Annotated in this window: 56 protein-coding genes and 1 riboswitch (2 of these 57 running past the window's edge); of the genes, 9 read left to right on the forward strand and 47 right to left on the reverse strand. The window is 45.9% G+C overall.

From position 1 onward, the window contains the following. The 9 genes from gucD to BUC05_RS11410 form a co-directional block, all read right to left on the reverse strand. Positions 1 to 250, reverse strand: the beginning of a protein-coding gene (gucD, locus tag BUC05_RS11370) for an alpha-ketoglutaric semialdehyde dehydrogenase GucD (protein WP_073304735.1). Its footprint begins 1,214 nt before the window's first position; only the first 250 of its 1,464 coding nucleotides appear in the window; the start codon lies at positions 248 to 250; its stop codon lies off the left edge, out of view. 5 nt (positions 251 to 255) lie between these two features. Beyond that, positions 256 to 1,176, reverse strand: a complete 921-nt coding sequence (locus BUC05_RS11375) for a dihydrodipicolinate synthase family protein (RefSeq protein WP_073304737.1) — start codon at positions 1,174 to 1,176, stop codon at positions 256 to 258. Positions 1,177 to 1,200: 24 nt separating this feature from the next. After that, positions 1,201 to 1,905, reverse strand: a complete 705-nt coding sequence (locus BUC05_RS11380) for a GntR family transcriptional regulator (RefSeq protein ID WP_011247858.1) — start codon at positions 1,903 to 1,905, stop codon at positions 1,201 to 1,203. A 149-nt stretch (positions 1,906 to 2,054) separates the two neighbouring features. Then, positions 2,055 to 3,344 (reverse strand): phosphopyruvate hydratase, encoded by a 1,290-nt coding sequence (gene eno, locus BUC05_RS11385; protein WP_011247859.1) that lies wholly within the window; start codon positions 3,342 to 3,344, stop codon positions 2,055 to 2,057. Positions 3,345 to 3,367: 23 nt separating this feature from the next. Beyond that, positions 3,368 to 4,900 carry a 2,3-bisphosphoglycerate-independent phosphoglycerate mutase gene (gene gpmI / locus BUC05_RS11390; protein ID WP_011247860.1) on the reverse strand — a complete coding sequence of 511 codons (1,533 nt, stop codon included), beginning with the start codon at positions 4,898 to 4,900 and terminating at the stop codon, positions 3,368 to 3,370. Beyond that, entirely contained in the window at positions 4,897 to 5,652 is a 756-nt protein-coding gene (tpiA, locus tag BUC05_RS11395) for a triose-phosphate isomerase (protein WP_073304739.1), read from the reverse strand. Before tpiA ends, gpmI begins: the two co-directional genes overlap by 4 nt. Positions 5,653 to 5,669: 17 nt before the next feature. After that, the gene (locus tag BUC05_RS11400) at positions 5,670 to 6,854 is read right to left on the reverse strand and encodes a phosphoglycerate kinase (RefSeq protein WP_011247862.1); all 1,185 of its coding nucleotides are present in this window, start codon (positions 6,852 to 6,854) and stop codon (positions 5,670 to 5,672) included. 80 nt (positions 6,855 to 6,934) lie between these two features. Next, positions 6,935 to 7,942 carry a type I glyceraldehyde-3-phosphate dehydrogenase gene (gene gap / locus BUC05_RS11405; RefSeq protein WP_011247863.1) on the reverse strand — a complete coding sequence of 336 codons (1,008 nt, stop codon included), beginning with the start codon at positions 7,940 to 7,942 and terminating at the stop codon, positions 6,935 to 6,937. Between the two features lie 63 nt (positions 7,943 to 8,005). Next, on the reverse strand, positions 8,006 to 9,022 hold the full coding sequence (locus tag BUC05_RS11410; RefSeq protein WP_011247864.1) for a sugar-binding transcriptional regulator: 1,017 nt from the start codon (positions 9,020 to 9,022) through the stop codon (positions 8,006 to 8,008). Positions 9,023 to 9,330: 308 nt separating this feature from the next. Here BUC05_RS11410 and BUC05_RS11415 point away from each other — a divergent pair, with 308 nt between their 5' ends. Both BUC05_RS11415 and BUC05_RS11420 read left to right on the forward strand, forming a co-directional pair. Beyond that, the gene (locus BUC05_RS11415) at positions 9,331 to 10,425 is read left to right on the forward strand and encodes a Rap family tetratricopeptide repeat protein (protein WP_035202745.1); all 1,095 of its coding nucleotides are present in this window, start codon (positions 9,331 to 9,333) and stop codon (positions 10,423 to 10,425) included. Continuing rightward, positions 10,418 to 10,636, forward strand: a complete 219-nt coding sequence (locus BUC05_RS11420) for a hypothetical protein (RefSeq protein ID WP_041823995.1) — start codon at positions 10,418 to 10,420, stop codon at positions 10,634 to 10,636. The genes BUC05_RS11415 and BUC05_RS11420 overlap by 8 nt, the downstream gene beginning before the upstream one ends. Positions 10,637 to 10,791: 155 nt before the next feature. Here BUC05_RS11420 and BUC05_RS11425 read toward each other — a convergent pair whose 3' ends face one another. Both BUC05_RS11425 and rpoN read right to left on the reverse strand, forming a co-directional pair. Then, the gene (locus BUC05_RS11425) at positions 10,792 to 11,043 is read right to left on the reverse strand and encodes a glutaredoxin family protein (protein ID WP_011247866.1); all 252 of its coding nucleotides are present in this window, start codon (positions 11,041 to 11,043) and stop codon (positions 10,792 to 10,794) included. Further along, the gene (rpoN, locus tag BUC05_RS11430) at positions 11,043 to 12,380 is read right to left on the reverse strand and encodes an RNA polymerase factor sigma-54 (protein ID WP_073304741.1); all 1,338 of its coding nucleotides are present in this window, start codon (positions 12,378 to 12,380) and stop codon (positions 11,043 to 11,045) included. The genes BUC05_RS11425 and rpoN overlap by 1 nt, the downstream gene beginning before the upstream one ends. A 417-nt stretch (positions 12,381 to 12,797) precedes the next feature. On the opposite strand from rpoN, the gene clpP reads away from it, so the two are divergent. Next, entirely contained in the window at positions 12,798 to 13,385 is a 588-nt protein-coding gene (clpP, locus tag BUC05_RS11435) for an ATP-dependent Clp endopeptidase proteolytic subunit ClpP (RefSeq protein WP_011247868.1), read from the forward strand. A gap of 171 nt (positions 13,386 to 13,556) precedes the next feature. Beyond that, positions 13,557 to 14,891 (forward strand): M20/M25/M40 family metallo-hydrolase, encoded by a 1,335-nt coding sequence (locus tag BUC05_RS11440; RefSeq protein ID WP_257006682.1) that lies wholly within the window; start codon positions 13,557 to 13,559, stop codon positions 14,889 to 14,891. A gap of 35 nt (positions 14,892 to 14,926) precedes the next feature. On the opposite strand, the gene BUC05_RS11445 is transcribed toward BUC05_RS11440, so the two are convergent. After that, positions 14,927 to 15,283, reverse strand: coding sequence for a DUF4870 domain-containing protein (locus BUC05_RS11445; protein ID WP_011247870.1), 357 nt, complete (start codon positions 15,281 to 15,283; stop codon positions 14,927 to 14,929). A 292-nt stretch (positions 15,284 to 15,575) separates the two neighbouring features. Here BUC05_RS11445 and BUC05_RS11450 point away from each other — a divergent pair, with 292 nt between their 5' ends. The 4 genes from BUC05_RS11450 (at position 15,576) to BUC05_RS11465 (ending at position 19,044) form a co-directional block, all read left to right on the forward strand. Beyond that, positions 15,576 to 16,724 (forward strand): betaine/proline/choline family ABC transporter ATP-binding protein, encoded by a 1,149-nt coding sequence (locus BUC05_RS11450; RefSeq protein ID WP_011247871.1) that lies wholly within the window; start codon positions 15,576 to 15,578, stop codon positions 16,722 to 16,724. 74 nt (positions 16,725 to 16,798) lie between these two features. Further along, positions 16,799 to 17,440, forward strand: coding sequence for an ABC transporter permease (locus tag BUC05_RS11455; protein WP_011247872.1), 642 nt, complete (start codon positions 16,799 to 16,801; stop codon positions 17,438 to 17,440). Positions 17,441 to 17,458: 18 nt separating this feature from the next. Continuing rightward, the gene (locus BUC05_RS11460) at positions 17,459 to 18,382 is read left to right on the forward strand and encodes an osmoprotectant ABC transporter substrate-binding protein (RefSeq protein WP_011247873.1); all 924 of its coding nucleotides are present in this window, start codon (positions 17,459 to 17,461) and stop codon (positions 18,380 to 18,382) included. After that, complete coding sequence (locus BUC05_RS11465) at positions 18,382 to 19,044, forward strand: ABC transporter permease (RefSeq protein ID WP_011247874.1); 663 nt, start codon at positions 18,382 to 18,384, stop codon at positions 19,042 to 19,044. Before BUC05_RS11460 ends, BUC05_RS11465 begins: the two co-directional genes overlap by 1 nt. Positions 19,045 to 19,243: 199 nt before the next feature. On the opposite strand, the gene BUC05_RS11470 is transcribed toward BUC05_RS11465, so the two are convergent. From BUC05_RS11470 to uvrB, 27 genes are all read right to left on the reverse strand, one after another. Then, a complete protein-coding gene (locus tag BUC05_RS11470) occupies positions 19,244 to 19,501 on the reverse strand; it encodes an HPr family phosphocarrier protein (RefSeq protein ID WP_011247875.1) in 258 nt (85 codons plus the stop codon). Between the two features lie 3 nt (positions 19,502 to 19,504). Further along, positions 19,505 to 20,479 (reverse strand): DNA-binding protein WhiA, encoded by a 975-nt coding sequence (whiA, locus tag BUC05_RS11475; RefSeq protein WP_011247876.1) that lies wholly within the window; start codon positions 20,477 to 20,479, stop codon positions 19,505 to 19,507. Positions 20,480 to 20,522: 43 nt separating this feature from the next. Then, positions 20,523 to 21,509 (reverse strand): gluconeogenesis factor YvcK family protein, encoded by a 987-nt coding sequence (locus BUC05_RS11480; RefSeq protein ID WP_011247877.1) that lies wholly within the window; start codon positions 21,507 to 21,509, stop codon positions 20,523 to 20,525. Further along, positions 21,506 to 22,396: an RNase adapter RapZ gene (rapZ, locus tag BUC05_RS11485; RefSeq protein WP_011247878.1), complete on the reverse strand. Its 891-nt coding sequence runs from the start codon at positions 22,394 to 22,396 to the stop codon at positions 21,506 to 21,508. Before rapZ ends, BUC05_RS11480 begins: the two co-directional genes overlap by 4 nt. Continuing rightward, positions 22,393 to 22,881 carry an NUDIX hydrolase gene (locus BUC05_RS11490; protein ID WP_011247879.1) on the reverse strand — a complete coding sequence of 163 codons (489 nt, stop codon included), beginning with the start codon at positions 22,879 to 22,881 and terminating at the stop codon, positions 22,393 to 22,395. Before BUC05_RS11490 ends, rapZ begins: the two co-directional genes overlap by 4 nt. Before the next feature lie 261 nt (positions 22,882 to 23,142). After that, positions 23,143 to 24,093, reverse strand: a complete 951-nt coding sequence (gene trxB / locus BUC05_RS11495) for a thioredoxin-disulfide reductase (protein ID WP_063609540.1) — start codon at positions 24,091 to 24,093, stop codon at positions 23,143 to 23,145. A gap of 58 nt (positions 24,094 to 24,151) precedes the next feature. After that, the gene (locus BUC05_RS11500; protein ID WP_063609541.1) at positions 24,152 to 25,201 is read right to left on the reverse strand and encodes a tetratricopeptide repeat protein; all 1,050 of its coding nucleotides are present in this window, start codon (positions 25,199 to 25,201) and stop codon (positions 24,152 to 24,154) included. Positions 25,202 to 25,478: 277 nt separating this feature from the next. Further along, positions 25,479 to 26,732: a CYP152 family fatty-acid peroxygenase CypC gene (locus tag BUC05_RS11505; protein WP_073304743.1), complete on the reverse strand. Its 1,254-nt coding sequence runs from the start codon at positions 26,730 to 26,732 to the stop codon at positions 25,479 to 25,481. Positions 26,733 to 26,922: 190 nt separating this feature from the next. Further along, positions 26,923 to 27,108, reverse strand: coding sequence for an EamA family transporter (locus tag BUC05_RS11510; protein ID WP_011247883.1), 186 nt, complete (start codon positions 27,106 to 27,108; stop codon positions 26,923 to 26,925). Between the two features lie 98 nt (positions 27,109 to 27,206). Continuing rightward, on the reverse strand, positions 27,207 to 27,959 hold the full coding sequence (locus BUC05_RS11515; protein WP_011247884.1) for a GNAT family N-acetyltransferase: 753 nt from the start codon (positions 27,957 to 27,959) through the stop codon (positions 27,207 to 27,209). Positions 27,960 to 28,056: 97 nt separating this feature from the next. Next, the gene (gene hisIE, locus BUC05_RS11520; RefSeq protein WP_011247885.1) at positions 28,057 to 28,677 is read right to left on the reverse strand and encodes a bifunctional phosphoribosyl-AMP cyclohydrolase/phosphoribosyl-ATP diphosphatase HisIE; all 621 of its coding nucleotides are present in this window, start codon (positions 28,675 to 28,677) and stop codon (positions 28,057 to 28,059) included. After that, positions 28,674 to 29,432, reverse strand: a complete 759-nt coding sequence (hisF, locus tag BUC05_RS11525) for an imidazole glycerol phosphate synthase subunit HisF (protein ID WP_011247886.1) — start codon at positions 29,430 to 29,432, stop codon at positions 28,674 to 28,676. The genes hisIE and hisF overlap by 4 nt, the downstream gene beginning before the upstream one ends. Continuing rightward, positions 29,432 to 30,154, reverse strand: coding sequence for a 1-(5-phosphoribosyl)-5-[(5-phosphoribosylamino)methylideneamino]imidazole-4-carboxamide isomerase (gene hisA / locus BUC05_RS11530; RefSeq protein WP_011247887.1), 723 nt, complete (start codon positions 30,152 to 30,154; stop codon positions 29,432 to 29,434). Before hisA ends, hisF begins: the two co-directional genes overlap by 1 nt. A 1-nt stretch (position 30,155) precedes the next feature. Then, on the reverse strand, positions 30,156 to 30,779 hold the full coding sequence (gene hisH, locus BUC05_RS11535; protein WP_011247888.1) for an imidazole glycerol phosphate synthase subunit HisH: 624 nt from the start codon (positions 30,777 to 30,779) through the stop codon (positions 30,156 to 30,158). After that, the gene (gene hisB / locus BUC05_RS11540; RefSeq protein ID WP_011247889.1) at positions 30,779 to 31,366 is read right to left on the reverse strand and encodes an imidazoleglycerol-phosphate dehydratase HisB; all 588 of its coding nucleotides are present in this window, start codon (positions 31,364 to 31,366) and stop codon (positions 30,779 to 30,781) included. Before hisB ends, hisH begins: the two co-directional genes overlap by 1 nt. Then, positions 31,366 to 32,643: a histidinol dehydrogenase gene (gene hisD, locus BUC05_RS11545; RefSeq protein ID WP_011247890.1), complete on the reverse strand. Its 1,278-nt coding sequence runs from the start codon at positions 32,641 to 32,643 to the stop codon at positions 31,366 to 31,368. Before hisD ends, hisB begins: the two co-directional genes overlap by 1 nt. Continuing rightward, the gene (gene hisG / locus BUC05_RS11550) at positions 32,630 to 33,271 is read right to left on the reverse strand and encodes an ATP phosphoribosyltransferase (protein WP_011247891.1); all 642 of its coding nucleotides are present in this window, start codon (positions 33,269 to 33,271) and stop codon (positions 32,630 to 32,632) included. Before hisG ends, hisD begins: the two co-directional genes overlap by 14 nt. Further along, positions 33,268 to 34,449 (reverse strand): ATP phosphoribosyltransferase regulatory subunit, encoded by a 1,182-nt coding sequence (locus BUC05_RS11555; RefSeq protein WP_035202761.1) that lies wholly within the window; start codon positions 34,447 to 34,449, stop codon positions 33,268 to 33,270. Before BUC05_RS11555 ends, hisG begins: the two co-directional genes overlap by 4 nt. A 145-nt stretch (positions 34,450 to 34,594) precedes the next feature. Next, the gene (locus BUC05_RS11560; RefSeq protein WP_011247893.1) at positions 34,595 to 35,074 is read right to left on the reverse strand and encodes an acyltransferase; all 480 of its coding nucleotides are present in this window, start codon (positions 35,072 to 35,074) and stop codon (positions 34,595 to 34,597) included. Further along, entirely contained in the window at positions 35,071 to 35,712 is a 642-nt protein-coding gene (gene ppaX, locus BUC05_RS11565; protein WP_035202763.1) for a pyrophosphatase PpaX, read from the reverse strand. The genes BUC05_RS11560 and ppaX overlap by 4 nt, the downstream gene beginning before the upstream one ends. Continuing rightward, complete coding sequence (locus BUC05_RS11570) at positions 35,702 to 36,655, reverse strand: nucleoside recognition domain-containing protein (protein WP_011247895.1); 954 nt, start codon at positions 36,653 to 36,655, stop codon at positions 35,702 to 35,704. Before BUC05_RS11570 ends, ppaX begins: the two co-directional genes overlap by 11 nt. Before the next feature lie 15 nt (positions 36,656 to 36,670). Next, positions 36,671 to 37,504, reverse strand: coding sequence for a prolipoprotein diacylglyceryl transferase (gene lgt / locus BUC05_RS11575; protein ID WP_011247896.1), 834 nt, complete (start codon positions 37,502 to 37,504; stop codon positions 36,671 to 36,673). Positions 37,505 to 37,524: 20 nt separating this feature from the next. After that, positions 37,525 to 38,457, reverse strand: a complete 933-nt coding sequence (gene hprK / locus BUC05_RS11580; RefSeq protein WP_035202764.1) for an HPr(Ser) kinase/phosphatase — start codon at positions 38,455 to 38,457, stop codon at positions 37,525 to 37,527. A gap of 293 nt (positions 38,458 to 38,750) precedes the next feature. Further along, entirely contained in the window at positions 38,751 to 39,095 is a 345-nt protein-coding gene (locus tag BUC05_RS11585; protein WP_011247898.1) for a phage holin family protein, read from the reverse strand. A gap of 226 nt (positions 39,096 to 39,321) precedes the next feature. Further along, positions 39,322 to 40,386: a DUF4097 family beta strand repeat-containing protein gene (locus BUC05_RS11595; RefSeq protein ID WP_035202767.1), complete on the reverse strand. Its 1,065-nt coding sequence runs from the start codon at positions 40,384 to 40,386 to the stop codon at positions 39,322 to 39,324. A gap of 67 nt (positions 40,387 to 40,453) precedes the next feature. Further along, entirely contained in the window at positions 40,454 to 43,327 is a 2,874-nt protein-coding gene (gene uvrA, locus BUC05_RS11600) for an excinuclease ABC subunit UvrA (protein ID WP_035202768.1), read from the reverse strand. Positions 43,328 to 43,336: 9 nt separating this feature from the next. After that, entirely contained in the window at positions 43,337 to 45,319 is a 1,983-nt protein-coding gene (gene uvrB, locus BUC05_RS11605; protein WP_011247901.1) for an excinuclease ABC subunit UvrB, read from the reverse strand. 422 nt (positions 45,320 to 45,741) lie between these two features. Then, positions 45,742 to 45,875, forward strand: a riboswitch (FMN riboswitch). 117 nt (positions 45,876 to 45,992) lie between these two features. Between uvrB and BUC05_RS11610 the strand changes: the two genes are divergently transcribed. Then, positions 45,993 to 46,961, forward strand: coding sequence for a DMT family transporter (locus BUC05_RS11610; RefSeq protein ID WP_035202769.1), 969 nt, complete (start codon positions 45,993 to 45,995; stop codon positions 46,959 to 46,961). A 182-nt stretch (positions 46,962 to 47,143) separates the two neighbouring features. On the opposite strand, the gene BUC05_RS11615 is transcribed toward BUC05_RS11610, so the two are convergent. The 8 genes from BUC05_RS11615 to secA form a co-directional block, all read right to left on the reverse strand. Then, positions 47,144 to 48,316 carry a PDZ domain-containing protein gene (locus BUC05_RS11615; RefSeq protein ID WP_035202771.1) on the reverse strand — a complete coding sequence of 391 codons (1,173 nt, stop codon included), beginning with the start codon at positions 48,314 to 48,316 and terminating at the stop codon, positions 47,144 to 47,146. 99 nt (positions 48,317 to 48,415) lie between these two features. Continuing rightward, positions 48,416 to 49,870, reverse strand: a complete 1,455-nt coding sequence (locus BUC05_RS11620) for a S41 family peptidase (protein WP_035202773.1) — start codon at positions 49,868 to 49,870, stop codon at positions 48,416 to 48,418. Positions 49,871 to 50,018: 148 nt separating this feature from the next. After that, a complete protein-coding gene (locus tag BUC05_RS11625; protein ID WP_035202775.1) occupies positions 50,019 to 51,392 on the reverse strand; it encodes a murein hydrolase activator EnvC family protein in 1,374 nt (457 codons plus the stop codon). A 20-nt stretch (positions 51,393 to 51,412) separates the two neighbouring features. Beyond that, positions 51,413 to 52,297, reverse strand: coding sequence for a permease-like cell division protein FtsX (ftsX, locus tag BUC05_RS11630; protein ID WP_011247906.1), 885 nt, complete (start codon positions 52,295 to 52,297; stop codon positions 51,413 to 51,415). Further along, positions 52,287 to 52,973 (reverse strand): cell division ATP-binding protein FtsE, encoded by a 687-nt coding sequence (ftsE, locus tag BUC05_RS11635; RefSeq protein WP_035203598.1) that lies wholly within the window; start codon positions 52,971 to 52,973, stop codon positions 52,287 to 52,289. The genes ftsX and ftsE overlap by 11 nt, the downstream gene beginning before the upstream one ends. A gap of 303 nt (positions 52,974 to 53,276) precedes the next feature. Then, positions 53,277 to 54,146, reverse strand: a complete 870-nt coding sequence (locus BUC05_RS11640; RefSeq protein ID WP_011247908.1) for a YitT family protein — start codon at positions 54,144 to 54,146, stop codon at positions 53,277 to 53,279. A gap of 59 nt (positions 54,147 to 54,205) precedes the next feature. Then, positions 54,206 to 55,310, reverse strand: a protein-coding gene (prfB, locus tag BUC05_RS11645; RefSeq protein WP_099045557.1) for a peptide chain release factor 2 whose coding sequence is annotated in 2 segments (ribosomal slippage) — positions 54,206 to 55,237 and positions 55,239 to 55,310 — 1,104 coding nt in all. Because the reading frame shifts where the segments join, the coding sequence is not laid out codon by codon here. 28 nt (positions 55,311 to 55,338) lie between these two features. Then, positions 55,339 to 57,671, reverse strand: the 3' portion of a protein-coding gene (secA, locus tag BUC05_RS11650; RefSeq protein WP_011247910.1) for a preprotein translocase subunit SecA. It continues 193 nt past the right edge of the window; 2,333 of the gene's 2,526 nt are visible here — the last part of the coding sequence; its start codon lies off the right edge, out of view; the stop codon is at positions 55,339 to 55,341.

The raw sequence follows: 57,671 nt of genomic DNA on the forward strand, positions 1-57,671 counted from the left end.
GGCTTTCTAACTGATTGGCGGCTTGATACAAATAATGGCCACGTTCCGCTCCTGTCAGCTTCCGCCACGATAAAAGAGCGCCCTTTGCCACTTCCACCGCTTCATCAACGACATCAGCGGTGGAATTTTGGACATAGCCCACAACTTCTTCGGCATCGGACGGATTTATGCTTGCGAGAGGGGGAGCCGCTTCTTGTTTCCAGCGTCCGTTAATATAATTGCCAAATACGACTTCTGTTTTGATCGCCATTTGCCTCATCCTTTCGTAGGTTGTAATAACTTCCAGCTAGAAAGCAGCTCTGTCACAAGCTGTTTATCTTCGTTGCTTAATTCATTCACAGGTGCCCTTGTCACACCAGCATTTTGCCTCAGCATTTCCATTGCTTCTTTAATGACGACGACGTTATTGCCTTGGTTGTACTTCGCGCGTAAGTCTTCAAAAGGGACAATGTCTTCCCAAATTCGCCAAACCGCATCGTTGTCATTGTTTCGCAATGCTTCCAGCATCTCGACTGCTTTTTGGGGCAGAAGATTGACAAGTCCAGAAGTAAACCCTTTTGCCCCGGCATGCCAGAAAAAGGGCGCCCATTTCTCTGCGGTTCCACAAATCCAAGCGATTTGATGTTCTTCTGGAATCGAACGTACCACTTTGGCAAAGCGAGGCAAGTCATTAATCGCATATTTGACGCCGACTAGGTTTTGAAGTGGCGCCAAATCAACGAGCACTCGGTCGGAAATTTCAGGATCTTTAAAATAAACGAGTGACGGAAAATCTAGCGCCTCGATGATGTCGCGGAAGTAGGCATACACACCGCCCGCTGTTACATAAGGGTGGATCGGCATATGAATCATGACCGCATCTGCCCCGGCCGCTTTCGCAGCGTTTCCAAGTTCAATCGCTGTTGACGTCGCATAACCGATGCCAGCGACGACAAGCGCGCGGCCATGAACATATTCCACGGTGCGCCGGACTTCCTCTTTTGCTTCCTCAAGAGACAGTGCATAGAATTCACTCGTATTTCCACAAGGAACGATCACATCAATGCCATTGTCGACGATTCTGTCAACAGTTTCCTTGTAGTGATGCCAATCGATGCTGCCATCTGATTTTCGAAACGGCGTGATTGGTATGCCAGAAATGGTTTCTAATGCTTTTGCCAATGGCTTATTTGCCACAGTTGATCACCCTTTTCTTAAAAATTAGCTCGGACCATTCTCGGCCTGTGCTCTCGCCTCTGCAGCCAAAATATTGTCTTTCGTCCGCAAAATATGGTCTTTCATTCGTTGTTCCGCCTTGTCTGGCTCTCGTTGCTTAATCGCCTCAAAAATCGCTCTGTGCTCTTGATAGCCGACTTCGCGCTCGACTTCGACTTTAAGGGCACGCTTCCGGAATGCTTTGTCAATGCTGCGAATATTGGCTAAAATCGTTTGCATCATCTTATTCTCGGTACTGGCGATAATCAATTGGTGAAACCGTGAATTTTGTTCAATCAAGGCATCTGAATCGCCTTTGTTATGAAGGCTCTCCATGATAAGCACCACTTGCTCAAGTTCGTTTACGTCTTCTTCGCTCATTTTAATGGCAGCAAGGCGGGCACATAGCGATTCGACCGCGGCGCGCAGAAGCAGAATTTCTTCAATTGATGTAGAAGCATACTCTGAAACAAATGTACCTTTGCGCGGGACGGTTACAAGCAGGCCTTCATTTTCTAGGATCCGAAATGCTTCTTTGATTGGCGTCGTGCTAATCCCCATCATCTTCGATAATTCCCGCTCTTTTAAATGCTCACCAACTTCAAAGTATCCGCTTACAATTCCTTCGCGAATTTTTTCAACTGCCAATTCACGCAGCGACTTTACTAAATTTGGATCAACAGAAAAGAAACGTTCATCCTTATCAGTCATACAACCAGCTCCAATTTAAAATATGAAATCTGATATATCACACTATAAAACATAAAACGCTTATTGTCAAAACATTATTTTTAATTCCTTTTACTACATAAGCAAAGAAAAGCGCAATGGACACATTAACATCCATTGCGCTTGAGGACTCACTTGCTCAAGTTATAAAAAGACTTCAAACCATTGTACTGAGCGAGGTCAGCAAGCTCATCTTCAATACGAAGAAGTTGGTTGTATTTGGCGACACGGTCTGTACGAGACGGCGCGCCTGTTTTGATTTGGCCAGCATTTGTGGCAACAGCAATGTCAGCAATCGTCGCATCTTCTGTTTCACCAGAACGATGGGAAATAACAGCTGTATAGCCAGCGCGTTTTGCCATTTCGATTGCATCAAATGTTTCTGTCAATGTGCCGATTTGGTTTACTTTGATCAGAATCGAGTTGCCAATGCCTTTTTCAATGCCTTCAGCAAGCTTTTTCGTGTTTGTGACGAACAAATCGTCGCCAACAAGTTGGACTTTATCGCCAAGGCGCTCTGTCAAAAGTTTGTGGCCTTCCCAATCGTTTTCATCAAGGCCATCTTCAATCGAAATAATTGGGTATTTCGAAACAAGTTCTTCGTAGAAGGAAACCATTTCTTCAGAAGACAGAACTTTGCCTTCGCCAGCAAGGTGGTATTTGCCGTCTTCTTTGCTGTACAGCTCAGAAGAAGCAACGTCCATTGCCAACTTCACTTGTTCTCCAGGCTTATAACCTGCTTTTTCAATCGCTTCGATGATCGTGGCAAGCGCTTCTTCGTTTGAAGAAAGGTTCGGAGCAAAGCCGCCTTCGTCGCCTACTGCTGTGTTGTAGCCTTTCGCTTTAAGAACAGACTTCAAGTTATGGAAAATTTCCGCACCCATGCGAAGCGCTTCTTTAAAGCTTTCTGCGCCGACAGGCATGACCATAAATTCTTGAATATCTACGTTGTTGTCGGCATGCTCTCCACCGTTAATGATGTTCATCATTGGCACTGGAAGTTGCTTCGCATTAAAGCCGCCAAGATAGACATATAGAGGAATGTCTAGTGCATTTGCAGCAGCGTGGGCAACGGCCATTGACACGCCAAGAATCGCGTTGGCGCCAAAGTTGCCTTTGTTTTCTGTCCCATCAAGTTCAATCATCAAACGGTCGATGCCAATTTGGTCCAACGCGTTTTCGCCAATTAGTTCAGGAGCGATCTTTTCATTTACATTGTCAACTGCCTTTTGGACACCTTTGCCCATATAACGGTCTCCGCCGTCGCGAAGTTCGACCGCTTCGTATTCGCCAGTCGAGGCGCCACTTGGCACAAGGGCACGGCCCATAACGCCAGATTCTAGGTGAACTTCTACTTCTACAGTCGGGTTGCCACGAGAGTCAAGGACTTCACGTGCATAAACATCAGAAATAATCGTCATGTCAATTCACTCCTAAATTGAATTTATTGTTTAAGTGTCTTGCCTGTCATTTCTTTCGGCTTGTCCGCGCCAAGCAAATCAAGCACAGTCGGCGCCAAGTCAGCTAAAATGCCGTCTTCACGAAGGGTGATTCCTTTTTCGGTTACGATGACAGGCACTTTGTTTGTCGTATGCGCCGTCATCGGTTTGCCGTCAAGTGTCACGACTTCGTCGGCATTGCCGTGGTCTGCTGTAATAATCGCTGCTCCGCCTTTTTGTAGCAATGCATCGACCACACGGCCTAAGCATTCGTCCACGGCTTCAATCGCTTTAACTGTTGGCTCCAACATTCCTGAATGCCCAACCATGTCAGGGTTGGCAAAGTTTAAGATAATCACATCATGTTTTTCGCCTTCGATTTCCTTGACGAGCGCATCGGTTACTTCATAAGCGCTCATTTCCGGTTTAAGGTCGTAAGTAGCGACTTTAGGCGAGTTAATCAAAATCCGCTCTTCGCCTGGAAACTCATCTTCACGGCCGCCACTGAAAAAGAACGTCACGTGTGGGTATTTTTCGGTTTCTGCAATCCGTAGCTGTGTGTAGTTTTGCTGGGAAAGGACTTCGCCAAGCGTATTGTCCAAGTTTGTCGGCTTAAAGGCAACAAAGCCTTTCACTGTTTCACTAAACTTCGTTAAGCAGACAAAATGGAGGCGCTTCGGCATCTTTTCCCCGCGGTCAAACCCACGAAAGTCTTCATTCGTGAAAACTTGTGATAGCTGGATAGCGCGGTCAGGGCGGAAATTGCAGAAAATGACGGCGTCATCGTCTTTGACAGTTGCTACAGGTGTACCATCCTCTTCTGTTATAACAGACGGGATCACAAACTCGTCGACAATGTTGTTTTTATAGCTGTCATCGAGCAGCTCTAGCCCGTTCTTATAGGAAGGGCCTTCGCCATAAACCATTGCACGGTATGACTTTTCAACTCGATCCCAACGTTTGTCGCGATCCATTGCGTAGTAACGGCCGTGCACAGTCGCCAGCTTCCCGAGGCCGACTTCATCAAATTTGTCTTGCAATCCTTTTAAGTATACTTCTGCTGAAGTGGGGCCGACATCGCGGCCATCTAAAAAGCCATGGACATAAACGCGCTCGACGTTTTGTTGTTTTGCCATATCAAGCAAGGCATAAATATGGTCGATGTGGCTATGGATGCCGCCATCGGACAACAAACCATATATATGGAGTGCCGATTGTTTTTCTTTAACATGGTCCATTGCCTTTATGAACGTCTCATTCTTAAAAAAGTCGCCTTCGCGAATCGACAAATTCACACGCGTTAAACTTTGGTACACAATGCGCCCAGCACCAATGTTTAAATGGCCAACTTCTGAATTGCCCATCTGCCCTTCTGGCAAGCCGACATTTTCACCGTCTGCCCGTAACGTGGCATGCGGAAACTCGTTCCAGTAACGGTCAAAGTTCGGCTTTTGAGCATGTGCCACGGCATTGCCTTTCTCTTCCTCTCGCAGGCCAAAGCCATCGAGAATGATTAAGGCTACTGGCTTTTTACTCATTTTGCTGCCCCCACTAATTCTAAAAACGAATCTGCGTCCAAGCTGGCTCCACCAACGAGGGCGCCATCTATGTCAGGTTGGGCCATGTAGTCTTTAATGTTGCCAGGTTTTACGCTGCCGCCGTACTGGATGCGAATCGCCTCAGCTGCTGCTTCAGAAAAATTAGCGGCCACCGTTTGACGCACATAAGCGCAAGCTTCATTCGCGTCTTTTTCTGTCGCTGATTTGCCTGTGCCGATCGCCCAAATAGGCTCGTACGCAATTACTGTTTGTTTAACTTGTTCTTCGCTTAAACCAGCAAGGCCTTTTTCTACTTGCTCTTTTACAACAGCTTCCATCTTACCCGCTTCACGCTCTTCAGCCGTTTCACCGCAACACATAATTGGAACCAACTGATGGGCGAATGCGGCATGCACTTTCTTGTTGACAGTCTCATCTGTCTCGGCAAACATTTCTCGCCGTTCTGAATGGCCGATAATCACATAATGGACACCCATATCAGACAATGCTTTAGGGCTGATCTCCCCTGTAAATGCGCCATTGTCTTCAAAATGCATCGTTTGAGCACCGATTTTTAACTCAGTTCCTTTTACCGCTTGGAGCAAACGGTCAAGAAACAAGGCTGGCGCACAAACAACCGAATCAACCGTTGCCTGTGCGGGAACGTTTGCTTTTACTGCTTCGACAAAATCAACAGCTTCGCCGATTGTTTTATTCATTTTCCAGTTTCCTGCGATAATTGGTTTACGCATAGTATCACCCCGCTGCATTATTTTTCTGATAGTGCGACAACGCCTGGAAGTTCCTTGCCTTCCATAAATTCAAGGCTGGCGCCTCCGCCTGTTGAAATATGGCTCATTTTGTCGGCAAGGCCAAATTGTTCAACGGCTGCCGCTGAATCGCCGCCACCAATGACTGAATACGTATCTGACGCCTCTGCCAACGCATTTGCAACTGCTTTTGTGCCACCTGCAAACGATTCGAGCTCAAACACACCCATTGGCCCGTTCCAAATCACTAATTTTGAAGCTTTTAATACAGCTTCATAGGTTTTCCGTGTTTTTGGCCCAATGTCAAGCGCTTCCCAATCAGCTGGAATGCCGCTAATGGCCACTTCTTTTTTGTTGGCGTCGTCAGAAAAATCATCGGCAACAATGACATCTTCAGGCATATAAAACTTAACGCCTTTTTGTTCAGCCTTTTCCATAAACTGCTTGGCTAAATCGAGCTTATCTTCTTCAAGCAACGATTTGCCAACTTCATAGCCTTGCGCTTTGACAAACGTGTATGCGAGACCGCCGCCAATAATTAAATTGTCGACTTTATCTAGCAAGTTGTCAATAACGCCAATCTTGTCTTTTACTTTTGCGCCACCAATGACTGCTGTAAACGGACGTTCAGGGTTGCTTAACGCTTTGCCGAGTACATCCAGTTCTTTTTCCATTAGAAAACCAGCTGCTGACGGCAAATAGTGGGCAATGCCTTCCGTTGAAGCGTGGGCACGGTGTGCCGCCCCAAATGCATCATTGACAAAAATGTCGGCTAGGCTAGCAAACGCTTTCGCTAATTCAGGATCGTTCTTTTCTTCCCCTGGATAAAAGCGGACATTTTCAAGCAGCAACACGCCACCGTCTTCAAGACCTTCCACTGCTTGTTTTGCTACTGGACCGTGCGCTTCCTGGACGGCTTGTACTTCTTTTCCTAACAGCTCGCTAAGGCGTGTCGCGACAGGCGCCAAGCGCAAGCTTTCTACCACTTCGCCTTTCGGGCGGCCAAGATGGCTTGCTAGCAAAACGCGCGCCCCTTGTTCACTTAAGTATTTAATCGTAGGCAAAGCTGCTTGAATCCGCGTTTCATCAGTAATCTTTCCATCTTTCATCGGAACATTGAAATCAACTCGGCAAAATACCGTTTTGCCTGCAAAATCGTAGTCATAAAGCGTTTTTTTGTTCATTACTTGATCCTCCTATCGGACATCTAGACAGCGCAAAGGAGGGAGGCAGATGGCCTTCCTCCTCTGAAGCCTATTTTTACTTAAAGCCCTTTGCCAGCAATGTAATCAAGCAAGTCTACAACACGGTGAGAATAGCCAGATTCGTTGTCATACCAAGAAATCACTTTAACCATATTGCCTTCCATGACCATCGTGGAAAGCGCGTCGATTGTAGAAGAATGTGGGTTGCCGTTGTAATCGCCAGAAACAAGCGGCTCTTCAGAGTAAGCAAGAATGCCTTTAAGATCGCCTTCTGCTGCTTCTTTAAGAGCTCCGTTTACTTCTTCAGCGGTTACGTCTTTGTCAAGCTCAGCTACAAGGTCGACTAAAGAAACGTTAGGAGTCGGTACACGCATAGCTCCACCGTTAAGCTTCCCTTTTAATTCAGGTAGCACAAGGGCAACAGCTTTCGCTGCACCAGTTGTTGTCGGAATGATGTTTTCTGCGGCCGCACGCGCACGACGGTAATCTTTGTGTGGTAAGTCAAGGATTTGCTGATCGTTTGTATAAGAGTGAACAGTCGTCATCATGCCGCGACGAATGCCAAATTTATCGTTAAGTACTTTTGCAAACGGCGCTAAGCAGTTTGTTGTACAAGAGGCATTTGAAATCACATGATGGTTGGCCGGATCGTACTTGTCTTCGTTAACACCCATGACAATTGTAATATCTTCGTCTGAAGCAGGAGCAGAAATAATAACTTTTTTCGCGCCAGCTTCAAGGTGTTTCGCAGCGTCTGCACGCTTTGTAAAGAAACCAGTTGATTCCACTACAACTTCAACGCCGTACTTGTCCCAGCCAATCTCAGCAGGGTTGCGCTCAGCAGATACAGAAATTTCTCTTCCGTCGACAACGAGTGAGTTGTCTTTTGCCTCAACTTTAGCGTCAAGAACACCGTGTACAGAATCATATTTTAACAAGTGTGCCAGCATATTGGCATCTGTCAAATCATTGATTGCTACTACCTCTACATTCGGGTTTTTAAGGGAAGCGCGGAATACATTACGGCCGATGCGGCCAAATCCGTTAATACCAATTTTTGTTGCCATGATGATTTCCTCCTAGCGTTAATTTCTTTTTATTAAAAAGGCAGTTGCCTTTTTTACAGGATCTTACTCAGATAACAGCCGTCTAGCTGCTCCTTCGTCTGTTACAAGTACATCACTTGGCCGATTCTTCATATAAGCGAGAATCGCATTTGCTTTCGTATGCCCGCCAGCGATTGAAATCACGTACTTGCCTTCCAGCTCGCCTAATTGCAAGCCAATTGTTCGCTGCTTGTGGATAATCTCTCCATTTGCATTGAAGTAATAGCCGAACGCTTCTGCTACCGCTTCTTCCCGTTTCAATGTCTCGATAAACGGCTGACCAGAATCGCGCCTAGCTGCCATTCGCCTCGCATCGCCGATGCCATGCATGACAACCGCAGAAGACGTAATCACATCTAGGATTTCCCTAACTGATCGTTCCAATACAAGTGAATGGTATGCTTCTTCGCTTAATTGATCAGGAACGTGCAGCAACCGGTAAGAAGCTCCTGAGCGCCTGGCAAACTCAGCACTAATGGTATTAGCCTGGATTTCAACTTTTTCGCCCAACCCGCCTCTAGCGGGCACAAACGTCGTTGTCGCTAACGTCTCATCTGGCGTGACCATATTTGCTACAGCTGCAAGCGTTGTACCGCCCATTACGGCGAAGACGTCGCCTTTCTTAGCCACACGTTTCAATTCATCGACGCAAGCTCTACCTAACTCCTGCTTCACCCATTCTTCTTCGTCGCTATCACCAGCCACAACAATCGCCTGGCTGACGCCAAGTTTTTCTTTCAGCTTTTCTTCCAGCCGGCGATGCCCAAGCAGCTCTGCCATCATATCAGCAAGCTCTAAAAACAACGCTTCGCCTGCTTCAGTTAGGCGCATGCCTGCCGTCGTCAGTTCAATGAGCCCCTGATCTTTAAGAAGCGTCACTTCCCCACGGACGATACGTTCGGAGGTTTGCAAATTGGTTGCTAGGCTTCTGCGCCCGATTGGCTGCATTAAACGGATATATTGCAGCAAGCGATAACGCTTAGCCATTGTTTCCATTAATTCGGGAACAATCTGTCTTTGCAGATTAATAAGCGTCCGCATGTAACACCTCCTCCGTTTATCGGGACATATAACGTCCCTCGCAGACATATTATGTCCCGGTTAGAGCAAAAACATTTACTACACTTGTATTGTACCAAGGAAGTCGAAAACAGACAACTAAAACATCCTCCGTTTGATAATGGCAAGCCTATTATCAAAATCCAGATGATTGGCAAAAGGACATGTTCCTATTTTGTTTTCAGAGATAACGTTTTATAACTTTGGGGAAAATTCTTATAATAGTAGGCAAGTCCTATTTTCTTTGCTATTATATGAATATTAATGGGATTCATTAGGAGGTTGGTTTTATGGGGAGGACGATACGTTCTGAATCGGTTGGGGCAAAGATTGCAGAATGGTATAGTTGCCTTCTTTCTAAGTCATATGAACAGGCGATTATTTTAAAAGAAGAGGTCAAACAGCTTCTACCAGCGATGGACCCAAGCGACAAGTTTATGGCCTTCTACTCACTAGTCGAATTTAAACACCAGATTTTAGTCAGCCGTTACGATAAAAACGAATGCCCTGAGGAAATAGAACCGATTTCTGAAAAGACCGAAATCGATCACCTTCTCAAGTATCTCTATTACTTTGTTAGCGGCCAATACGAGTTTACGCAAGAACGGTACCGGTCCGCTGTAAAGCTGTTTCGCAAAGCCGAACGACTACTAGAATACGTAAACGACGAGGCGGAGGAAGCGGAATTTTATCAATATATTGGCCTTGTTTATTATCGTCTCAACCACTATTTGATTGCTTCGTCCTACATGGAACAAGCAAACGTCCTATTCGATCGGCTTCAATATCATGAGCCAGCGATAAACTGCCAAATCATCACTGCTTGTATTCATCAAGAGTTGAACAACCCTGAAAAAGGCGAAGCCATCTTAAAACAGGCGCTAGAGCGTGCTAAAGGCATTCCAATTGTATATGGACAAGTGTTGCGGACGCTAGGTTTAAACAAGCAAGGCCAAAAAAAGTTTGACGAGGCGGAAACGTATTTTAAACGAGCGCTTGACATCCCTGAGCACAAAAACACCATTTTCGGTGCCAAATCTAGATACAATTTGAGCAACGTGCTCTTTAATCAAGGAAAAATCGAAGAGGCTCTCCCACACTTCCAAATTGCAAAAGCAGGTGCCGCCTACTACAAAAGCAAAGAATACAACGCACGCTGCTTATTTACGGAAGGCCTTCACATCGATAAAAACTATGATTTGGTTGACCAAGCCATCGCACAGCTCCAAAAAGAAGGAATGGACTTTGAGGTGAGTGAACTTGCTGAAGAAGCTGCTCACTTTGCAGAAAAGGAAGGAAATACGAGACTGGCATTGAAATATATGAAAGTGGCCCATGGTGCACGCTTATACCAACATACTTTAGGAGTTGATTCCGTTGTTTAAGAAAAAGTTGGTCGTTTCACTTGTCGTCTCTTTCATCGCAGCAGCTTCATTTGTTGTTTTTACAAACACACAGGCTGACAGTGAAATAAATAGCCGCGATAAAGGGGACATTACTTTCATTGACAGCCATGATAAAGGCGACATTACTTCCATTGACGACCGTGATAAAGGGGATATTACTTTCATTCATAAGGCAAAGCTAAACGTTTAATGTTACTAGAGAGCCAATCGGTTCTCTTTTTTACTACATCTGCACCCTTTCGATCCTTGACATGAAACTGCCTATTCCCTTTGAATGGGAACAGGCAGTCTTTGTGTTTTTCGATGTGTTGTCAGATAAACGTTGCCTTTCAAATTTGCACATGCTTATTGCTTTATTGAACGAATGCGTTCGATCTGTTTTTGGAGCGACTCTTTCTCTAATAACCCGTAGCCAATTTCTTGGTCGTCTATACAAACAACAGGGATTTTAAGTTGGTACTTCTCTAAAAGCACATCATCCTGATAGATGTCATGGCATTGAATCACAAGCGAGTAACTATCGGCTAATTCTTTCAGCAATGCGTACCCTTTGTCGCACAAGGGACACCCTTTTTTCGTATAAAAATCGACGTTCATTATCCGGTCCTTTCGTTGTAGCGTTTCCGTTTCGAAGATGGCAAAATCCCTAGTTCATCGCGGTATTTTGCTACTACCCGCCGCGACAAAGCTACTCCTTTATCAATTCTCAACTGCTCCGCTAATTTTTGGTCTGACAAAGGTTTGCTTTTATCCTCTACGCTAATCATTTCTTTAAGCCACACTTTAACGTGGTGATTGGTCAATTGGGCATCTGACTTAGAAACATGGCCAGAGAACAATGTTTTTAATTCGACTAAGCCACGAGGTGTTTGTGCATATTTATTAGATGTTGCCCGGCTTACCGTTGATTCATGGATGCCGAGAACTTGGGCCACATCGTTTAACGTCAGTGGCTTGAGCACCCCACTAGGCTGAAGCAAGTAGTCTGCTTGCACGCTCGCCAACACTTCCGCCACGCGACGCACCGTTTGCTGGCGTTGTTCAAGGCTGCGTTTTAACCACTCGACATGCTGCCTTTTTTGCTTCGCATAGGCGCTTGTCTCGACTTGTTGTTTCAGTAAATGGTCATATTCCTCGTGTACGCGAATCGCGGGTAGTATGTCATCATTCATGAAGACAAGCAGTTTTCCAGATTCGTCCTTTGCCATCAGCACATCAGGCTGGACGTAAATGGCCGTTTCCTTCGAATAACGTAGTCCAGGCTTTGGATCAAGCTCCTTTAATTGGTCGTATAGATGCTGTATATCTTGAACAACGACGCCGTATTGTTTCGCAAGTTGCTTCCATTTCCGGGCAGCTAGCGCTTCGAGATGGTTTAAAACGATGGCAATCGCAAGAGGATGGCAATCGGGCATACGTTTAAGTTGCAAGGCCAAGCATTCCCCAAGGGAACGGGCCCCTACGCCTGCAGGCTCAAAACTCTGCAATATGGCGAGCAACCTTTCCCCTTCCGATTCAGTGATGTTCCGGTCTGCACAAAGCTGAGGCAGCGCTTCTCCTAGATAACCATCTTCCCGTAAATTACCAATCAAATAAGTAAGCTCGCATTTATCGTTTTCGCTCAGCGTCGGCGATTCAATCAACTGTTCGTACAACTCATCAGCAAGCGTTCGCCCTCTTTGCGCAACATTTTGCAACGCTGCCTGTTTGTCGTCACTTGACATCTGTTGCCTGATTGGCCTTGTGCCAACCAGTTCCCGTTCACGGGAAAGAGTAGATTGTTCATGTAATTCGAGTAGAGGATTTTCTAGCGCTTGTTCCCGCAAATAGGCAATGACATCCACGGACGAATATTGTAGCAAGTGGAGCGCTTGCCTTAACTCTTGGGTCATCACTAAACTCGTTGTCTGACGTTGCAGTAAGCCAATCTCCATCTATTCAACCCCTCCTCGAACTTCCTTGCCTTGATTTTACATTCCGCTCAGGCGAACTTAAATGCTCTTTTTCCTCTACATGTCATAGCATAAACCAAATGGCTTGTTAATGTAAACGCTTTCTTATAGATTTCAGCAGTTGCCTAGCTCTTTTGGCCCTTTTAAAAAATAAAAAACAACGTTGTGAACGGCGTAAAACATAGAGGTTTACATCTTTATAATTTAGTCTATCATGAAAGAAGGGCTTTTTGATCATCACAAGGAATAGTACATGAATGAAACTGCTTTTTTGTTGTTGCCGTACATACTTTTGTAAAAAGAAGCAACTCATTTGACCTTTATTGACCTTTGCAGTATGATGATTACAGAGCAACAATTTCAAGGATTTTAGTCAATAGGACATGAGGAGGAAGAGCGATGAATTTAATACCTACCGTAATTGAACAAACAAACCGTGGCGAGCGTGCATATGACATTTACTCCCGTTTATTGAAAGACCGCATTATTATGCTAGGGAGCGGGGTGGACGACAATGTCGCCAACTCGATCGTTGCACAAATGTTGTTTTTGCAAGCAGAAGACCCTGAAAAAGATATTTCCTTATACATTAACTCTCCTGGCGGCTCGATTACTGCTGGAATGGCAATCTATGACACGATGCAATTCATCAAACCAGATGTTTCAACGATTTGCATCGGCATGGCTGCTTCCATGGGCGCCTTTTTGCTCACTGCTGGTGCGAAAGGCAAACGGATGGCATTGCCAAATAGTGAAGTGATGATCCACCAACCACTTGGCGGTATGCAAGGCCAAGCTGCAGACATGGAAATCCATGCCCGCCGCATCATTCAAATGCGCGAAAAACTCAATCAAATTATGGCAGAACGTTCTGGTCAACCGTATGAACGAATTGCAAGAGACACAGACCGTGATAACTTTATGACAGCCGAACAAGCAAAAGAATACGGCTTAATCGACAAAGTGATTGAAACACCAACGAAATAACAGACAAAGGCTTCCGCAAAACGCGGAAGCTTTTTTGTTGCCGCCAGTTGCAGCCTGCCCTCATTCAATTCCCTTTTTCATTAGGCCATGGTACGATTTAAAAAACAAGATGGCGCTAGCCTTTTTGCTTTCGCCTAAGATTAGGAGGAATTTATTCTGAGCATTTCAGCAATTGACGACATTGTCGCCAAGCAAACAGACGATTCATTGGCTACGTTGTTTAAACTATTGCGCCAAGAAAGCATTAGCACTCAAAACAAAGGAATGCGCGAATGCGCAGCGTTAATGCGAGCGCTCATGGAGGAAGTTGGTGCCCGTACTGAACTGTTTGAAACAGAAGGCCATCCTATTCTATACGGTGAACTTCTTACAGACAAACACGCGCCAACTTTGTTAATTTATGGCCATTACGATGTACAGCCTCCTGACCCATTAAGTGAGTGGGAGACGCCTCCATTTGAACCAACAGTCCGCGACGGGCGTATCTTTGCACGGGGCGCAGGCGACAACAAAGGACAAATCGTTGCCCAACTTCTCGGCATAAAAACGTATCAAGAAGCATGTGGCGCTTTACCCGTCAACATTAAAATCGTTATTGAAGGGGAAGAAGAAATGGGCAGCGTCCATTTGCCAGACTTTGTTCAAAGCAACAAAGAATTGCTTCAAGCCGACCTCGTTTACACAGCTGATGGGCCATCTCATGATAGCGGCTCTCCCCTTGTCCTTCTTGGCGTCCGCGGCATTCTATCTTTTGAGATTGAACTTCAAAACGCCGAGTTCGACAACCATTCTGGCAATACAGGCAACATTGTCCCAAATCCAGCTTGGGACCTTATGGAGCTGCTTCAGACGATGCGCAGCACAGACGGGCGCGTCTTAATCGAAGGCTTTTACGACAATATTCGCCCTGCCAGCGCTGAAGAAGAACAGCTGTTGGCCACACTCCCTTTTGAAAAAGACTCAGTCGCCCAAAAAATCGGCTATCCCCATTTGGATATAGATGGAAAAAGCTATTACCGAAAACTAGCGCTAGAACCCACTTTTAATATATGCGGACTAAAAAGCGGCTATTTAGAAGATGGCATTAAGACAATTATTCCTAGCAAAGCCAGTGTAAAAATCGACGCACGCCTCGTTGTGGACCAGGACCCTAAAGACATTTTTGAAAAGGTGACTGCACACGTAAAAGCACGCCGGCCTGATGCCAAGGTGACGTTTTTAGGGGCAATGGAGCCTTCCCGTACGCCAGTTGAGACAGCGATCGTCCAAAAAGCGCTAAAAGGCATTTCTGCTTGTTTTAATGAGGAGCCCCTTATCCAACCAAGCCTTGGCGGCTCGCTGCCAGACTATGTATGGACAAAGCTCCTTCACGCACCATCTCTTCTCGTCCCTTATGCAAACTTTGACCAACGCAACCACTCGCCAAATGAAAATCTCGCTATTCGCCACTTTTTAAACGGCATTCGCTGTACAGCCCATGTTATCCATGCTGTCGGACAGAACTAATAGAAAAGGCATCCCTCATTATGGGATGCCTTCGCTTAACGTAAAAATTTAATTGTAAGGGGAATTCGGTATTCCTCTCCTTGGTATGCTTTAATTGCGGCCAAAATGGTAAAAATAATAGCAAGCAGGCCGACAAGTGGCGCAAGTAAAAAGCCAATTAGGATAATCATGGTCACACTCGCAACTAATCCGTAAATGAAAAAAGAAATCAAAAAGTTAAAGTATTCCTTGCCATGGTAATCAATAAAGTCCGAATCATCTCTTTTAACGAGCCAGATAATAAGTGGCGCAAGGATAGGCGCAGGAAAGCTCAATACATATAGCAACATCGCCAACATACGCTCGCTTCCGTCTGGTTCATATTCGCGGTAATCAATAATTTCATTGGCCATTTGTCATCTCTCCTTATCCTTACCTTTACTATACGCTCAAATGGAAAAGGATACAATTCTTTTTTCGTCTCACCGCTGTACTTCCCGTGTTTGAGCCTCTCTGTAAACGACTAGAAACCATAATGGGTAGAATTCGGAAGAAAAACAAAGCAAATGGAAGGAAAACACACTACAAATTTTGTGCAGTATATATTGCATATATTTTTTAACATTTATAAGGCTTTACGAATCGACTTGTTTTTACTTATACTTATTTGGTAAATTTACATTATTCGACATGGAGGTGGGCGTTTTGTTGGAATTTAAAAATGTCACAAAGCGGTATGGTGCCGGCAGACCAGCTGTAGACAATTTAAATCTAAAAATAAATAAAGGCGAATTCGTTTGTTTTATTGGCCCAAGTGGTTGCGGAAAGACAACAACAATGAAAATGGTGAATCGTCTCCACGAAGCGACAGAAGGGCAAATTATTGTTAACGGCAAAGACATACGGAAACAAGATCCAGTCGAATTGCGTCGATCAATTGGCTATGTCATCCAGCAAATCGGGTTAATGCCCCATATGACTGTTAAAGAAAACATTGTCCTTGTTGGAACGCTTTTGAAGTGGCCGAAATCGAAAAAAGACGAGCGGGCAAAAGAACTGATTAAACTAGTCAATTTGCCAGAGTCGTATTTGGACAAATACCCACACGAACTAAGTGGCGGACAGCAGCAGCGAATTGGTGTGTTGCGGGCACTCGCAGCTGATCCACCACTGATTTTAATGGACGAACCTTTTGGCGCACTCGATCCGATTACGAGAGACTCTTTACAAGAGGAATTCAAAAAATTACAAAAAGATCTCGACAAAACGATTGTTTTTGTTACACACGACATGGACGAAGCATTAAAACTAGCAGACCGGATTGTCATCATGAAAGACGGAAAAATCATCCAAACTGGAACTCCTGATGAGATTATGCGCTCCCCTGCCAATGCCTTTGTCGAAGATTTTATCGGCAAGGACCGCCTCATTCAAGGACGGGCTGATGTAACCACTGTTGAACAAGTTATGAATAAACACGCCGTTACCGTCGATGAAAATGAAACACTGCGCAACGCCATCTCCCTCATGCGCGATAAGCGTGTCGACTCACTCCTTGCCGTCAACCAGGATAACGTTTTAACCGGCTACATTGACGTCGAAATGATCGATTCCTTTTATAAAAAAGCATTGACTGTCAAAGAGGCAATGGAAACAGATGTTTTTACCGTTCAAGAGCATAGCCTTTTGCGTGATACGATCCATAAAATGCTGCGGCGCGGTGCCAAATATGTGCCCGTTGTCAATGACCAACACCAAGTTGCAGGCATTGTGACACGGACCAGTTTGGCGGATATTGTCTATGACACCATTTGGGGCGATGGCATGGACTTTGATGAGCCCACAGAACCGTGAGTCGATTGTACTTGTGTGTTGTGCCTATGTGTCGTACAGCGCTTTTAAAAGCGACCCAAGAAGGAGGATAAACGATGATCGCGTTTTTTTCAGAATACGGCCATGACTTGCTTTTTAAGACGGGGGAACATCTGTTTATTTCGTTTACGGCGATTCTCTTAGGTGTTCTTGTCTCTGTGCCTTTAGGAATTGCCCTAACACGTGTTCCTCGTGTGGCAGACAGGCTTATATCTGTCATCGGCATTTTGCAGACAGTCCCCAGCCTCGCCATATTAGCCTTTTTTATTCCTATTTTTGGAGCAGGCAAAGTACCGGCCATTATTGCTTTGTTTTTTTACTCCGTATTGCCGATTTTACGAAACACCTACACAGGTGTTAAAGGCGTCAATCCAAGCGTGTTGGAAGCAGGCAAAGGCATGGGTATGAACAATATCGAATCGATTTTTAAAATCGAAATTCCCCTTGCATTGCCAGTTATTATGGCAGGCATCCGTTTAGCAACTGTCTATTTAATCGGCTGGGCTACATTAGCGGCATTTGTCGGCGGCGGCGGGCTAGGGGATTTCATTTTTGACGGCCTCAATTTATTCCAACCAGCGCTTATCATAGCCGGAACTTTACCTGCCACGATTTTGGCGCTGCTTGCCGACCGCTTACTGCTGTTAGTAGAGCGTGCATTAACGCCAAAAGGCTACAAACAATCCCAAACATCTTAAGGGGGGAGGAGAATCACTGTGAAGCCAACAAAAACGATCATTGCTTTTTGCCTTTCAGGGCTTATATTAACTGGGTGTTCTTTGCCGGGACTATCTGGCCCTTCCCAGCAAACAATCCGGATTGGCACAATGGTGACAAGCGAATCAGAAATTCTAGGGCAAATCGTCGCCCTATTGATCGAAGAAGAAACGGATTTGCAGACCGAGTTAATTACGAAACTAGGCTCTTCTGTCGTCCAGCATCAAGCGCTTGTACAAGGTGACTTGGACATTACGGCTGCTCGCTATACAGGTACAGACTTGTCTGCGGCACTTGGCATGGACCCTGTTACTGACCGAGACGAAGCAATGGACATCGTGAAACGAGAATTTTCTGAGCGCTTCGATCAAACTTGGTTTGATTCATATGGATTTGAAAATACGTACGCCCTTTCTGTTACCGAAGCATTTGCAGATGAGCATGGAATTGAAACGATTTCAGACTTGGAAGCTTTTGCACCGGAACTCCGTTTTGGCGTCGATAATTCATGGGTGAATCGCAAAGGCGATGGCTACCAAGGTTTTCAAGAAAGCTATTTTGCTTTTGGCAACGTGTTTCCGATGAATGTCGGCCTCGTATATGAAGCCAACGCTAGCGGGCATATGGATGTTGTATTGGCTTATTCTTCCGACGGGCGTATTCAGGAATACAATTTAAAAGTGCTTGAAGATGACCGGCGGTTTTTCCCGCCTTACGATGCCTCGCCGGTTGTACGCAATGAGGTGCTTGAACAATATCCAGAGCTTTCGCCGCTTTTAGAACGCTTAACTGGCACCATCACGACTGAAAAAATGCAAGAATTAAACTATATGGCTGACGTGGAATTAAAAAATCCGCGCCTTGTTGCCCAAACCTTTTTAGAAGAAAACAATTACTTTAAGGACAAGGAGGAAAGCCACTAATGGACACGTTCCAGGAATTCATCACATACGTTTCCCAAAACAGCGGCTACATTGCGGCACAATTTTACCGCCACTTTCTTATGGCTGCCTATGGCGTCCTTTTTGCAGCGATTGTATCGATTCCCCTTGGCGTGCTCATTGCCAAATATGGGCGTTTAAGCGGCTGGGTTCTGGCTGTTGGGAACATCATTCAGACCATTCCTGCTCTTGGCATGATCGCCGTCATTATGCTCGTCCTCGGCCTTGGACCCAACACTGCTGTCATGACGTTATTTCTTTATTCCATTTTGCCGATTACACAAAACACGTATGTCGGCATGAAAGGTGTCGACCAAGCTCTTGTTGAGGCTGGGCGTGCAAGTGGCATGACACGTTTTCAGCTATTGCGCATGGTTGAACTCCCATTGGCCATTAGCGTCATTATGGCCGGCCTCCGCAATGCCCTTGTCGTCGGGATTGGCATTGCTGCAATTGGCGCTTTTGTCGGTGCAGGCGGGCTTGGCGAAATCATTTTGACAGGGACAAACGCCACAGATGGGATGGCGATTATTCTTGCCGGTGCCATTCCAACTGCCTTTATGGCGATTATTGCAGACATGTTAATGGGCTGGATTGAAAGAAAGCTACACCCGTTTAAACAATCGAAACCACAAACCAGTTAACCATGTTAACGCAGCTTAAGCCAGTTGAGCGCATGTGCTCAACTGGCTTTTATGTTTCTATACCACTCGTCCTCTCATGCCTTTACCTGCTCGAGAAGAGGCTTTCGTTCCATTCGGCAATCACAAGGAATAGCACGTTTCTGTAGCCCACCTCTATTGTTACGAGCTAGGGGCTAGGAGTCGATTTTTAAAATGCCGTCTACCCATCGTTTTCCACATAAGCAACCAAGGCATCCAGTGCTTCTTTTTCATCGTGCCCTTCTGTGACAATCGTGATCGTCGTGCCTTTGCCGAGTGCCAAGCCCATTAATCCCATGATGCTTTTCGCATTGACTTTGGCATTGTCTTTTACAATAAACACTTCAGACGAAAATCGATTGGCTTCTTGGACAAACATCGCCGCAGGCCGGGCCTGCAAACCTGATTTAAGTTGGATGGTTACTTCTTTTTGCGCCATTCCTCATTTCCCCCTATGCGTATTTAATTTTTTGGCATCAAACGTGCCGTTACGGAGCTTGTCCGCAAATTCGTCAATCTTACGGAGCCGATGGTTTATACCTGATTTGCTCACTTTCCCGCCCTGCATCATTTCCCCTAGTTCTTTCAACGTCACATCTTGGTGCTTCACTCGGAGCTTAGCGACTTCCTGTAGTTTAGGCGGCAAGTTTTCCAAGCCAATCGTTTTATCAATAAAACGAATGTTTTCTACTTGGCGAAGGGCAGCCCCGACCGTTTTGTTTAAATTAGCCGTTTCACAATTTACAAGCCGGTTAACAGAGTTGCGCATATCTTTCATAATGCGGACGTCTTCAAAATAAAGAAGTGCTTGGTGGGCGCCAATGATATTCAGGAATTCCGTTATCTTTTCGCTTTCTTTTAAGTACGTAATAAATCCTTTTTTCCGTTCAAGCGTTTTAGCTGAAAGAGAAAATCCGTTCATTAGTTCACATATCGCTTGGTTATGCTCTTCATAAAGCGAAAAGATTTCTAAATGGTAAGAAGACGTTTCTGGATGGTTAATGGAGCCGCCTGCTAAAAAAGCCCCCCGCAAATAAGCACGTTTGCAACAAGACTCTTTTACAATTTCCGGAGAAATGTCACGAATAAATTGAAAAGACCCGTTCAAAATCCGCAAATCCTCAAGTAGCTGGCGCGCTTCTTTGGAAATGCGCACCATATAAACATTATTCTTTTTAAGACGCATTTTCTTTTGAACGAGCAACTCAATGTGGATATTAGGGTATAGATGCTTGATAAGTGTGTATATCCGTCTGGCAATGGCTGCATTTTCGGTTGTTACATCTAAACCGACTTGCTTATTGCCAAGCGACAGCGACCCGTTCATCCGGATGAGGGCAGAAAGCTCTGCCCGAGCACAGCAAGAAACAAGCTCAAGCTGTGTCAGTTCTTTTTTGGCATTCGCGGCAAAAGACACGCCTCTCACCCTCTCTTTCATGAAGGGCGGCATAAAAGCCGCCCTAACACCGGTTTCGTTCCCGATATGTCGGTTGTTGTTCCTTTTCTTCCAGCAAACTTATTAGTGCTTTTGACACCTTCATCGCATCATGGCGCAATTTTTGATTCGCCTCAAGGACAAAACGGCCTTTAATAGGCGTCACCCCCATTGATTCAAGGACATCACTGTCGACGACAACCTGTTCTGCTTTTTCTAAGCGATAAAGAGAGCGGACGCTTTCAGAGATTGTCGTGCTGTTGACTAAGATGTACTCAACCAATTGGCCGCCGCAATGCTTAAACAGGCCTTGTAAATGGTCAGAAGCGCTGTATCCGTCTGTTTCCCCTGCCTGTGTCATCACATTGCAAATATATGCTTTCTTCGCTTTAGAAGCAGCAATTGCTTCCTTAATGCCAGGGACAAGCAAATTTGGGACAATGCTCGTATAGAGGGAACCAGGGCCGAGTACAATTAAATCGGCTTCATGGAGGGCATCAAGCGTTTCAGGTAGAGGCGAGACATGTTCTGGAGACAAGTAAACGCGCTTAATCCCTTTAGCTGCAAGAGGGATGCTTGATTCTCCTGAGACAATTGAGCCATCGTGCATTTCCGCGTGAAGGACAATGCTCTCGTTTGCTGCTGGAAGCACACGCCCTCTCACATTCAATACTCGACTTATCGCCGAAATCCCTTTTTGAAAATCGCCTGTAATGGATGTCATTCCTGCTAGCAGCAGATTTCCGAGTGAATGTCCGCTTAGCCCGTCTCCACTTGAAAAACGGTGTTGAAACAGTTCTTCCACAAGCGGTTCCACTTCAGCAAGGGCCACAAGCACATTGCGCACATCCCCAGGCGGGGGAATATCGAGCTCTTTGCGAAGAATGCCGGAGCTACCGCCATCATCCGCAACAGTCACAATCGCAGTGATATCGACTGGAAACGTCTTCAGCCCGCGCAAAATCACGGAAAGCCCAGTTCCTCCTCCTATGACAACGACCTTCTTTTTCATCGACTGTTCGCCTTCCGTTTGTTAATATCGCGGTGGCTCGTATACGCATCATATTTAGCTTCGTAATGAGCACAAAAGTATTCAGCCAATGTCACTGAACGGTGCTGGCCGCCTGTACAGCCGATCCCGATGACAACTTGGCTTTTCCCTTCCCGTTTGTAATGGGGAAGCATAAAGTCAAATAAATCAGTCAGCTTCTCCACAAATTGTTTTGTTTCTTTCCATTTTAACACATAAGAGGACACTTCTGTCTGTAATCCCGTTTTTGGCCGCAAATCTTCAACGTAGTGCGGGTTCGGCAAAAAGCGGACATCAAATACTAGGTCGGCATCAATCGGAATGCCATATTTGAATCCAAATGAAACAAAATGGACAGCAAATGCTTGGCGGTCATTCCCAGCAAAACGCTGCATGATTTTTTCCCGTAGCTGGAGTGGCTTTAACTCTGTCGTATCAATGATTTGCTGAGCGCGCCCCTTTATTTCTTCAAGCAAATTCCGCTCTTTTTGAATGCCTTCGAGTGGCAAGCCCCCTTTGGCTAATGGGTGTGTACGCCTCGTTTCTTTATAGCGCTGCACAAGCTTAGAATCTTTTGCATCTAAATACAAAATTTGGATTTTAAGTCTACTTGCCGGCGTTTCATTCAGTTCATCAATGGCTTTGAACAATTCATCAAAAAAGGACTGCCCTCGTAAATCCATGACGAGCGCCACTTTTGTGACTTTATCGATGCCGCCCTCAATCAATTCAATAAACTTCGGCAGCAAGACTGGAGGCAAGTTGTCAATACAATAATAGCCTAAATCTTCAAAGCTTCGGACAGCAACGGATTTTCCAGCGCCAGACATACCGGTAATAATGACAATCTCGACTTCAGACTGGTTCATAGTGCTGCCCCTTTCTCTTGCATCGGTTTCGGATCAAGTCGATAATCAATCAGCTTAAAATCCTTTGTATAATAAAACGTTCCGTATAAAACGCCTTTTTGATTTAAAATGTGGTTAAAGACATGGTGGTCCCCTTCTGCCATTGGCAAATCCGCATGAGCATCACGCTTTTGCCAGACAAGCTTCCCTTCCGGAGACTGATCGAGCATCGTGCCTTCATAGCTGCTGGCAAGAAAGGAGAACATCATCCACTCATCTTCCATAGTTTGCCCCTCACCTACAATGACCACCGTGGTCACTGCGCGCAATTCAGGGTCTTTAATGGATAGTCCTGTTTCTTCTCGAAATTCACGGACAACAGCTTCTTTAATCGTTTCGCCATGCTCCATTTTTCCGCCTGGCGCTACCCACCAGCCACGGCTTGGCTTTTGAAGCATTAAACATTGATCCGCTGTTGCCAGTATACAATTGGTTATTCGCTGCAAGCCTCTCACCTCGCGTTCCTCATTTTATAGTATACAAGTAATTAAGGGAGGCGACAATGATGGCGCTTATTTTGTTCGGTTTAACCAAAAAAAAGGCGCAGAAGTCTGCGCCTAAATGAAGCTATATTTTAAAAAAGGGGGTCAATTACTGTTTCTATTATAAAGGAACCGTTATTTCAATTGCATTACAGCACCTTTAAAAGCTGATGACGGTTTACCCCTTTAAAGCAAATTCGTTCTTGTTCACTCTAAGAACTACGCTTATTTCTCGACTTTTTCAGCTTCAGCCAAGTTTTCTAAATAATGCTGGACATTTTGGGCGGCAATGGAGCCGTCGCCTGTTGCTGTGACAATTTGCCGTAGCGATTTTTCCCGTACATCGCCAGCTGCAAATATACCAGGCACTTTTGTCTCCATTTCCTCATTCGTAACAATATAGCCTTCCTCATTCGTAATCCCTAAGTTCTGAACACTTTCATTTAATGGCAACATGCCGATGTATACAAACACACCGTCAGCTTCCATGTTTGAGACTTCGCCTGTTTTCGTGTCTTTTAGCGTCACGCCCCCGACTTTGCCGTCTTTTTCATTAATCTCCGTTACAACTTTATTCCAAATGAAATCGACTTTCGGGTTGTTAAAAGCGCGGTCTTGCAAGATTTTTTGGGCACGTAATTGATCGCGCCTGTGAACGATTGTCACTTTTTTTGCAAACCGTGTTAAATAGACAGCTTCTTCAACAGCAGAGTCACCGCCACCTACGACGATCAATTCCCTCTCTTTGAAGAAAGCACCATCACACACAGCGCAATAGGAAACGCCTCTGCCGCTCAGTTCCTGCTCGCCAGGGATGCCAAGTTTTTTATATTCTGCTCCCGTTGAAACGATGACTGCCTTGGCGCGGTATTCTTTTGAGCCAGCAATGACCCGTTTTGTATCGCCTTCATCGATAATTTCCTTAATGTCGCCATACGCATAGGCAGCGCCAAATTTTTTGGCGTGTTCAAACATTTTATTGGAAAGATCCGGTCCTAAAATGTGGTCAAAACCAGGGTAGTTTTCCACGTCTTCCGTATTCGCCATTTGCCCGCCAGGCATCCCACGCTCAAGCATGAGTGTATTTAAGTTGGCCCGGGATGTATACACAGCCGCTGTCATGCCAGCTGGTCCTGCTCCTGCAATAATCACATCATAAATGGTCTCTTCAGCCATGTTTCTTGCACTCCTCTACTCTTCAAGTTATCTGCTTCCATCGTAGCGAAAAAAACAGCTAACTGTCTAATGTTCTGCTCAAGAAGCCACGTTCGGCAAACAATGTAAACGAAATATCGTCTGATTGTTTGTTGGCCACCGCTTCCATTAACTGTTTCGAAGCTCCGTCGCCAAGATCTACCGCTTTTTTCAAATGTTCTAAAGCGGCTTTTTCATTGTGTTCATGGTAGGAAGCGACACCGTAACACCGCAAAAGGGCTGCTTCTTCATCAGCATCAATAGGAAAAGGCCGTGAAAGGACTTCTTTATAATTTCCAAGAGCACATAGCACTTGGACAAGGCGCGCAGCGTGACCTGAATCAAGAGGATAAACGCTTGCAAGCCGCTCACGGTACCATTTCGCTTCTTTAGTATAGCCCATTTCAAAGTAAAATAATGCGAGATTGCATAATGCCAACAAGTTGCCAGAATCCTTATCGAGCACTTCCTGGCAAATGGCAAACGCTCTTTCGGTTTCACCGATGCAAAATAGCGCTTCGGCAAGATGATTTTGGGCAGCCCACAAACGAGGATGCTTGCTAACGATTGACTCAAGCAACGGCACCGCCAGCTCTGCTTGCCCTTTTCGCAAAAAAAGCCATGCCTGTTCATGGTCGTCTAAAAATTGTTCCGAACTCGCTTCTTCCTCCATAAAAGGGTCATCTTCAAATAGCTCAAGCAATTCATGTGCTTCTTCGGCAAACTGCCCGTTTGGCTCTTTTTCTAGATAGAGACGCACATGCTTTTCGGCCTGATAAAAGTGGCCCATGTACACTTCATTATTGGCAATAAAAAAATGACAAACAGGCTGTTGACTGCCGGAACTTGCCAGCACGGATTGTAAGAGTTCATTCGACCTCCCATACTCACCAAGTTCAGACAGCACTGCAGCCAACTGTATTTTAAAAATCGGTTCAGAGGCAGTAAGCTTTACTGCCCGCTCTAGCAGTTTTGCAGCCCGATTTAAATGCTTTTTGTGAAAAGCTTGCAATCCCCTGTGAAAAAAATAATCCCCATTTTGGTAAAACGGAACGATGGTCCTTGAATCTTCTTTCGATTCGTCGCTCATGTAAGCTTGTCCCTCCAAGCAAATGATCTATCTATCGTCAAGTATACACTAAACGTGATTTTCTGTAAGGACAACCGTTAAAAAAGTTGTTTTGAAAAAATTTTGTGCCCATTTCCTATCCGTTGCTTGAAAAATCGGAGGCTGCGTCCCGCTTTCGCCTTTCTTTTTAAGCATAATGTTAAAGCGCGACTGCTTCCATCATTATAAAGCTCGCAAATAATGGGGCTGACAGATAAAAAAGTGTGCCTCTTTAATCCGCGATTAAAGAGGCACACGTTTATTGAAAGCGGACATTCGTCATCACAAAATGGCTATGGGGCAAAGCTGGCATTTCGTTAAATTGGAAACGTAAATCTTGTTCAGGCACAGTATAATCGATTCGATTGACAAGAAAATCCAAACTTTCTTTCATAATCTCGATTGTGATCCATTCGCCTGCGCAACGATGGCCGACATTGCGGTCGCCTCCACCTTGAGGAATAAAGGCAAACGGGCTTTTGTTCCATGTCGCAAAGCGATCTGGCCGAAACTGTTCGGGATTGTCCCAAAGCTTTGGATGATGATTGGTCCCGTATAAATCGAGAAGCACTAATGTGCCTTTCTTAAATGGGTAGCCATTCCACGTAAAATCCTTAATTGGCCGCGCAGGCACAAAAGGGAAAAATGGATAGAAGCGCCTGACTTCTTGGACAAAATGCTGTAATTTTTCTTCGTCTGATCCGAGCTTTTCCCGTTCTTGCGGGTGTTGATGGACAGCGAGTGCCGTGAAGCAAATGTAGATGGAAATGGCCACAATGGGCCGGAGGATATTGATGATTTCAACAGCTGCTGTTTGCGCGTCCATCCATTCGCCATTTAATTCGCGGTGGAACGACATCGTATGCAATGTTTTTCCTTCTGCTGCTTGTCGCTTGCCCGTACGGACATCCTCTACAAGCTCTTTCACCCAACTTTCGGCTTTGCCCCGGCTGCGCCGCCCTTTCCAATGGGCTGGCCCGATCGCCGCTGGTGCTTCAATCATGGCGCGGAACCACTCCGCTTTGTCTTTCACTTCGTCTTCCTCAACGGGAATCCCAGCCCACTCGAACGCAGTCCGGCACATTACTTCTTGTGCTTCTTCATACAAAACAACTTTTGATTGGTTCTGCCATCTTTGAGCGGCTCGTTCCCATTGTTTTGAAGCAATAGCGCGAATGTCTTTTAGCGTTTCTTTCGACATGAGCGACATAAACATCGCTTTTCGATGATGGTGTGCTTCCCCATCAAGCGCTTGAACGCCGCCTTTGCCAAATAGCGTTTTTAAAACCCGTTTTGGGGCCGCGCCTGCTCGCTTAAATTTTTCATTATCATAAAACAGTTCGGCTGCTTCCTCCCCACGTATACAAATCGCTTCTTGCCCTAGCAAGCGTGTTTTAAAAAGATCCGATTGAAATGCTTGGGCTCGGTTTGTGCCATATAAATACCCTTCTCGGAGTACGGCTACACTGTTATCTATCCCTGCTTCTTTTGGGATTTCCTTTTCACTGGCCACTGTTACCTTCTCCTTTCATACGTAGGTTCGTTAACGATCTAGCAAGCACATTCGCCTGCTAACTTATGCTCTACCACCAGTGTAGCCGTTCTCCTTCCGTTTAAAACGTAAAAGGCATTCGCGTTCCGTGAGAACTGTTTCCGCTTTCGTGCGCAGCCAATAGGGAGTGCTTTGAGCTATGAGAACCTCTCTATGCCTGGGCCTCCACATCCTCTTTTTGCGATGCCATTATAAAAATCATAGCAAGAATACAAGCGAGCCCTCCCCATTGAAAAACACCGAACGGTTCACGGAGCCAAATGACCATCGTCACTACCGCAGCTAATGGTTCGGCACTTCCAAGCAGACTCGTTTCTTTCGGAGAAAGGGTATTCACCGAAACTTAAGGATTTCATTGATTAAGAGTGGACGCTAGCCAGCTTTTACTGAATAAAGCCAACAATCCCAGTTTAATCTATTAAAACATCGCTATTCTCAGCTTTTGACTCGGTACCAGTATGTATACATTTCTTCAAAGCCAAGCTTCGTATAGAGTGCGAGGGCTGGCTTATTTTCACGAACCACTTGCAAGTAAGCAAAGGCTGCCCCATTTTCTTTTCCCCAATGAAGCAAATGTTGGATCAGCTGCGTCCCATATCCTTGTTTTTGTTCCTTCTTCTTTGTCACAATATCAAATAACCCGATGTACTCGTCCTCAAGAACGCCTAACCCGCAAGCACAAGGGATCCCGTCTTTGTCCGTTATAAGCATGTAGCACGTCTCGGTGGCAATGTTGTCAAACATTTGTTTTAATGTCTGCTGGTCTGCTTCGCAAACATGATTCCAACGACAATAATGATCAAACCATTTTCGGTCTTGTCTGGGGCAAATCTCAACATAAGCTTCTGGCTTTTCGCCGATTTGTGATAAAGACAAGATTTGCACACTCGTCTCCCCTACATAATCATACCCCTTTGCATGAAGAGAACGATCCAACTCGCCTGGAAAAGCAGCCGCTGTCAGTTTATAAACGGCGGGCAAATGTTGCTTACGGTACATTTGTTCACAAGCCTCTATTTTCCTATCAAGCTCCTCACAGGAAGGATAGAGCGGGTTAATCGAGTTCGCTCTTTTTGTATAACCATTGGCAAAGCGCAAAATCCATCCGTCCTGCTGCACTGTCTTCAGGGCAGGCTGTGCATTCATGGATAACGCTTCTATTTTTCGAATGAGCGCTATGTCAGACATTTGTCTTCCCCCTTTTTGCTTTCCTTCTTATAAAGGTTAAAGTTTCCTCTAAAAAACAGCAACCTGGTTACTTAGGTTGCTGTTTTTTTACATGCTCTTATGATTGGTGGCGCGCTTTCAACGTTTCCAGTACTTTATCCAAAGGAAGCTTTTGTTCCTGTAAGAGAACGAGGACGTGGTAAAACAAGTCTGCTACTTCCCAACGCAGCTCTTCGGGGTCGCGGTTTTTCGCGGCAATGATTACTTCTCCTGCCTCTTCGCCGACTTTTTTCAAGATTTTATCGACACCTTCTGTAAACAAATAGGTTGTATACGCCCCTTCTGGCATTTCTGCCTCCCGCTTTGCAATCGTTTCTTCAAGGTCGTTTAAAATTTGAAAGCGATCGCCTTCCACCTTGCTAGTACTGCCAGTTAGCGACTGTGAAAAACAACTATATGCCCCTGTATGGCAAGCAGGCCCTTTCGGTTCCACAAGTACAAGTACAGCGTCTTGGTCACAGTCATAGCGGACGTCAACAACATGTTGTGTATTGCCTGATGTTTCGCCTTTATGCCAAAGCTGTTGGCGTGATCGGCTGTAAAACCATGTTTCTTTCGTTTCCATTGTTTTTTGCAGCGATTCTTCATTCATATAAGCAAGCGTTAGCACCGTTTTGCTATTTGCATCTTGGACGATTGCTGGGACGAGCCCGTCTTTATCAAAGCGGATTGGTTTCATCGGATGCACTCACCTTCTTCCCGTAAACGGGCTTTTACTTCTTGAATCGACGTTTCTTTGTAATGGAAAATCGATGCCGCGAGGGCTGCATCTGCGTAATTGTATTTGAACACGTCAACAAAATCGTTTGCCGCTCCAGCTCCACCAGAGGCAATTACGGGCACTGTCGCTACTTCATTGATCGCTTTTAATAATGGCAAATCAAACCCTGTCTTCGCTCCATCTTGATCCATGCTAGTTACGAGTAGTTCGCCGGCCCCTAAGCGGACAGCCTCCTTGGCCCAATCGGTTGCTAACCAGTTCGTCTGTTTGCGGCCACCATGTGTATACACGCGCCACGTGCCAAGCGCCTGATCAAATTTTGCGTCAATCGCAACAACGATGCATTGTGAGCCAAAATAATCAGCGCCTTCGCGAATAAATGCCGGGCGAAGCAGAGCGGCTGTGTTAATGGACACTTTGTCTGCGCCGGCACGCAAAATGCGGCGAATGTCAGCGAGCGTGTTAATGCCTCCGCCAACGGTAAAAGGAATTGCCAGCGTTGCAGCGACTTCGCGGACCACGTCAACCATTGTTTCCCGCCCTTCATGGGAAGCAGAAATATCAAGAAACACAAGCTCGTCTGCGCCTTCTTTGTCGTAAAAAGCAGCGAGTTCGACTGGATCGCCAGCATCGCGCAAGGAGAGGAATTGCGTCCCTTTCACAACGCGGCCTTCTTTCACGTCTAGGCATGGAATAATTCGTTTTGCTAGCATTACAGCTCTCCTTCCGCCAACGCTTCCTCTAAAGTGAACCGCTTCGTGTACAGCGCTTTGCCGACAATAGCACCAGCAAGAGAAGCAGCTCGCAATTGTGCCAAATCGGCAATGCTGCTTACCCCTCCAGAGGCAATCACATTGGCATTCGCTGCCTTGGAAAGAGCAACGCACGCTTCGATATTCGGTCCTGTGAGCATGCCGTCGCGGGCAATATCGGTAAAAATGAACGTTTTGGCGCCAAAGCGGGCCATTTCAGCAGCAAGGTCTTCCGCTTTGACGTGTGACGTTTCAAGCCATCCTTCTGTAGCTACATATCCATCACGAGCATCAATCCCGATCGCCATTTGTTCTCCATACTTGGCAAGCATTTGTTTCGTAAAATCAGGCTGGTAAACGGCGACACTGCCAAGGACGACACGGGCGACGCCTCCGTTTATATAGCGGTCGATATCTTGTTCGGTGCGAATTCCTCCCCCAACCTGAACGGGGACGTCTAACTTTTGGGCGATCGTCAAAATCGCTTCATCGTTCACAGGCCTTTTGGCTTTTGCCCCGTCTAGATCAACGACATGTACCCACTTCGCGCCTGCGTCTTGAAATGATTTCGCCATTTTATAAGGCGATTCTCCATATATTGTCTCTTTGTTATAATCGCCTTGTTCGAGGCGCACGCATTTTCCAGCACGGATATCAATTGCCGGATAGATCGTATAGCTCATCTCAATTTCCCTCCACTAGTTGGCCAAAGCGTTTCAGCAGTGCCATGCCGACAGTGCTGCTTTTTTCGGGATGAAACTGCATGCCATACACTTGCCCTTTTTGCACAATAGCAGGGACACTTTGGTAATAATCACTGCTTGCAACGACGATGTCCGTTTCTGTACGGACGACATAAGAATGGACAAAATACACGTAGCCGTCAGGAACACCTTCTGTCAGTGGTGTGGGCCTATGGAATTCAAGCTTATTCCATCCCATATGCGGTACTTTGTAGGCGTGCCCCTCTGCCGTCGTTCCAGAAAAACGTTCGACGCGTCCAGGCAAGTAACCAAGGCCTGCTGTTGGTTGATGTTCGTTGCTTGATTCAAACAGGAGTTGCATCCCCAGGCAAATGCCGAGTAATGGTTTGTTTTCCGCTACCCAGTTGTCTAAAAAAGGCTGGACGTTTGTTTGTGTAAGAATATTCATTGCATCAGGAAAAGCGCCGACACCAGGGAGGATCAACGCCTTGGCTTTTGCCAATTCTTCCCCGTCGCTGCTAATAAAATAGGGGATCGCTAACCTTTCAAGCGCTTTAGAGACCGAATGGAGATTGCCCATCCCGTAGTCAATGATGCCAATCATTAAAGCAGCCCCTTCGTTGATAATATCCCTTTAATTCGTGGATCAATTGCCGTTGCTTCATCCAAAGCACGTGCGCACGCTTTAAAAATCGCTTCAATGATATGGTGTGTATTGTGTCCGTAGTGGACAATAATATGGAGATTCATGCGCGCTTCTAACGCCAATTTCCAAAAAAATTCATGGACAAGTTCGGTATCAAATGTGCCGACCTTCTGGCTCGGAAAGTCAGCCCTAAATTCCAAATGGGGCCTGTTGCTCAAATCGACAACCACTTGGGCAAGCGTCTCATCCATCGGCACAAACGCGTTTCCATAACGTTTAATGCCCTCCTTCGTTCCAAGTGCTTCTTTTACAGCTTGACCGATGCAAATGCCAAGATCTTCAGTCGTATGATGAGCATCGACTTCAATATCGCCACTAGCCTTGACAAACAAATCAAATTGGCCATGCTTGGCAAACAAATCGAGCATATGCTCCATAAAAGGTACGCCTGTTTCGATATCTGCTTTTCCTTCGCCGTCGAGGTTGAGCCGCAACGAAATGTCCGTTTCTCCTGTCGTCCTTGTTAATTCATAGCTACGAGCCATCACATGTCCTCCAATCGAATGTCTATCGCGCGTGCATGCGCTTCAAGCCCTTCTAGCCGGGCCAATTCCGTAATCGCTTTTCCATTCTCAGCTAGCGCCGTTTTGCTGTAGGAAATAATGCTTGATTTTTTGACGAAATCATCTACTGATAGCGGGCTGGCAAAGCGGGCTGTTCCGTTTGTCGGTAGTACATGGTTTGGGCCAGCAAAATAATCGCCGACTGGTTCGGCACTGTACGAACCAAGAAAAATCGCTCCCGCATGTTTGACGCGACCAAGCAATGCTAGCGGCTCTTCTGTGGCAATTTCCAAATGCTCAGGAGCCAATTGGTTAACGACTTCAATGGCTTGTGCCAGCGAGGCAGTCACATACAAAGCGCCAAACTGTTCTAATGCTCGCCCTGCTATCTCTTTTCTCGGAAGAGTAGCCAGTTGCCGTGCTGTTTCTTGTTGGACCGCTTCGGCCAGTTTCCGAGAAGGAGTGACTAACACGGCTGTCGCATCCTCATCGTGTTCCGCTTGGGAAAGAAGGTCTGCTGCCACATAGGCAGGGTTCGCTTTTTCATCGGCTAACACGCAAATTTCACTTGGCCCAGCAATCATATCAATGGCCACATCGCCAAAAACAGCTCTTTTGGCAAGGGCCACATATTTGTTGCCTGGCCCTGTAATTTTATCAACTGGGCGCACCGTTTCCGTGCCATACGCCAAAGCGGCCACTGCTTGCGCTCCGCCAAGTTTATAAATCGTATGGACGCCAAGTTCAGCCGCTGTTGCGAGGACAGCTGGCGGAAGGGTACCGTTTTTGCCAGATGGGGAAACCATTGAAATGTCCTTTACACCTGCGACTTGAGCAGGTACAACATTCATAATGATCGAAGACGGGTAAGCCGCTTTTCCTCCAGGTACATAAACGCCTACTGCATCGAGGGGTGTGACGCGCTGCCCTAAAATCGTGCCGTCAGGGGCTGTTTGAAACCACGACTTCGCTTTTTGTTGTTCGTGAAAAGCACGGACATTGGCAATTGCTTGGCGAATCGCTGCCAAAACGGGTTGATCAATGTGGCGGTAAGCATTGTCCAATTCTGCCTTCGTAACACACAAGTCTGTTAATTCCACTCCATCAAATTGTTGCGTGTAATCGACTAACGCTTGATCGCCTTCCTTTTTTACCGTTTCAATGATCGTGTTCACAGTGGCGATTTCGGCTTCGCTTCCATGGAGCCCGCTGCGCTTTAAGGAAACCGCCTCTCCTTCTTTTAGCTCAATGATCTTCACTGCCATCCCCCTCTATAACAGTCGCCAAACGCTCAACCATATCATGAATTTCACCGGCGCGCATCCGGTAACTAGCAGGATTGACAATAAAGCGCGACGTGATTTTTCTAATTTGCTCCAATTCGACTAGGCCATTTTCTTTCAGCGTTTGCCCCGTTGACACGATGTCGACAATTCTGCCGGCAAGTCCCATGATCGGCGCTAACTCGATTGAGCCATTCAATTTAATAATCTCAACTTGCTCCCCTTGTTCTTTAAAAAACTGCGATGCCACGTTTGGGTATTTTGACGCTACTTTTGGATTTAATTCGCCTCGTTGGTACGTCGGCAGCGCCGCCACCGCCAAATGACAAGCGCTAATGTTCAAGTCGAGCACTTCATGGACATCACGCTTTTCCTCCAACATGACATCCTTGCCAGCAACACCGACGTCAGCAACACCGTGTTCCACATAAGTAGGAACATCCATCGGCTTCGCTAAGATAAAACGGAGCGATTCATTCGGCACATCGATAATGAGCTTGCGCGATTGCTCAAACGAACTTGGCAAATTATAGCCAGCCGAACGGAGCAGCTGAACAGCCTCCTCAAAAATCCGCCCCTTCGGCATCGCCATTGTCAGTGTCATCGCTTGCCCTCCTCTGTTTTGCCGATTAAGTAAACAATTTCTTCATAACTAGCGGACATTTTATCGATGTCGTCAACGCCTGCCACATCTTGTAAGACGACTTGCATCCCCTTCTCCCGAAGCGCAGTCGCTTTTCGATAGGCTTCTTGGCGCCGTTCCCTGCTATAAAGCAAGCAACGCTTTTTCGGCTGCACTTCTAGTTTGCCTACTGCTTCCGCAAGCAGATCCAAACGCAACCCGAAGCCAGTCGCAGGACCAGGACGGCCGAATTTGGCAAGCAAATGGTCATAGCGTCCGCCACCGCCAAGGGGACGGGGGAGGCGGTCATGGTAAACTTCAAAAATGCAACCTGTATAATAGCTCATATGGAGGACAAGGCTTAAGTCAAGTTTCATATAACGGGTAAGCCCTCCCTCTTTCAAGCCTTGCCAAAGGTCTCGCAGCTCCGCCACAGCCTGTTTGCCTTCTGCTGATTCGGTTAGCTGCTCCGCTTCAGCAAGAATCGCTTCATTGCCGCGCAACCGGCTTAGTTTTAACAGCTTCTTTTCATCAATCGATGATAGCCCAAATGCCTTTACTTGCTCTTTGAAACCAACATCGTTCTTTTCATAGAGTTGCCTCCGCAACAGCTCAGCCCGTTCTTCAGTGCCAACAATTTCTAAAAATAACGCATTTAAGAAACCGATATGGCCGACGGCAACTTGAAAATGGTCAAGACCTGCTTGAATAAGAGCTCTGTTCAACAACAGCAACATTTCCCCGTCAGCACTGGCGGTATGATCACCAACAAGCTCAACGCCGACTTGTGCAAATTCGGCAGGACGCCCGCCTTCCGTTTGCAAAGCTCGATAAAGGCTTGAACAGTACGATAACCTAAGTGGATAAGGGATGTCTTTCATACTTGAGGAAACGAGCCGAGCAATTGGCGCCGTCATATCAGGGCGCAAAACGAGCGTATTTCCATGAAAATCAATTAACTTGAATAACTGCTTATCTGAAATAGCAGACGCTTTCCCGACTGTTTCATAATATTCAAGCGTCGGCGTTTGTACTTGCTCGTATCCCCATAACCGAAACTCTTGCAATACACGATCGCCTAATTTTCGTTGCATTGAATGCAAATTCGGCAGCACATCGCGCATGCCTAAAGGTTTTTCAAACATAAAAGGCTCAGACACAACGTTCGCTCCTAACTGCCCTTTACTTTAGTTTGCTAAATCACTAATGAAGTAAAGTTTTTTCTAGTTTACAATTGCCCTAACGAAAAGTCAACTGGCCCATTTACAAAAAAACGTACAATAGCTAACGCTATTGTACGTGGAGTTACCTTATTTGTTTCATTGGATTTCCAGCGACAAACGCTCCTGGAGGCACATCTTTATGGACAACGGTCCCCGCGCCTACAATGGCGCCATCGCCAATCGTCACGCCTGGAAGAATCGTACAATTGGCGCCAACCATCACCCTGTCGCCAATCACCACATGGCCGAGTCGATACTCTTCAATCAAATATTCATGAGCCAAAATCGTCGTATTGTAGCCAATAATGGAGTTGGCTCCTATTTTTATTCTCTCAGGAAACATGACATCGACCATGACCATTAAAGCGATTGCTGTCTGGCTGCCAATTTCCATCTTCAAAAACACACGGTAAAGCCAGTTTTTCATTCGCAGCGATGGGGTGAAGCGCGCTATTTGGGCAACGGCAAACGTTTTTGCGACTTTCCAAAAGGAAACGGTTCGGTAAAGCTGCCACAATGAGTTCGACCCGCTTACCGGGAAACGTTCTGTCTTCCTGCTCACAGGCGATTCACGATTTCAACCAGCTCTTCCATCGTTGCTGGTATGTAATCTGGCGCAAATGTGCGCAAATGCTCAGCGCCTTTTAATGCCCAGCCAACCGCAACCGTTTTCGTACCTGCTGCTTTTCCTGCCAATACGTCGTGTGAATTGTCACCAACCATGATCGCTTCTTCAGGTTTTGAATCAAGTTGCCTAAGAGCTTCCAATAATGGCTCGGGATGCGGTTTTGCATGTTTTACATCGTCCAAGGCGACGATTACATCAAAGTACGGGGAAAGCCCCATCAACTCTAAGCCCATTTGCGCGGTTTCCCTGATTTTAGTCGTCACGACCGCTAGCTTGTAACCTTGTTTATGCAGTGTTTGGATGCCTGTTTTAACACCTGGGTATTCCTTTACAAGCGCATCATGTTGTTGATGGTTAAAATCACGGTATGTGCGAACCCATTTTTCGGCACGGGAAGCATCAATGCGTGAAAAGCTGTCTACAAGCGGTGGACCGATAAATGGCAACACCGTTTCCCGGGTATAGACACCTGGAAAATCTGGTTCCAATGTATGGAGAAAAGATTGGATAATCAATTCATTTGTATCTATCAATGTCCCATCCAAATCAAATAGCAACGTATTAATGGTCATAAACAGCATCCTTTCCGAAGTTCCCTTGTTTCCTCTTCTCAAGCTGTGTCCAGAGACGGGAAATCACCATTGTTAACAGCAGTGCTGTCAAAAGGCGTATAACAAGCAATGGCCACACTTGAATGCCAAGGACGAGAAACACCAGCGTATCCTCGACAACCGCATGGCAAGCAACGAGAAAAATAAACACCACATACAAATCTTTCTTTTTTACACGGTCTTCTTTGACGGCATCGATCATCACGCCAGCCCCGTAGGCTAAGCCAATGGTTAATCCAGAAGCGAGTGTAACAGCAGTGTTTTCCCCGACACCAATCAATCGCGTCAGCGGCGCTAAACTTTTCGAAATAACGGCAAGCCAGTTGCGCTCACGCATGATTTGGACAACAAGCATAAGGGGAATGACAATGGCCGCTAATTGAACAACACCTAAAAAGGCAGTCCATAAACCATCGGCTACCATTCCCATAACCCCAGTTGCTTGAGGCCCTTGGGCTGAAGCCAGCCCATAGACCGCTTGTTCGCTCCCGCCACTCCAGACAAGATTGATGATAAAGGCTGCGGCCACAGCTAGAAAAATCCGCACTGCCACAATAACCGATACGCGGACGCCTACCTTTGTCGCAACCGCAGATTCGATAATAAGATTGTGTGAAAAAGAAAGCATAATCGCTAAAATAAATACTTCTTTTACAGTAAAGTCAAATGTCAAAATCGCGCCGATGCCTGCGTATAAATTAAGTACATTGCCAATAACTAAAGGAATTGCCGCTTCTCCAGGCAAACCAATCAAGCCCATTAAAGGGGCGATCAGCTTAGCGAGCCAATCGAGTAGAGGCGTATAGCCTAGCAAAGTAACAATGAGCGTAACCGGAAAAATAATTTTCCCGAGCGTCCATGTTGTTGACAGGCCGGACAACAAGCCTCGTTTCACCATTCCCATCCGTATCTTCCCTCTCTATTTTCTCTGTTTTGTAGCTGCGTCTGGATTCAAGTACCGCGGCGGTTTTACCCAAAGGCGCCGGTATACCCAAAGGGCAATTGCTGCCACGACCAAAATGATCGATAAAAGCTGCGCTGTGCGAAGGGAATCGCCAATTAATAAATAGTCTAACCGCATGCCTTCGATCACAAAACGTCCAACCGAATACCAAATTACATACGATAAGAATAGTTCGCCTTGGCGCAAGTTTGCTTTGCGAAGGAGCAATAGCACGACTACTCCTAGCACGTTCCAAAGCGATTCGTACAAAAATGTCGGTTGATAGTACGTCCCATTAATATACATTTGATTAATAATCCAATCAGGCAAAAACATCCCCTCAAGAAATTCCCTTGTGACTTCCGCCCCGTATACTTCTTGATTGACAAAATTGCCCCAGCGGCCAATCGCTTGGCCAATCAAAATGCTAGGCGCCGCCACATCGGCGAGTTTCCAAAACGACAACCCACGTTTTTTGGCAAACACAATCGCTGTGACAACCGCTCCAATTAAAGCGCCATGAATCGCTATTCCGCCTTCACGCAAATAAAAAACACTAATTGGATTATCAGCAAACTGCTCCCACCGAAAAATAACGTAGTAAGCTCGAGCCGATAGAATGGAAATCGGCAACGCCCAGACTAGCAAATCAGCAAACGTCTCCTGCGGCAGTCCTCGCTTAACCGACTCGCGCCGCGCCATAAAATAACCGACGGCGACTCCAAGCAGAATGAGGACGGCATACCAATAAATCGCGATGGGCCCAAGCTGGACAAAAACGCGGTCAATCGGTTCAATTTGTTCTTCCATTCCGTTCGTCTCCCCTGTCTTTAAAATTCATTTTCCCCTTGTTCAATCACTTGGGTTAAACGTTCCGAAAATTCTTGTGCTGCATTAAAGCCTAATCGTTTCAGGCGGAAATTCATCGCAGCTACCTCAATAATAACAGCTAAATTTCGCCCTGGACGAACAGGGACGGTCATTTTGGTAATTTCCGTATCAAAAATTTTCATTTTGTCTTCTTCGAGTCCAAGACGGTCATACGCTTTGGTTTGGTCCCAAAGCTCTAAATTCATACAAAGGCTAATCCGTTTAAACGGACGAACCGCCCCTGCCCCAAATAACGTCATGACATTAATGATGCCAAGCCCGCGGATTTCTAGCAAATGTTGCAAAAGCGGCGGTGGATACCCGACTAACGTGTCCTCATTTTGCTGGCGGATTTCAACAGAATCATCAGCGACAAGGCGATGGCCGCGGCGAACCAAATCAAGTGCAGTCTCGCTTTTGCCGACGCCGCTTCCGCCTGTAATCAAAACGCCAATGCCATAAATGTCAACAAGCACGCCATGGACAGCAGTCACAGGCGCTAATTCGCTTTCCAAGAAATTGGTGACTCGACTACTAAGTTGCGTTGTTGTTAATGTCGAACGCAAAACAGGCACGCCACGTTTATCGGCAGCGGCAATAAGTTGTTCAGGCGCTTCCAGACCACGTGAAAGAATAATGCCTGGTGTGTCATACGTACACAATTTGGTCATCCGTTCTTCCTTTTCTTGGTCGGAGAGCGACTTCAAAAAAGAAAGCTCCGTCCGCCCAATGAGCTGGAGGCGACGGGCTGGATAATATGTAAAAAAGCCAGCCATTTCAATTCCTGGCCTGGAAATGTCGCTTGTTGTTATGGGCCGGTAAATTCCTTCTTCGCCAGCTAAAAGTTCAAATTGAAATTTCTCTAACAAATCATTTGCTGTGACTTTTGCCATTTTCTTTCACCTCATTTGTCCACTTACAAGAGCGAATCGTGCTAGAGCTATTGTAGCATGATTTGCGCCAGACGCCTAAAAAAGGTTATAAAAAACAGGCCGCGAATGCGGCCTGTTCAGACTGTAGACAAACGCTCGCATACGTCGTCGTTTGCCTCGGTCATATGCTCATGAACCCCCGTTCTATTCGCATCTTCCCTCGCCTGCACTCCTCGTCTGGCAAGCGTTTTCTATCAGTCTGAGTGCGCTTATCGACAAAGTCGATAACCTCAACAGGCCGCGAATGCGGCCTGTTAGTTGTTTTTAATGGGGTTGATGAGAAATGTTTGGAACAGGGCAATGATAACGGCTGCAAGCAATGCCGTGCCGAAGCCGCTGATTTCAAAAGCGCTGCCCATCATGATCGATGTCAGCATGAGCGTTATTGCACTAATGACAAACAAGAACAGCCCTAGCGTCAAAATCGTGATCGGCAACGTTAATACTGTTAAAATCGGCTTGACTGTCCAATTTAAAATGTTCAGGAGAAACGCTGCTACTAGTGCAGCGAAAAAGCTAGACAAGTAAAAGCCAGAAAACAGTTGTGAGAGCATCCATAACACGAGAGCGTTTAAGACTAAACCGAGAAGCCATCTCATATTAAACACGCTCCTTTATCGGCATAAGCAACATCGCCACTATATAGACAAGCACGATTGGAAAAAACGATGTTGGGATTGCTAAAGTGACCGTAATAAGCCGCACAATGGAACGGGTCGATAGTCACATAGTCGGCATTCCTGGCACAGACGCCTGCAAGTAGCTGTTTATCTTGAGACTTTGTAAGGCGCTTCATGCTTCCCATTCCTTTCGTTGGCATTCCCTTTAACTGTCTTTATCTTGTACAGTAATGCTGCCAGTATTCGCGACAGCATGGACTTTGACACGCTTTTCTTGCGCCTGGTTGCCAGTCAACTGCATGTAGCGCTGCGCAAATTCTTTTTTCTCATCGAGAATTTCTACATCAGCCAAACGGTTATTGATTGAGCCAACATTTGACTTTAGCTTGGCTTCAATGCGCACAGCAGGGGAAACAAGCAATTTCACACTTCCTGTTGTTGTTTTTAAATCAACATAGCCTGCATCGGTTGACGCTTCCATCTCATAAGTGATCGAGCCATTGACTGTTTCTACGTCTGCGTCTTGGATCGATCCGGATACTTTAACCGAACCATTCAATGTTTTAGCATCAAGAAGTTGCAATTGGCTTTGCTCGCAAGATATGCTGCCATTGACCGTCTCCATGCTCGCTTTTTTCGATTCGATATTTGTTGTTTTAATCGAACCGTTTGTTGTGTTGGCTTCAAATGTATCCGCCTTTAGGTCTTCCCCTTTTAAAGCGCCATTAAATGTATAAAGCTTAATACGTCCGTATGAGGATTGGGGCACATACAATGTTGCCACCACTTTCATCGATTTCGTCTTTGTTTCAAACAACAACGTTTCATCTGTAGCCGAGAATACAGATTCTTTAAGGAAAAACTCTTTTGCTTGCTCAGTATCACGTACACGATACACTTTCACTTGGCACTCCAAGCGCACATCTTGTTTATCCCATGGAACGACGTCGACTGATCCGTTTTCTAATGATACTTTCAAAGAACGAGGCGAAATGTTTTGCTGTTGGAAGACGTGGTCAATTTCTGTCAGTGTTCCAAAATTAAAGTCCAAGTCGCCCTCTTTCACTTTTTGAATCGCTGTTTCAAAAAAACCACTCAACTTTGAAAGAGGCGACTCTTCCCGCGTGTCTTTGTTACGCCCGCTTTGATGAGAATCCTGTTTTGCTGAATCGGCTTCGTCCTTGCCGATCGCCTCAAGCAAACGCAACCCTTCTTCTGCTGTAACCTTCCCATCTTCAATCATTTTCAAGATCATCATACGTTCTTCCATGGCAATCGCTCCTTTATCGGCTTTCTATTACTGTATTACGGAGCAGCTAGGCAAGATGTTTCAGCTTTTATGAACTTTTTTGCTCTGCCCCGGCAAACAACGCTTCTTGTCTAGCTTTATCACGAGCTAGAATAGGTTTTAAATAGGCCCCTGTATAGGAGGCACTGGTTTCGGCTACATGCTCTGGCGTTCCTTCAGCCACGATTGTGCCGCCGTTTTTGCCTCCTTCTGGCCCAAGGTCAATGATATGGTCAGCCGTTTTAATGACATCTAAGTTATGCTCAATAACCAAGACAGTGTCGCCATTGTCGACAAGGCGTTGAAGCACTTTTAACAACCGGGCAATATCATCAACATGGAGACCAGTCGTCGGTTCATCGAGAATATAAAGAGTTCGTCCTGTTGAGCGTTTGTGCAACTGGGAGGCCAACTTCACCCGTTGCGCTTCCCCACCTGAAAGCGTCGTCGCCGGTTGCCCCATTTTTAAATAACCGAGACCAACATCAATGAGCGTCTGGATTTTGCGGTTAATCTTTGGAATGCTGGCAAAAAATTCAGCGCCTTCTTCGATCGTCATTTCCAATACATCGGCAATCGTTTTGCCTTTATATGTCACTTCAAGTGTTTCGCGGTTATAACGTTTTCCGTGGCATACTTCACAAGGAACGTAGACGTCAGGCAAAAAGTGCATTTCGATTTTGATGATCCCGTCACCCTTACAGGCTTCGCACCGCCCCCCTTTGACATTGAAGCTGAAACGTCCTTTTTTATAACCGCGGACTTTCGCTTCATTCGTCATCGCGAACACATCCCGTATATCGTCAAACATGCTAGTGTATGTTGCCGGGTTGGAACGTGGAGTCCGCCCGATCGGCGATTGGTCAATGTCAATCACTTTATCCATTTCATCAATGCCAATGATTTCTTTATGTGGTCCTGGCTTCGCTTTGGCGCGGTGAATCCGCTGCGCCAGCGCTTTGTGAACAATTTCGTTGACGAGCGTGCTTTTCCCAGAGCCAGAAACACCTGTAACAGCGATAAACACGCCAAGTGGGAACGTGACATCAATGTTTTTTAAGTTATTGGCTGACGCCTTTTTTACTGTAAACGAGCGATCAGTAAGAGGACGTCTTTCACGGGGAACAGGGATAAATTTTTCCCCTGACAAATACTTCCCTGTCAACGAATGGGGATTTTCTGTTAGTTCTTTTGGCGTTCCTTGCGCAGTAATATATCCACCATGCATCCCTGCTCCTGGACCGATGTCAATAATGTGGTCAGCGGCCAGCATCGTGTCCTCATCGTGTTCAACTACGATAAGCGTGTTGCCAAGGTCACGCATATGTTTCAATGTCTCGATTAAACGGTCATTGTCACGCTGATGGAGGCCAATGGAAGGTTCATCAAGAATGTAAAGCACACCCATAAGCGATGACCCGATTTGCGTAGCGAGCCGAATACGCTGCGCTTCTCCTCCAGACAGTGTCCCCGCCGCTCGGGAAAGGGTTAAGTAATCGAGTCCGACATTGACTAAAAAGCCTAGACGGTCTTCGATTTCTTTTATAATCAAACGAGCAATGGCGCGTTCTTTTTCAGTCAAGTCAAGCGACTTAACAAATTGGATCGCATCGGTGCATGTCATTTGGCTCACTTCGCCTAGATGTTTGCCGCCGACAAAAACAGCAAGTGCTTCCTTTTTTAGCCTATAACCTTTGCACGTTGGGCATTTTTTCTGCGACATGTACATTTCCATTTGTTCGCGAATGTAATCAGAACTTGTTTCTCGATAGCGTCGGGCTACATTGGCGAGCACCCCTTCAAATACAATTGTATGTTCATGAACGCGGCCAAAGTCGTTTTCATAGCGGAAAAAGATTTTCTCCTTTCCGCTTCCCTCTAACAAAATTTGTTGCTGCGTTGCTGGCAGCTTTTCAAACGGCACGTCCATATCAATACCAAAGTGGTCGCACACTGCTTGCAATAACTGTGGATAATAATTGGAACTTGTCGGTTCCCACGGAGCGAGGGCATGTTCACGCAATGACCGGTTTGGGTCTGGCACGACAAGCTCACTGTCCACTTCCTGCTTTGAACCAAGTCCATCACACGATGGGCAAGCGCCGAACGGGCTATTAAATGAAAACAAGCGTGGCTCAAGTTCAGGAATGGAAAAACCGCACTCAGGGCATGCGTGCTGCTGACTGAACAACAACTCCTCTTCGCCGATGACGTCAACGAGCACTCTGCCGCCAGCAAGCGTCAAAGCGGTTTCCAGGGAGTCTGCAATTCGCGCTTGGACGCCCTCTTTTATCACAATCCGGTCAATGACTACTTCGATCGTATGCTTTTTGTTTTTATCTAGCTCGATTTCTTCGGATGCTTCCCGCATTTCTCCATCGACGCGGATACGGACATACCCGTCTCTTTTAATCTGTTCAAGCGTCTTTACGTGCGTGCCTTTACGCCCTGATACAAGTGGCGCAAGAATTTGCATTTTAGTACGCTCTGGATACTCAAGGAGGCGATCCACCATTTGCTCAATCGTCTGCGAGGAAATTTCAATGCCATGACGTGGGCAGACGGGCCGACCAATTCGGGCATACAATAGCCGCAAGTAGTCGTGGATCTCTGTTACCGTTCCAACTGTAGAACGAGGGTTGCGACTTGTTGTCTTTTGATCGATCGAAATCGCCGGAGACAGCCCTTCGATCGAGTCAACATCCGGTTTATCCATTTGTCCAAGAAACTGACGAGCGTAAGCGGACAGCGACTCCACATAACGCCGCTGCCCTTCTGCGTAAATGGTATCAAATGCAAGCGATGACTTGCCAGAACCAGAGAGGCCTGTTAACACGACAAGCTTATCCCTCGGAATCGTCACATCCATGTTTTTTAAGTTGTTGGATCGTGCCCCTTTAACGACAATCTGTTCATGTGCCATTTATTCGTGTCATCCTTCCGCTTTTAATTCTAACAACACATCGCGCAATTCAGCGGCTCGTTCAAAATTCAACTCTTTAGCGGCCTGTTTCATTTCCGCTTCTACACGCTCAATCGTTGCCTGGCGTTCTTTTTTGCCTAGTTTTTTCGATGATGTCGAGGAAGCTTTGTAATCGCCGGTCTCTTCCGCTGCATACGTTGCTTGCACGACTTCTGGTATCCGTTTTTGAATCGTTTGCGGTGTAATGCCATGCTGTTCATTGTATGCCTGCTGGATTTGACGGCGCCGTTTCGTTTCGTTAATCGCCACTTCCATTGAGTGGGTCATTTTATCGGCATACATAATGACACGGCCATTCGCATTTCGTGCAGCCCGGCCAATCGTTTGAATCAACGAACGTTCTGCTCGTAAAAATCCTTCTTTATCGGCATCAAGAATCGCCACAAGCGACACTTCTGGAATGTCAATGCCTTCCCGCAACAAGTTTATGCCGATAAGAACATCAAATGTCCCAAGGCGCAGTTGGCGAATAATTTCTAGCCGTTCTAGCGTTTTGACTTCCGAGTGGAGATAACGGACTTTAATACCGATTTCCTTTAGATAATCAGTTAAGTCTTCCGCCATCTTTTTCGTAAGCGTTGTTACTAACACACGCTCGTCCTTGGCGATTTGGTCATGGATTTGACCGATTAAGTCATCGATTTGCCCTTCAATCGGGCGGACTTCTACTACAGGATCTAGCAAACCAGTTGGGCGGATAATCTGTTCGACCATTTCAGGCGTGTGTTCCAGTTCGTACGGTCCTGGAGTGGCTGATACATAGACGGCCTGGCCAACTTTCTCTTCAAACTCTTCGAATTTTAACGGCCTGTTATCAAGGGCTGAGGGCAAACGGAACCCATGATTGACAAGAATTTCTTTCCGGGCTCTATCGCCGTTGTACATGCCTCGCACTTGGGGAAGGGTAACGTGAGACTCATCGACAATAAGCAAAAAGTCCTTCGGAAAAAAGTCCAACAATGTATACGGAGTTGCTCCCGCTTCCCGAAGCGTCAAATGGCGAGAATAGTTTTCAATCCCTGAACAAAAGCCCATTTCCGCCATCATTTCTAAATCATAACGGGTGCGCTGCTCTAAACGCTGCGCTTCCAACAGCTTCTCTTCCTTGCGCAAAACGGAAAGCCTTTCTTCTAATTCCACTTCAATATTGGCAATTGCTTTTTTCATTTTTTCTTCACGGGTCACAAAGTGGGAAGCCGGAAAGATAGAGACATGGTGACGCTCGCCTTTTATTTCTCCAGTGAGGGCATCCACTTCTGTGATTCTCTCTATCTCGTCGCCAAAAAATTCAACACGCATGCACTGTTCATCCCGTGAAGCAGGAAAAATTTCGACGACATCGCCGCGGACTCTGAATGTACCACGAACAAAATTTATGTCGTTGCGGTCATATTGGATGTCAACCAATTTCCGCAACAGGCTGTTCCGGTCCATTTCCATGCCTGTGCGAATGGACAACACTAAGTCTCGGTATTCTTCTGGTGAACCTAAACCGTAAATACAAGACACGCTGGCGATAATGATGACATCTCTCCGTTCAAACAAGGAACTTGTCGCCGAATGCCTAAGCTTATCAATCTCGTCGTTTATACTTGCATCTTTTTCAATAAACGTGTCTGAAGACGGGACGTAAGCCTCTGGTTGGTAATAATCATAATAACTGACAAAATACTCAACTGCGTTATTGGGAAACAACTGTTTAAATTCGCTATACAATTGCCCGGCAAGCGTTTTATTATGAGCCATCACAAGCGTCGGCTTATTAACGGCTTGGATCACGTTTGACATCGTAAACGTCTTACCCGTTCCGGTAGCGCCAAGCAATGTTTGGTGCTTTTTGCCGTTTTGAATGCCTGTCACAATTTGCTCAATTGCTTTTGGCTGGTCCCCTTGAGGAGAATAATCTGATACAAGCTGAAACGTTTGGTCCATAATCACTTGGTACTTTCATGAATCGGCTTCGCCCTTTTCACGAAAGTGCTACCTTCCTCCTTTATTTATTAATACAAAAACTTCCCTCACTTGCAGACAACCAAACATGCGAGGGATGAAGCTTATTTGTCACTCAATCCTAAAGCCATTTTTATCCAACAATATTAGGCGGGTCGATAGCCGAAACGTTTGCCGTCAAGCATGGGCTTGTTTGGATCTTAGCACGTGCGGTTTTAAGACGTGGCCCGCCTTTGTCGTTCTTTATAAACAAGTGTTCGCTTTTCATTATAGCATAACCTGATGCAAATACCTACAAACTTGACGAACATACGTACTAAAAATAATTTCCAATTGAATTGGATTCCTGACGCTGGACGAATGCCGACAATTACGGTAAGATTAACATGCTAAAAATAATGAATAGGTATCTTCGGGGCAGGTGAAACTCCTGGCCGGCGGTAAAAGCCCGCGACTCTCCTTTTCGTTTATCAAAAAGGGGACTGATTTGGTGGAATTCCAAAGCCGACGGTTAAAGTCCGGATGGGAGAAGATCAACGGATAAGCATGGCAAGACGCGCCCATGCTTATTTGAGAGGCCCTGAATGAACGTGCACATTCAGGGCTGTTTTGATTTTTAGGAGGGCCGATTCAAACGAAAGGGTTTTGACATCACATGCAACAACCGCACACGCAAAAAACATTTTGGTTCATTGTAATAGGAGCGGCTTTCTGGGGCATTAACCCTCTTTTCCGCCTCCTTCTCCTTGAAACAATGACGTCTTTGCAGATTGTCTTTATCGAACATATTATTTTGGCTTTTATCGCCGTTCCTCTTATTTGGACATATAGAAGCGACTTGGCTCATTTGTCGTTAGTCGACATTGGCGCCTTGCTTTTCATATCGTGGGGCGGCTCAGCTATTGCTACGTTGTTATTCACACAGGGGCTCACTTACGCAGCGACACACGGAATGGGACAAATCAATTCGGTGTTGCTCTTGCAAAAGCTCCAGCCGATTTTCGCGATTGTGCTTGCCCGTTTTGTTTTAAAAGAATCATGGCCAAAACATTTTGGGTATCTCGTGCCAATCGCACTTGTTGGTACTTATTTACTTACATTTGGCTTTTCCTTGCCAATCAGCGGGTTTGGCGATGTTTTTCAACTTGGCAGCCTGTTCGCCATTGGCGCAGCAGCCTTATGGGGCGGCTCCACCGTTATGGGACGTTTGCTTTTACGAAAATGCCGCTATGAAACAGTGACGGCGCTCCGCTTTCTCTTGGCTTTGCCCTTGCTTAGCGTCCTTGTTTTAACTTCGCCAGATGCCTGGAACGAGCCAGCTTCGGCTGCAGCTCTCTTCTTTATTAGCATAAACTTACTAGCTTCAGCGCTTTTGCCAGGCTTGGTCTCAATGCTACTTTATTACCGGGGCTTGCAGGCAATTAAAGCTTCTGTGGCTACGATTGCCGAGCTTAGTTTCCCAATGGCAGGATTGCTTGTCTCCTGGGTGACGATGCAAGAAACCGTTACGTTTCCTCAAGCGCTTGGCTTTGCGCTAATCTGGATTGTTCTTTATCAGATTTCCAAGCAACAGGATGCCAAAGAAGTATTGCCGCCTTTAGAAAAACGGGCTGCTTCCGCATAAAGGGCTACCTGTTCCTTTCATGCTGCTACCATAAAAAAACCCGCTCCTCCTTCGGAGCGGGTTTCAGACTGTAGACAAACGCCCCCATACGCGTTTTTTGTCGCAGCCCTATACGTATGAACATTACATTCCCCATCTTCCCTCGCCTAATTAGCGTTTCTTATGACTGATTGACCGCTACGCTACACAATGGAGTCTGCTAGCTGTTCTTCCTGGCGCACGAGCAACGCCCCTAACTGGTAATGCTCGCCGCTGTAAAGAGGTCCATGTACAAACCGTGCTTCCCCTGCTAAGTCTTTTACTTCTAGCTTGCAGTATACAGGATTGATTTGCAATGCTTGATACATCGTTTGTTCATTATGGACAGGTTGGCCATTTACTTTCGTAATTTCTTCCCCAATGGCAATGCCCATTTTTTCCGCCGGGCTGCCAGGAAGAACACCGACGACACGGCAACCTTTTTCTTCTTCCGTGAAAAAAGCTGGCTTGTTTTTTTCGGCAATGGCAGAACGGATATCAAGCGCCAGTTTTAGTCCCGCCAACAAAGCGGACCACAAGCACAAAAACCAATACTCCGGTAAGAAATAGAGAGCTGCAGCGCCTACAAACGCAAGTACTGCGAGAGGATAAATGGCCTTGGCTTCAGTAGCAACGGTGTCTTTTGGCAATGAACCGATTTTCTTGCCAAAACCGACAAGGACAGGGATCAACAGCGGTTGAAACGTCATGCCCTCGATGTGGATAAGCGGCCAATAGGAAAAGGCAGGAAGCATTCCCTCTGGTATAAACACAACGAGAGGGAGAAGCCAAAGGCGGTTTGCGATATGCACACCGACAAAGCGCCCTCTTTTGCCGATTTCCAAGCGCGGGGAGGTCAATGCTGCCCCATTAAAGCGAACTAGAAATGCTTGGGCGAGAAGGGTAACAGCTGCAAACAAAAATAGGCTTGGGTACAAAATTTGAGACTCAAGTTCGCCGTCTAGCCATGTTGGTAATGTGAGGCTTGGCAGCAAAGCAAGCGCAACTGCTGCTAAAGGGATGTAGTAAGCAGGCGACTGTAGCTGCATCCGCCCCGTTAGTAGTAATAGCAAGCTTGCCGCTGCAACAAGCAGCAAAACTGGAGTGGTCAGTGTTAAGCCATAACCAATAAGCACGAAGCTTGCGATCAGGCCGGCAAGCAAGCCAGGCAAGAGGCTGAGGACAAAATCAGCACGTTTGGCGTAAACCCGTGTATGAAAAGAAGCTCTTTCTTTTGCAACGCGAACAGCGCCGATAAAGGCAAAAGCAGCAATGCCTATGTAAAAAAGCGGGTGCAGCAAAAAGCTACTAATGGCTGTCAAAGTAGTTTCTATCATTTTATATCCTCCAGCTTTTCCTACAGATTCAAAAAAGGATAACCGCCCCTAGAAAGGCAGCTATCCTTACGTTTCGACAAACTTCCGGCTGTTTCCTGCCTATTGGGACGCTTGCTCAGCAGCCAATTCAACCGCCCGTTTCAGCTGCTCATCGTTAGCAGTGTCACGAATATGGGACAAAATGTCTTCTTGAAGTTTTCCTGCCGTTTCTTCATTCAATTCGCCGTTTGCTTGTAAATCATGGGATTGTTGAAAAGCAATGATCGCTTCTTCAGTTTTCTCGTCAAAATAGCCGTCATCCCGGCCAACATCGAAGCCTAAGCCAGTCAGCATCTTTTGGGCATTGCCAATTTGGTCTGACACTTGGTCTTTGACAAACGTTTCTTCTACTGTAAGCGCGACAGCATAAAAATAGTCAGGTTGCCGTTGTTTAACGGTCGGCTCGACTCCCTCTTGATCAATCGTGTTGCCGCCTGCCGTCAACCACCGGTCTGTCGTAATTTTCAAGGCGCTGCCGTCATCCATTGGGATTGATTTTTGTACAGTCCCTTTCCCAAATGTCGTCTCGCCTACTAAATCATAGTCGCCTGACTCTTTTAACGCAGCTGCGAGAATTTCAGAAGCTGAAGCACTGCTTTCATTAATCAAGCCGACAACAGGATAAGGTTTTTTGCCTTTCATTTTTGACAAATAACTATCAATTTCGCCGTTGCCATGTTCAATTTGCACTACCGGTTTGCCTTCTGGAATAATCGCGTCACCAATTTTGGTCGCTCCTTCTAAATACCCGCCAGGATTGCCGCGGACATCAATGACCAAACCGTCGATTCCGTCTTCTTCTAACGTCTGCAACTGCTCTTCAAATTGGGTGCCTACGTCCTCTGAAAAAGAGGTGATTTCCAGCCTGCCAATTTTCTTCCCGTCTTGCTCAAACGTATCTGCGCGAACAGATTCGACTTCAATCGTATCCCGTTCGATTTTAACATCAAAAGGCTCCTTCACTCCATTACGTGCAATTGTCAACGTAACGGTTGTACCGCCCTCGCCGCGAATGTTCGCCACAGCTTCATTAACAGACCAGCCTTCAATCGACTCGCCGTCAATGGCAATAATGGCATCATTTGGCAAAAGTCCTGCTTTTTCAGCTGGAGACTCGCGCATCGGGCTAATAATCGAAACATTTCCGTCGATCATGCCGACTTCCGCTCCAATTCCTTCAAAATGAGAGCTGAGCGACTGTTGAAAATCTGTTGCCGAACTTACATCCATATAGTCAGAAAATGGGTCATTTAACGTTTCTACCATCCCATTGATGGCACCTTCAATTAATTGTTGGCGATCCGTCTCTGTCACGTACTCCGACTCAATCGTGGCGAGTGCTCGCTCAAATTTATCCATTAATTCGTCATCGCTTAATTCCACAACCGATTCATTTCCATTGTTTGGCTGAATCGGATTAGGAGAGCCAGTGTTCATACCACCTATAAAGAAAAACCCTCCGACCAGCACGGCTGCCAGCACAGCTACTGTCCACACGAGATGCTTTGTTTTCAAAATTGCTCACCACTCCCACTTATAAAACGAATTGCCTTGCTTTCTGTTTCGTTTCTCTTTCCATTCTAATTTGTCGGCAAGCTTCTGTCAAAAAGCGATTTTGCATTCACAAAAAAAGCGCCCTGTACTTGCCAAGGCGCTCGAGTATTTACATATATTTCATCGGATCGACTGCATTTGAACGGTCCCAGTTAAATGGCCCTTCATGGACTTCGAAGTGCAAGTGTGGCCCTGTCGACCTGCCCGTATTGCCCATTAGTCCCAGCTGCTGGCCTGCTTTAACACGGTCACCAGGGCTGACATCAATCCGTTCAAGATGGGCATACACTGTTGTCAGTTGTTTTCCGTCGATTTGGTGGGTAACGACAACCCAGTTGCCAAAGTCACTGCGGTATTCTGTAGAAGCAACCGTTCCATCTAACACAGAGACGATTGGCACATCGCCCGCTCTGCCGTTCTTACCAATATCGATGCCCCAGTGCATTCTTCCCCAGCGTTGGCCGTAATTCGATGTAATCGATCCTGTTGCCGGCCGTACAAACGCGCCTGAACTTTCTACAGAAGGAACAGCCTCTTGTTCTTGGTTGCTCTTCTCGTTGTTGTTATCGTCGCCTGCTTGCGGCTTTTCAGCAGCTTGGGCTATTTCGCTGGATTCCTCCGTTTCCTTCGCCTTTGCCGCCTCCTGTTCCTTAGCAGCTTGTTCTTCGGCCTCACGGGCTTTACGTTCCTCTTCTTCTTTTAGGCGTTCCTGTTCTTCTTCCCACGCTTTTAACTCAGCTTCCAGCGCTTCTTCTTGCTTTTGCAAGGATTCTTCCTCAGACATGATGTCGCCTAACTGCGCTTGTAGTTCTTCTTCCTTTTCTTTTAACTCCGCTTGCAACTCGTCTATTTCTTCCGTTTGCTCAACAAGATCTTCTTTTAACGCTTCGAGTTCTGCCTTTTGCGCTTCGACATCAGCCTGTTTTTCTTCTACTTCCTCTTTTTTCGCTTGTAGTTCTTTTTCATCAGCTATGTATTCATCAAGCATTTCCTGGTCATGTTTGGCAATTGTAGAAATAGCTGAAACCCGTTCAATAAAATCGCCAAAACTTTTCGCACCAAGTAAAACTTCTAAATAACTGACTTCGCCACCAGATTCATAGGCAGCAACGGCCCGTTCTTCCAAAAGCCCCCGTCTCTCAGCTATTCGTTCTTCCATAACCGCAATTTCTTCCTCTAATGACTCGATATCCGCTTCTATTTCTGCCAATTCCGCTTCTGTTTCGTCTAAGTTTTGTTGTGTTGTTTCTTCTTCCTGCTTCAATTCATCCAATTCTGCTTGGAGATCTTTTAATTCGCTGTCTAATTTCGTTAGATCGGACTCCGTTTTTTCGGCTTTTTCAACGTTTTCTTTTTGTTGTTCTTGCACGTCATCCAACTGTTTCTTTATATCGGGTTCTGCAAAAGCTGGCTGAAAACTACTGCCTAGCAAAGCGCCAGCAATGGTTAAAGCAGCAGTTGTAGTGACCATTCGTTTTTTCACCGTTTTTCCCCCTATTTCGATTACACATTTAAAAATTTCCGCACAGACATGGCACTTCCCCAAATGCCAACAATTAAACCAACAGCTAGCAGCAACAGCGACACTTGCACAATCAGCTGCCCTGGCTCAAGAAGCGAGTAAAGCGAGCTTTGTAAAAAATCGCCTGAATTGCTGTACACGTATTGATAGCCAAAGCTTAGAATTAGAATCGGGCCAATGCTGCCAAAGGTACCTAACAAAGCGCCCTCGACTAAAAATGGACTACGTACAAAGCCATTTGTCGCTCCAACGAGTTTCATAATTTGAATCTCTTTTTTACGGGCAACAATTGTAAGTTTAATTGTATTTGAGATTAAGAACATCGCCGTTAAAAGCAAGCCGAGAATAACTACTAGGCCAATTATACGGCTTGTATTCGTTAGTTTAAATAAATCAGGCAGTACATCTGCCCCATAAGATACATTGCTTACATAATCATGATGATTGACTTTTTGGGCAACGGCTTCTGTTTCTTGAGGAGAGGCGGCAGTAACTTTCAATGCATCCGGCAGTGGGTTCTCTTCTCTTATACTTTCATACACTTCTCCAGTAGAAGCAATTAAACTTTCTAACCCTTCCTCTTTATCAATGAAAATAACCTCTTCTACTTCAGGAAGGGTACGAACTTCGTCTAATAGTTCTTGCACTTCCTCTTCGCCAGTTCCCCGTTCAATAAAGGCACGAATTTCTACATTGTTTTCAATCGTCGATGCGATGTGGTTTCCATTCACAAAGACAATTAAAAAGAAGCCTACAATAAAAAGCATAACCGTTACCGCACTAATGGACGCAAATGACATCCATCCGCTGCGGCCAATATTCTTGATTCCTTCGCGGAGATGGCGCAGCATTGTTTTAAACTTCATAGCCGTAATTCCCCCTTGCTTCATCACGGACGATCCGGCCATTTTCAATCGCGATGACACGACGTTTCAACGTATTGACAATCTCTTTGTTATGTGTCGCCATGATCACCGTTGTACCTAGGGAATGGATGCTTTCCAACAAGTCCATAATCGTCCAAGCCGTCTCAGGGTCCAAATTGCCCGTCGGTTCATCAGCGATCAAAACATCGGGCCGATTCGCAATTGCTCTAGCAATCGCCACCCGTTGCTGTTCGCCGCCAGATAGTTCGCTCGGCAAGAACTTTGCTTTGCTTTTTAATTTTACTAGATTTAAAACTTCATTTACACGCTTTTTAATATCGGAAGGATGCTCTTCAATGACTTCAAGTGCAAATGCGATGTTTTCATGGACAGTAAGAGAAGGCAAAAGCTTAAAGTCTTGAAACACAACTCCGATATTCCGTCTAAGTTTAGGAATTTCTTTATGTTTTAAAGTCGATAAATTAATATTATTTACAAAAATATCACCTTTTGTGGCCTTTTCTTCACGATAGATTAAGCGAATAAAAGTCGATTTGCCCGCACCGCTCGGCCCAACAACGTAAACAAATTCACCTTTTTCAATTTGGACAGTCATGCCGTTTAACGCCTTAACATTATTGGGGTATACTTTCCAAACATCATTTAGTTTGATCAAACTCATTCAACCACACCTTTAAACCTTGGTACCGAAATAACAAACGAATTCCGATTTCGACATGCTTCGCGGTCATTATATCATCAGCAGCAACAGGGTGACATTACATTTTTATTTCAGTTTCGTGATAATTGCTTGATTTGCGTGTTCGTATCGCATTTCCGACCATTGGAGCACTCTTTATTTATTTCGGTCTAATTAGCCTATGAGTGAATGATTAAATGTACCTATTTTCACAAGTCTAAACACATGGAGAAAAAGGGCAAAAAAAAAGAGCGCTCGTCATAGCGCACTCAATCAACTTTACCTTTTTTTAAACCCTTCTCCTAGCACTTCTGAAGCATTTGTCAGCACAATAAATGCATAGGGATCCGCTCTCTTTACAGTTTGCTTTAATCGCGCCACCTCATTTTGGTTGACAACGCACATAAGAACCGCCCGTTCTTTGTTCGTATAACCACCATAACCGACGAGCCTAGTCACACCGCGGTCGACTGAGTCAAACAGTGCCTTCTGTACCGTTTCCTCTTGAGAAGAAATAATATAGGCAACTTTTGAATAGCCTATCCCCATTTGCACGAGGTCAATCGTTTTTGTCGTTACGAACAGCGAAATTAATGCATACAAGGCCATTTCGATATGAAAGACAAACGCCGACGTGATGACAACGAGGCCGTCAATCATGCCGACACATATGCCAGCTGAAAGCCCTGTAAATTTTTGCACAATCTGTGCCAGTAGATCGGTCCCACCCGTGCTCGCATTGGCTAAAAAAACGAGGCCAAGGCCAAGACCGACGCCCAAGCCTCCGAACAAAGCACCGAGAAGAGGATCGCTTACTTCGACAACCCAATCTCTTGTTAAAAAGACAACAAGGGGGACAAATAGCGTGCCAATGAGCGTTTTTGCCCCGTAACGAAAGCCTCCCAACAACAGCACACCTAAAAGAAAGATCGGAATGTTTAAAGCCCAGAGGGTAAAGGCGGGCTCAAACCCAAACACATAGTTGGCGATTGTGCTAATACCGCTAACGCCGCCAGGGGCAATTTGATTTGGCAATAAAAACAAATTAAATGAAATCCCGACTATGGCTGAGCCAATGAAAATCCTAGTATAATTTAGCCATTTTTCAGCCCCCGTACTGGATTGCCTGTCTCGGCGAGCCCTTCCCATACATGTTCTCCTTTATAAAAGCGGTCGCTCTTGATATTTAACATTCTCAGGCTTCGTTGCTACATTGCCAGCGATTGTCTCAGGTAAGCGTCAATAAACCCGTCAATCTCTCCATCCATGACACTGTTCGTATTGCCAATTTCAAAGCCAGTGCGGTGGTCTTTCACCATTGAATAAGGATGGAACACATAGGAGCGAATTTGGCTTCCCCACCCAATTTCTTTTTGTTCGCCACGAATTTCAGCAAGTTCACGCTCTTGCTCTTCAATCCGCAGTTGATACAGTTTCGCTTTCATCATTTTCATTGCTTGTTCCCGGTTTTTAATTTGGGAACGTTCGCTCTGACAAGTCACAACCGTATTGGTCGGCAAGTGGGTAATCCGCACAGCCGAGTCAGTCGTGTTGACATGCTGGCCGCCCGCCCCACTCGCACGATACGTATCGATTTTTAAGTCTTCGCTATTTAGTTCAATGTCAACTGCATCATCTAATTCCGGCATCACTTCGCATGACACAAAGGACGTATGCCGCCTCCCGGATGAGTCAAATGGCGAAATTCGCACGAGGCGGTGCACACCTTTCTCTGCTTTTAAATAGCCATATGCGTTATGCCCTTTTATAAGCAGCGTGACGCTTTTGACGCCGGCCTCCTCACCAGGGAGATAGTCGAGCGTCTCGACAGCAAACCCACGCTTTTCTGCCCAGCGCGTGTACATCCTTAGCAACATAGAAGCCCAATCCTGGGATTCAGTTCCGCCTGCGCCAGGATGGAGTTCTAAAATGGCATTGTTTTTATCGTAAGGGGCACTTAAAAGCAATTGCAACTCAAATTGGTTCATTTTTTGTTTAAGCGCAGCAAGGCCCGATTCCAGTTCACTTGCCAGTTCAGTGTCGTCCTCTTCCCGAACAAGCTCATAACTGACTTCCAAGTCGTCATAGCTTTCAGCCATGTCTTTGAATGTATGGACTTGTTCTTTTAAACCATTTGTTTCATTAATGATCGCTTGCGCTTGCTCCTGGTCATTCCAAAAATCAGGATCAGCCATTTTTTCTTCTAACTCCGCGATCCGCTCTTCCTTTTCTGCGACGTCAAAGAGACCCCCTAAAGTCAGATAGTCGCTTCTCGAGCGCCACTAGTTCTTGCTTCATTTCTGTCATGTCCATCGTTTACACCTCTACATCAGAGGGCTCCTTATCGGTTAGCCCCACAACAATTTTTGTATTTTTTGCCGCTGCCACAAATGCATGGATCATTTCTGCCAATGTTTTCGGCTTTGCGGACTGGTTTCCGTTTCGCTTTTTTGTCCTCTTGCCCATTGGCTGACGGCCTCACCGCTTTACCTTCAGCTACTTCCTCACGCTTAAGGTTTTGCTGGACTTGAGCCTTCATCACGTACATAGATACTTCTTCTTCAATTTCAGCAATCATCGCTTCAAACATATTAAAGCCTTCAAAGCGATATTCACGTAACGGATCGTTTTGGCCGTAAGCGCGCAAATGGATGCCTTGTCGTAATTGATCCATTTGGTCAATGTGGTTCATCCACTTACGGTCGACAGTGCGCAGCATGATCACTTTTTCGAACTCGCGCATTTGTTCTGAAGAGACTTCTGCTTCTTTCGCATGGTATGCAGCGAGGACTTTTTCGGTAATCAACTCGATCAGTTCCTCTTGCTCTTTCCCTTTCAGCTCTTTCTCACTAATTCCGTTTTCAGACAGCAATTGCCCGTTGATGTAGGTGGCAACAGCAGCCAAATCCCATTCTTCCTGAACGAGCGATTCAGGGCAATGAGTTTGAACAACACGTTCTACAGTCGCCTTCATCATATTCTCGACAATTGTTTTTAAGTTATCAGCTTCAAGCACTTCCATCCGTTGTCTGTAGATGATCTCCCGTTGCTCACGCATGACGTCATCAAACTGGAGCACTTGTTTACGAGCATCAAAGTTATTGCCTTCAACCCGCTTCTGAGCTGTTTCCACTGCCCTTGAAACCAATGATGATTCAATAGGCTGGTCGTCTTCCATGCCTAGCTTTTCCATCATCGCTTTCATATTGTCTGAGCCAAACCGCCTCATCAGCTCATCTTCCATTGACAAATAAAATTGAGAAGAACCTACATCCCCTTGACGCCCAGCACGACCACGCAATTGGTTGTCAATCCGCCGGCTTTCATGGCGCTCTGTACCAAGAACGTGGAGGCCGCCAAGCTCTTTGACCCCTGGGCCAAGCTTAATGTCCGTCCCCCGGCCAGCCATGTTCGTTGCGATCGTAACGGCGCCTTTATGGCCAGCTTTTTCAATAATTTCTGCTTCTCGTTCATGGTTTTTCGCATTTAAGACATGGTGTGGAATCCGTTTTCTTGTCAACATTTTGGAAACAACTTCAGATGTTTCAACGTTGACCGTACCTACTAGCACCGGACGCCCGGTTTTGTGAAGCTCGGCAATTTCATTGACGACTGCGTTAAACTTCCCTTGCATCGTCTTATAAATTAAATCAGGGCGGTCTTCCCGAGCAACCGGTTTATTGGTTGGGATGACCATTACGTCCATGCCGTAAATATTGCGGAACTCTTCTTCCTCCGTCTTAGCCGTACCGGTCATTCCTGCGAGCTTTTGATACATACGGAAATAGTTTTGGAATGTAATCGACGCTAGCGTGATGCTTTCGCGCTGCACTTCTAAGCCTTCTTTTGCTTCTAGGGCTTGGTGAAGTCCATCGCTATAACGCCTTCCTTTCATTAAACGTCCCGTAAACTGGTCAACGATCACGACTTCGCCGTCTTCTACCACATAGTCAGCATCACGGTGCATGGCCACATGGGCTTTTAACGATTGGTTAATATGATGGTTCAATTGGACATGCTTTTGATCATAAAGGTTGTCGATGTTAAACGCGCGCTCTGCTTTATTGACACCTTCATCCGTCAACTGGACCGATTTGGTTTTTTCATCGTACGTGTAATCAGCATCGCGCTTTAAAACGCGCACAAATGTATTGGCTTGTCCATAAAGTTTTGTTTTCCGTTCAACAGAACCAGAAATGATTAGCGGCGTCCGTGCTTCATCAATTAAAATCGAGTCAACTTCATCGATTAACGCAAAATGGAGCGGCCGTTGCACCATTTGTTCTTTGTAAAGCACCATGTTATCACGCAAATAATCAAACCCAAGCTCATTATTTGTGCTATAGGTCACATCAGCGGCATATGCTTTTTGTTTTTCTTCTCTCGTCAAGCCATTTTCATTCAACCCTACTGTCAACCCTAGGAATTGAAAAATCCGCCCATAGTTTTCTAAGTCACGGCGGGCTAGGTAGTTATTGACCGTTACAATATGAACGCCTTTTCCTTCAAGGGCTTGGACATAGACGGCAATTGTACCGACGAGCGTCTTTCCTTCCCCTGTTTTCATTTCGGCAATATTGCCTTGGTGCAGCGCTAGTGCACCGAGCAACTGGACGCGGTATGGATACTCATTTAACACCCTGCCCGCAGCTTCACGAGCAACTGCAAGCGCAG

Source organism: Shouchella rhizosphaerae (assembly GCF_900142675.1).
Taxonomy (GTDB): Bacteria; Bacillota; Bacilli; order Bacillales; family Bacillaceae_D; genus Shouchella; species Shouchella rhizosphaerae.

What these genes read in the sequence shown, in the direction of transcription:
- BUC05_RS11380 (WP_011247858.1), bottom strand. Translation starts at nt 1,905, where the DNA reads ATGACTGATAAGGATGAACGTTTCTTTTCTGTTGATCCAAATTTAGTA.
- ppaX (WP_035202763.1), bottom strand. Translation starts at nt 35,712, where the DNA reads ATGACCATTAATACGTTGCTATTTGATTTGGATGGGACATTGATAGAT.
- hisA (WP_011247887.1), bottom strand. Translation starts at nt 30,154, where the DNA reads ATGAGCTATACGATCTATCCGGCAATTGATATCCGTGCTGGAAAATGC.
- BUC05_RS11610 (WP_035202769.1), top strand. Translation starts at nt 45,993, where the DNA reads ATGCAACAACCGCACACGCAAAAAACATTTTGGTTCATTGTAATAGGA.
- rpoN (WP_073304741.1), bottom strand. Translation starts at nt 12,380, where the DNA reads ATGGAGATTGGCTTACTGCAACGTCAGACAACGAGTTTAGTGATGACC.
- uvrA (WP_035202768.1), bottom strand. Translation starts at nt 43,327, where the DNA reads ATGGCACATGAACAGATTGTCGTTAAAGGGGCACGATCCAACAACTTA.
- hisH (WP_011247888.1), bottom strand. Translation starts at nt 30,779, where the DNA reads ATGATTGGCATCATTGACTACGGGATGGGCAATCTCCATTCGGTCTCT.
- BUC05_RS11470 (WP_011247875.1), bottom strand. Translation starts at nt 19,501, where the DNA reads ATGGCGCAAAAAGAAGTAACCATCCAACTTAAATCAGGTTTGCAGGCC.
- hisIE (WP_011247885.1), bottom strand. Translation starts at nt 28,677, where the DNA reads ATGAAACCAATCCGCTTTGATAAAGACGGGCTCGTCCCAGCAATCGTC.
- hprK (WP_035202764.1), bottom strand. Translation starts at nt 38,457, where the DNA reads ATGGCAAAAGTCACAGCAAATGATTTGTTAGAGAAATTTCAATTTGAA.
- BUC05_RS11570 (WP_011247895.1), bottom strand. Translation starts at nt 36,655, where the DNA reads ATGGGAATGGTGAAACGAGGCTTGTTGTCCGGCCTGTCAACAACATGG.
- BUC05_RS11595 (WP_035202767.1), bottom strand. Translation starts at nt 40,386, where the DNA reads ATGGAAGAACGTATGATGATCTTGAAAATGATTGAAGATGGGAAGGTT.
- tpiA (WP_073304739.1), bottom strand. Translation starts at nt 5,652, where the DNA reads ATGCGTAAACCAATTATCGCAGGAAACTGGAAAATGAATAAAACAATC.
- BUC05_RS11415 (WP_035202745.1), top strand. Translation starts at nt 9,331, where the DNA reads ATGGGGAGGACGATACGTTCTGAATCGGTTGGGGCAAAGATTGCAGAA.
- BUC05_RS11585 (WP_011247898.1), bottom strand. Translation starts at nt 39,095, where the DNA reads ATGAGATGGCTTCTCGGTTTAGTCTTAAACGCTCTCGTGTTATGGATG.
- uvrB (WP_011247901.1), bottom strand. Translation starts at nt 45,319, where the DNA reads ATGGACCAAACGTTTCAGCTTGTATCAGATTATTCTCCTCAAGGGGAC.
- BUC05_RS11615 (WP_035202771.1), bottom strand. Translation starts at nt 48,316, where the DNA reads ATGATAGAAACTACTTTGACAGCCATTAGTAGCTTTTTGCTGCACCCG.
- ftsX (WP_011247906.1), bottom strand. Translation starts at nt 52,297, where the DNA reads ATGAAGTTTAAAACAATGCTGCGCCATCTCCGCGAAGGAATCAAGAAT.
- eno (WP_011247859.1), bottom strand. Translation starts at nt 3,344, where the DNA reads ATGACGATTATTTCTGATGTTTATGCACGTGAAGTCCTTGACTCTCGT.
- BUC05_RS11515 (WP_011247884.1), bottom strand. Translation starts at nt 27,959, where the DNA reads ATGTCTGACATAGCGCTCATTCGAAAAATAGAAGCGTTATCCATGAAT.
- BUC05_RS11425 (WP_011247866.1), bottom strand. Translation starts at nt 11,043, where the DNA reads ATGAACGTCGATTTTTATACGAAAAAAGGGTGTCCCTTGTGCGACAAA.
- BUC05_RS11400 (WP_011247862.1), bottom strand. Translation starts at nt 6,854, where the DNA reads ATGAACAAAAAAACGCTTTATGACTACGATTTTGCAGGCAAAACGGTA.
- clpP (WP_011247868.1), top strand. Translation starts at nt 12,798, where the DNA reads ATGAATTTAATACCTACCGTAATTGAACAAACAAACCGTGGCGAGCGT.
- trxB (WP_063609540.1), bottom strand. Translation starts at nt 24,093, where the DNA reads ATGGCTGAAGAGACCATTTATGATGTGATTATTGCAGGAGCAGGACCA.
- BUC05_RS11455 (WP_011247872.1), top strand. Translation starts at nt 16,799, where the DNA reads ATGATCGCGTTTTTTTCAGAATACGGCCATGACTTGCTTTTTAAGACG.
- hisB (WP_011247889.1), bottom strand. Translation starts at nt 31,366, where the DNA reads ATGGCTCGTAGCTATGAATTAACAAGGACGACAGGAGAAACGGACATT.
- lgt (WP_011247896.1), bottom strand. Translation starts at nt 37,504, where the DNA reads ATGGAAGAACAAATTGAACCGATTGACCGCGTTTTTGTCCAGCTTGGG.
- BUC05_RS11445 (WP_011247870.1), bottom strand. Translation starts at nt 15,283, where the DNA reads ATGGCCAATGAAATTATTGATTACCGCGAATATGAACCAGACGGAAGC.
- BUC05_RS11410 (WP_011247864.1), bottom strand. Translation starts at nt 9,022, where the DNA reads ATGCGGACGCTTATTAATCTGCAAAGACAGATTGTTCCCGAATTAATG.
- gpmI (WP_011247860.1), bottom strand. Translation starts at nt 4,900, where the DNA reads ATGAGTAAAAAGCCAGTAGCCTTAATCATTCTCGATGGCTTTGGCCTG.
- BUC05_RS11480 (WP_011247877.1), bottom strand. Translation starts at nt 21,509, where the DNA reads ATGAAAAAGAAGGTCGTTGTCATAGGAGGAGGAACTGGGCTTTCCGTG.
- BUC05_RS11500 (WP_063609541.1), bottom strand. Translation starts at nt 25,201, where the DNA reads ATGAGCGACGAATCGAAAGAAGATTCAAGGACCATCGTTCCGTTTTAC.
- hisF (WP_011247886.1), bottom strand. Translation starts at nt 29,432, where the DNA reads ATGCTAGCAAAACGAATTATTCCATGCCTAGACGTGAAAGAAGGCCGC.
- gap (WP_011247863.1), bottom strand. Translation starts at nt 7,942, where the DNA reads ATGGCAACAAAAATTGGTATTAACGGATTTGGCCGCATCGGCCGTAAT.
- rapZ (WP_011247878.1), bottom strand. Translation starts at nt 22,396, where the DNA reads ATGAACCAGTCTGAAGTCGAGATTGTCATTATTACCGGTATGTCTGGC.
- BUC05_RS11465 (WP_011247874.1), top strand. Translation starts at nt 18,382, where the DNA reads ATGGACACGTTCCAGGAATTCATCACATACGTTTCCCAAAACAGCGGC.
- hisG (WP_011247891.1), bottom strand. Translation starts at nt 33,271, where the DNA reads ATGACACTGACAATGGCGATGCCGAAGGGGCGGATTTTTGAGGAGGCT.
- BUC05_RS11640 (WP_011247908.1), bottom strand. Translation starts at nt 54,146, where the DNA reads ATGGGAAGGGCTCGCCGAGACAGGCAATCCAGTACGGGGGCTGAAAAA.